Origin of the sequence: Streptomyces sp. NPDC005799, from assembly GCF_040630525.1 — a bacterium.
GTDB classification, from domain to species: Bacteria; Actinomycetota; Actinomycetes; order Streptomycetales; family Streptomycetaceae; genus Streptomyces; species Streptomyces griseorubiginosus_B.
Genome location: NZ_JBEXXQ010000003.1, coordinates 1 through 42,439, shown reverse-complemented (window position 1 = coordinate 42,439; position 42,439 = coordinate 1). Strand labels below are relative to the sequence as shown.

The window sequence follows — 42,439 nt, the reverse complement described above, 5'->3', positions numbered from 1 at the left end:
GCCGCGCGCCGCCCGCCCCACGCCCCCGCGCGGCCGGCCGCGGCGCCGCGCCCCGCGGCGGGCGGCCGCCGCGCCCCCCCCCCCGCGCCGCCTTTCCGGTCCTGTCAGCTCGTGGCCCGAACCGCGTCGCGGATCAGCGCGGCGACCTCCTCGGGCCGGGAGACGGCGACCGCGTGCGAGGCGCCCTCCAGCTCGACGGTCGTCGCCCCGGCGCGCTTGGCGCCGAAGCGCTCCACCTCCGGGTTGATCGCCTCGTCCGCGCCCGCCACCAGGGCCCAGGAGGGCTTGGTCTTCCACGCGGCGGCCGAGGCCGGCTCGGTGAACGACGAGGCGGCGAGCGGGCGCTGCGACACCGCCAGCGTCTTGGTGACCGGGGCCGGGACGTCGGCGGCGAAGACGCCGGGGAACGCCTCGGCCTGGATGGTGACCTCGACCGCCGGCTCCCCGCCCTCGACCGGGTACGTCCACTCCTTGAGGTTGCTGCTCAGCGGCGAGAGCGGGAAGCGCCCCTGCAGCTCGCCCAGGCTCTCGCCCTCCTCGGGGACGTAGGCCGCGACGTAGACCAGGCCGACGACGTTCTCCACGGCACCGGCCACGGTGATGACCGCGCCGCCGTAGGAGTGCCCCACGAGGACGACCGGGCCGTCGATCTGCTCGGCCACGGAGGCGATGTATGCGGCGTCGGCGGCCAGCCCGCGCAGCGGGTTCGGGGGCGCGATCACGGGGATGCCCTGGTTCTGCAGCTCCGCGACGACACCGGCCCAGCTGCCGGCGTCGGCGAAGGCGCCGTGCACGAGAAGGGCGGTGGGTGTGGTGGTCATGTCGGCTGTCTCCCGGCTCAGTTGGTGTGGAGGGCCGCGCGCAGGGTGGCGACGGCCTGGTTGATGGCGGCCTCGGCGGCGTGGGTCTCGCGCAGGGCGTTGAGCATCACGAAGTCGTGGATGATGCCCTGGTAGCGCACGGCGGTCACGGCGACTCCTGCCTCGCGGAGTTTGTTGGCGTAGGCCTCGCCCTCGTCCCGCAGGACGTCCGCCTCACCGGTGATGACCAGGGCCGGCGGCAGCCCGGCCAGCTGCTCGGTGGACGCCCTGAGCGGGGACGCGGTGATCTGCGCCCGCTCGGCCTCGTCGGTCGTGTACTGGTCCCAGAACCACTGCATGCCGTCCCGGCGCAGGAAGTAGCCCTCGGCGAACCGGTGGTAGGACGGCGTGTCGAAGCTCGCGTCGGTCACCGGGTAGAACAACACCTGCTGTACCAGCGGGACATCGCCGCGCTCCTTCGCCTGCAGGGTCAGCGCCGCCGTCATGTTGCCGCCCACCGAATCACCGGCCACCGCCAGCCGGGAGCCGTCCAGGTCCTTGGTGGAACCCTGCTCGACGACCCACTTCGCGACCGTGTAGTTCTGCTCGATGGCGACCGGGTAGCGCACCTCGGGCGAGAGGTCGTACTCGGGGAAGACCACGGCCGCACCCGCGCCGACGGCGAGTTCGCGCACCAGTCGGTCATGGGTGTGGGCGTTGCCGAAGACCCAGCCCGCGCCGTGGATGTAGAGGATGACCGGCAGGGTGCCGGTGGCCCCGGCGGGCCGGACGACGCGTGCCCGGACACTGCCGGTGGGGCCGCCGGAGACGGTGATCCACTCCTCGTCCACCGCGGGCTTGGCGATCTCGCCGGACTGCACCTCGTCGACGGCCTTACGGCCCTCGGCGGGCGGCAGGTCGAAGAGGTACGGCGGGTTGGCGGTGGCCTCGACGAAGGCCTGGGCGGCCGGTTCGAGGACCGGCTTGACCGGTTCGGCGGTCTGGGACATCAAGTTCTCCCCAAGTGTGTGACTGGTGATGCGCGAGCGCGTCGACGAGCACGCTAGGAGCGCAGGGCCGGGGCGAGTTGACTGCCGGCGCACGACTGCTGGTCCCGGAGCGCACTGGAGCGACCGCCCGCCGTCTCGCGCCACTCGCTCGGGGACATGCCGTAGGCGGCCCGGAACACCCGGCTGAAGTGCGGGGCGCTGAGGAAGCCCCACCGGGCGGCGACGGCGGCGATGGTGTGCGTGCCCCGGATGCGGTGCAGCAGATCGCGCCGGCACTCCTCCAGACGTCGGCGCTGGATCCAGCGGCCGACCGTCATGTCCTCGTCCTGGAACAGCTTGTGCAGATAGCGCACCGAGATGTGATGCGCCGCGGCGATCACTTCGGGAGAGAGGTCCGGATCCGCCAGATGCCGGTCCACGTACCTGAGGATCCTGGACAGCAGCGGCGACTGTGCGCCCGGCGCTTGTGCCGATGCCTCGCCCGAGCGCTCGCTGGCCAGGGTGGCCAGCAGGTTCACGGCGTTCCAGGAGAGCATCTCGCCGATCTCGGGCGGGGAGACGGAGACCGTGTCGGCGAGCTCCGACAGGAACGGGGACAGCAGCCCACCCAGCCGGGAGGACCGGCTGACCGGCGCCGTCAGAACCCGCCGCATGGCCTGTTCCGGCAGTCCCAGCGCCTCGCGCGACACCAGGAACACCTTCAGCCGGGCGCCGTCGGGCAGATCCAGTGACGGAGGGTGGTCGGCGTCGTAGAAACAGATGTCGCCAGGGGAGAGGGCGATGTCCGCGGGAGTCTCCGCAGCGGGTGCGCCGCCCCGGACGCCGACGAGGAGGAACTCGCCGCCGACCCCGGCGGAGAGCCGGTGCGCGCCGGGGCGGGGCAACCGCTCGCCGGGCAGTCGCACCGGCACCGCGTCGGTGACGACGATGTCGAGACCCATGGGCATCCTGCACACCTCCGAACAGGACCGAACAAAAACTTTCATCACCGCGGAGCGTAGAGGGGAAGGTGTGAAAAAAGAGTGACGAAGCAATGGCGACACGGCTGTGACCTGGGGTTATGGACGACGGTTCAGCTCGTCGGCGAAGAGCCGCAGCAGGGGATGCCCGGTGTAGCGTCCCGGTGCCGACTCGGTGACGAGGTGGGCGTCGGCGAGTTCGTCGAGCAGCCGGCGGGCCGTGCGCACCGGGACGTCGGCGAGCGCGGCGGCCGTTTGCGCAGTGAGTTCCGGTCCGGAGCCGGCCGACAGCCGGAACAGTCGGGCCGTGTCGGCAGGCAGACGGCGGTAGGAGCCGGCGAACGCGGTGCGTAGGTCGGCGAAGGCGTCGAGACCTGCGGAGCGGCGCAGTTCGGCGGCGACGGACGCGAGTGGGCCGGTGGCTGCCAAGTGGGCCAGGGCGAGCGGCAGTCGCCCGCAGCGCACCACGATCTCCTCGGCCGCCTCCGCTTCGGCAGGAGTCAGTTCCCGGCCGGTGTGGCGCAGCAGGATCCCGAGCGCGTCCGCGGGGGAGGGCAGACCCAGCCGCAGCGGACGGGCTCCGGCGGCGACCAGCCCGGACAGTCCGCGCCGGCTGGTGATCAGCGTCAGACAGCCGGGCGAGGCGGGCAGCAGCGGCCGAACCTGCTCGGTGTCGAGGGCGTCGTCGAGCAGTACCAGCACCCGGCGACCGGACAGCGTGCTCCGGTACAGACCGGCCAGGGCGTCCGGACCGCTCGGTAGACGGTGCTCGGGCACGCCGAGCGCGGTGAGCAGGGAGCGCAGGGCCGCCTCGGAGGTGAGCGGGTCGTCGAGGGGATCGAAACCCCGTAGATCCAGATGGAGTTGGCCGTCCGGATAGCGCGCGGCGGCCTGGTGCGCCCAGTGCACCGCCACTGTGGTCTTGCCGATGCCCGGCATGCCTGTCACGAGGACCGGTGAGGAGTCCACTGACGCGTGCAGCATGCTCAGTTCGGTCTCTCGGCCCACGAACACGTTCGGGTCCGGCGGGAGTTGCGCGGGCGGTGCGAAGGATTCACGCGGCCTGGACCGCAGTTCCTGGCGGAGCACCCGCGTGTGGGCCGCCGCCAGCTCCGCGCCGGGCTTGACGCCCAACTCCCGTTCCAGCAGGAGCCGTACCGAGTCGTACGCGGCGAGTGCGTCGGCCTGGCGGCCGGCGGCGGCGAGTGCCATGACCTGCCTGGCGTGCAGCGACTCGTTGAGGGGATCGAGCCGGACCGCGCGAGCGAGGTGGGGCAGTACGTGGTCCGGTGCGCCGCACAGCAGGGCCGCGTCGGCGGCCATCACGGTCGTGGCGACGAGTTCGCGCTCGACCTCGGTGAACACGGCGTGGTGGCGCACCGGTGCGGGGATGCCCGCCGCGACGAGGCCTCGCCACTCGTCCAGTGCCGCGGCGAAGTGCCGCAGCGCCGGTTCGGGTCGCCCGGTGGCCGCCTCCCGCTTCGCCTGCCTGGTGAGCTCGCGGAACCTCAGCAGGTCGATCTCGTCCTGGGCCGCCTCCAGCCGGTAGCCGTCGGCCCCGCGCAAAAGGCGGCGGCCGGGGGCCCGGGCCGGCAGTCCTGGTTCCAGCAGGCGGCGCAGCGAGCCGACGTAACGGCGGACCACGTTCGGCGCGCTGGCGGGCGGGCCGTCCGGCCACAGGACGTCGACGATCTCACCTGCGGGCAGAGGCCGGCCCGCGCGTACCAACAGCAGGGCCAGCAGGGCGCGTTGCTGGGGGAAGCCGAGGTCCAGTTCGGTCTCCCCGCGCGTCACCCGCAGGGGCCCCAGCACCTCGAACCGCGTCAACTCGTCGTCCGCCACGCTCTGTCCGCTTCCTCAGGCGAGGTCGCGTGCGCCTTCCTGGGCGAACAACCGGTCCCGGACCTCTTCCGCGTCCGGGTGGCCCAGGGACACGAAGAGGGTGAGCGCCTCGCGCCAGGCGGCGTCGGCCTCGTCGGGGGCGCCCATGGCGAGATGGGTGTCCCCGATGTGGACCAACGTGGAAGCCTCCAGGTAGGGCACACCCAACTCCCGGTACAGGGTCAGGGCGTTGTGGTAGCCCAGCAGGGCGTGCGGGTGGCGGCCCAGTCCGTGCTGGGCGTAGGCGATGCTGTCCCAGGTGGACGCCTGGCCGTAGCGGTCGCCCAGGTCCTGGAGCATGGCGAGGGCTTCGAAACAGTGGCTGAGGGCTTCCCGGTACTGGCCGAGCAGCGCGTGGTACCAGCCGACCGAGTTCAGGACGCTGGCCTGCGCGGCCCGGTCGCCGCTCGCGCGGAACAGCTGCAGCGCCTGCTGGTTGTGGTGCAGGGCGCCGGGGAGGTCGCCCTGCTGGTCGGCCTCCCAGCCGAGGCTGCGATGGGTCTGGGCCCGGCCGATCGGGTCGCCCAGCTCCGTGAAGAGTTCCAGGGCGCGGCGCAGCCGGGGTCGGGAGCGGTCGTGCAGGCCCAGCCGGCCCTCGGCCCGGCCCAGGCCGCGCAGGCCGTGCGCCTCCCAGACCGGCTCGGACAGCCGCAGCGCGCTGGTGAGCGCGGTGCGCTGGGCGGCCAGTCCGTCGTGCCAGTGGCCCCGCCGGTCGAAGAACGGTTCCAGGGACCAGGCGAGGAGGGCGGCGAGACGGTCCCGGCCGGAGTGTGCGGCCGCGTCGATCACGGCCGGCAGGACCGGGTACTCGGCGGTCAGCCAGGCCGAGGCCTGCCGGTCGTCGGACAGGTCCTCCACGCTGACGCCGGCCGGGGGTGGTCCCGGCGGCAGGGGATCGGCGTGCGGGGCGAGGATCCGGTCGGCCGCGTGGGCGGAGTGAACGTAATACGCGTACAGGCGGTCGACGGCCGTGTCGCGGTCCTCCTCGGACGCGACCAGTTCGGCGGCGTGGGCACGCAGCAGGTCGTGCAGGGCGTACCGGCCGGGAACGTGCTCGCTCGCCAGATGGACGTCCGCGAGCTCGGACAGCAGGCGCCGTGCCTCCCGCACCGGAACTCCCGCCAATGCCGCGGCGGCGGGCGCCGAGATGTCCGGGCCGGGATGCAGGCCCAGCAGCCGGAAGAGGCGGGCGGCGCCGGGTGAGACAGCCGCCAGCGACCAGGAGAACACCGCCTCGACGTTCGCGGCCGGGTCGCTCCGGCCGAACCCGTCGAGGCTGCCCTGCGCCGCCCGCAGCTCCGCCGCCACGGCAGACAGCGGGAAGTGCGGGTGGGCGGCGGCGCGCGCCACCACACAGGCCAGCGCGAGCGGCAGCCCGCCGCACAGGGCGGTGATCTCGGCGACCGCCTCCGACTCGCCCGCCAGCCGTGCCGCGCCCAGCCGGCGCTCCAGGAACGCCCTGGCCTGCTCGGCGTCGAGCGGCTGCAGGGTCAGCGTGTGCGCCCCGTGCGCGGCGACCAGCCCGGACAGCCGGCTGCGGCTGGTGACGATCGCCAGACTGCCGGGGGTGCCCGGCAGTAGCGGTCGTACCTGCTCGGTGTCGCGCGCGTTGTCCAGCAGCACCAGGAACCGCCCGCCCGCCAACAGGCCGCGGTACAGGGCGGCTTGGGCCTCCATCCCGTACGGCACCTGTTCCGGCGGCACACCCAGCGCGGCGAGGAAGCCCCGGACCGCCTCGCCCGCGCTCATCACCGAACCGGACGGGTCGAAGCCCCGGAGGTTGACGTACAGCTGCCCGTCGGGGAAGCGCTCGGCGACCCGGTGGGCCCAGTGCACGGCGAGGGTGGTCTTGCCGATGCCCGCCATGCCGCCGATCGCGGAGATGACCACCGCCCCGGTCGCGTCGGACAGGGCCAGTACGTCGTCGAGTTCGGCCTCCCTGCCGGTGAACGTCGCCAGGTCGTGCGGGAGCTGGGCGGGCTTCGGCAGGGCGGCGGTCGAGGGGCCGTCCTGCCGCAACGCGCTGTGGGCGTCGTGCAGTTCGGCGCCGGGATCGATACCCAGCTCGTCGGCGAGGCGGGCGGCCGCGGTGCGGTAGGTGTCCAGTGCCTCCGGCCGGCGTCCCGTGGCCGCCAGCACCAGGATCAGCCGGGCCAGCAGGGGCTCGTCCAGCGGATGGCCGGCCGCCGCCTCCCTCAACCGGGGCAGCACCGTCTCCGGCACCCCGGCGCGCAACGCGGCGTCGGCCGCCTCCCGCACGGCGGCCACATGCTCCCCGTCGACCGCGCCGAACCCGGCCCGCTCGCGCACCTCGGGCGGGGTCCCGGCGGCCACCGGCCCCTGCCACAACTCCAGCGCCTCTGTGAGGAGTTCCACCGCATGCCCGGGCGCGGCCCACCGGGCCTCCTCCCGCAGCGCACGGAAGCGCAGCAGATCGAGCGATTCGGCGTCGGCCGCCCAGCGGTATCCGCCCGCGTTCCGCAGCAGTAGGCGTCCGGCGGCCCGGGCGGGCAGGCCGGGTTCCATCAGGCGGCGCAGCGCCCCGACATGCCGGCGCACCACGTTGAGCGCGCTGTGCGGAGGGTTCGCGCCCCACAGCACGGTCACGATCTCGCCCGCCGGGACGGCCTCCCCGGCCCGTACCAACAGAAGCGCCAGCAGGGCCCGTTCACGCGGACCGCCCAGAGCGAGCTCCGCCCCCGCCCGCCGTACCCGAACCGGCCCCAGGACCGAGAACTCCACCGGCCCCACCCCCCTGTTGATCTTCAGCCCCCATTCGACCCTACGTGATGTTCCGAGTTACCCAGGGTCACGGCAGGAAGGGGCGGCCAGGGCGGGGCCGAGCGTCGTCGGCCCGGAGGGCGCGCCTGGCATCCGGGGCGGCACACCTACGGCCGGTAGCGCGCGGTCACGGCCGTGAGGTACCCCCGCAGCATCACCTTCGCCTCCTCCAGCAGCCGCTCGTCACCCCGTGCGTCGCGCCGGAAGGCCTCCTGGGCCAGCGCGTCCGCGGCCAGGACCGAGGCGTGGCAGGCGCGGGCGAGGGCCTCGTCGTCCCCGGCGAGGTCGAGGGCGAGCAGGACGCGGCGGATCCCGTCGGCCATCCGACGCTTGTGCTCGCGGTCGGCGGCCCGGGTCCGCTCGGTCAGGCCACTGCCGAACCACAGGGCGCGGAAGCCGTGTTCACTGCGGTAGATCGCGGCGTAGGCGTCCACGAGCATGCCGACCGGGTCCGCCCATCGCTCGGTCGCCGCCGCCTCGGCGAAACCGTCCATGGCGGCCTCCAGCTTGGTGAAGTACCCGGCCGCCAGGGCGTCGATGATCGCGTCCCGGTCGGGCAGGTACTGGTACAGCGAGCCGACCGACACCCGTGCCGCCGCGGCCACCCGGGTCGTGGTCAGCGCCTCGACCCCGTCGCGGATCAGGATGTGCTCGGCCGTCTCCAGCACCCGTGCCAAGCGGGCCTTGCTGCGCGCCTGTTGCGGGGTCCGGCGCAGGGGGAGGGCCCCGCCGGGATCCGCGGTGGGCTCTCCCACGAAGGAACCTCCGAACATGAACGTGACATTGTTTCACGTTTAGACTACGGTCGCGCCCATGACCGACTCAAGCTCGGCGCTGGGGCCGCAGCGGGCCGCCGTGGCCGAGGCCTGCCGGCGTCTGGGGGCCGAGGGCCTGCTCATCGGTACGGCCGGGAACGTCAGCATGCGCGTCGAGGACCGGGTCGCGATCACCGCCACCGGCGCGGTGCTCGCCGAACTGACCCCGGACCAGGTGAGCGTGGTCGACCTGGACGGCAAGCTCGTGGCCGGGACGCTGGCGCCGACCTCGGAACTGGACCTGCATCTCGGTGTCTACCGCCGCTACGGCACCGGAGCGGTCGTCCACACCCACGCCCCGATGGCCACCGCGCTCTCCCTCGTCCTCGACGAACTCCCCTGCGTTCACTACCAGTTGCTCGCCCTGGGCGGTACCGTCCGGGTCGCGCCGTACGCCACCTTCGGCACCCCCGAACTCGCCGAGTCGGTGATCGCCGCACTGGAGGGCCGCAGCGCCGCCCTGATGGCCAACCACGGCGCGGTCACCCACGCGACGACGCTCGACAAGGCCGTCGAGCACGCGCTGCTGCTGGAGTGGGCCTGCGGCGTCTACCAGCACGCCGCCGCGCTCGGCACCCCCCGCGTCCTCGATGAACAGCGGCAACTCGCGGTGATCGAGGCCGCGATCGCCCGTGACTACGGCACCACCCACCCCGTACCACCCGCGCAGGAGGAGAAGCGATGAAGGTCGTCACGATGGGCGTGCACGTACTGGACGTGCTGGTACGGCCGGTTGAGGCGATACCCGAGGGCCAGGGTGCCACCCTCGTCGAGGACATCAGGATGACCGCCGCCGGGACGGCGGCCGGCACCGCCCTGACCCTCGCCAAGCTGGGCGCCGACGTCCGCACCGCCGGTGCGATCGGCACCGACCCGACCGGCGACCTGCTCCTGCAACTGCTGGAGCGGGCGGGAATCGACACCGGGCTGGTCGTCCGCCGGATCGACACCTCCACCTCGGCCACCGTCCTGCCCATCCGCCCGAACGGCGACCGCCCCACCCTCCACCTGCTCGGCGCCAACATCACCTACGGCCTCGACGACGTCCCTTGGGACGCGCTGGCCGAGGCGACGCATCTGCACCTGGGGGGACCGGAGTTGATCGGCGCCGAGGTCGCCGCGCGGATCCTCGCGCACGCCAAGGAGCACGACGTCGTCACCTCCGTCGACCTTCTCGCGCCGGGCGAACTGGGCACCTTCGACCAGATCGAGCCGGTCCTCCCGTACATCGACTACCTGCTCCCCAACGAGGACCAGGTCCTCGGCTTCAGCGAGGAGCAGGATCTGGTCACGGGCGCCGGGAGGTTCGTCGCGGGCGGTACCGGTCTTGTCGCCGTCACCCGCGGCGGCGACGGTGCGCTGCTGGTCACGGCCGAGGGCACCGAGACGGTCCCCGCCTTCGACGTCGAGGTCGTCGACACCACCGGCTGCGGCGACGCCTTCTCGGCCGGCTTCCTGCGCGGCGTCAGCCTCGACCGCACCCCGAAGGAGGCCGCCGTACTCGGCAACGCGGCGGCGGCCCTGGTGGCGCAGGGCCTCGGCAGCGACCACGGCGCCTTCGACCTCCCGGAGGCCGACGAGTTCGCGATGACCCACAAGACCCGGTGACCGCCGTGTCACCAATCGAGTGGTGACGGTCGCGGCACGGGCGTACGGTCGGACAGTGGACGGCATCGTTCACTGAGAGCACTTCACCATGAGCAGCAGCCCGCAGCCGACCTCCGCAGCACAGACCACCTCCCGGGCACCGGGCGGTGGCGGGAACGGCATGGCGCTGCTGGTCATCGCGTCCTGCCAGCTGATGGTGGTCCTCGACATCACCATCGTGAACATTGCGCTGCCGCACATCCAGAGCGCGTTGGACTTCTCCACGACCAGCCTGTCCTGGGTGGTCAACGCCTACACGCTGACCTTCGGCGGCCTGCTGCTGCTCGGCGGCCGCACCGGCGACATCCTCGGCAGACGGCGCATGTTCATCGTCGGGGTGCTGCTGTTCGCCGTCGCCTCCCTGCTGGGCGGGCTCGCCCAGAACTCCGGCGAACTGCTCGCCGCCCGCGCTCTGCAGGGCGTCGGCGGCGCGATCGCCTCACCGACCGCGCTCTCCCTGGTCAGCACCACCTTCCCGGAGGGCCCCGAACGCAACCGGGCCTTCGGTGTCTTCGCCGCCGTCTCCGCCGGCGGCGGCGCCATCGGACTGCTGGCCGGCGGCATGATCGTCGAGTGGCTGAACTGGCGCTGGGTGCTCTTCGTCAACGTCCCCATCGGCGTCCTCATCGCCCTCGCCGCGCCCCGCTGGATCAAGGAGTCCGAACGCCACCCCGGTCACTTCGACATCCTCGGCGCGCTGACCTCGACCCTGGGCATGGTGCTGCTGGTGTACGGCTTCATCCGGGCCGCGCAGGAGGGCTGGCGGGACGCGCTGACGCTGGCCTCGTTCGCCGGGGCCGTCGTCGTCCTGGCCGCGTTCATCCTGATCGAAAGGGGTTCCGTCCAGCCGATCACACCCCTGCACATGTTCGCCGACCGTAACAGAGCGGGCACGTACGGCATGATGCTCAGCCTCGCCGCCGCGATCTTCGGCATGTTCTTCTTCCTGACCCTCTTCGTGCAGGACGTGCTGAACTTCAGTCCACTGCGGGCCGGACTCGCCTTCCTGCCGGTCAGCGCCGTCATCGCGGTCGGCGCGGGGCTCGCCTCGCGGTTCCTGCCCCGGTTCGGCCCCAAACCGTTCCTCGTGGTGGGCGCCCTCCTCGCGGCGGGCGGTCTGGCCTGGCTGACCCTGACCGACGTGCACTCCACCTACGCCGGCAGCATCCTCGGCCCGATCCTCGTCTTCAGCCTGGGCATGGGCATGGAGTTCGTGTCGCTGACGCTGATGGCGCTGTCCAACGTCTCCGTCCAGGAGACCGGCGCCGCCTCCGGACTCCTCAACGCCACCCAGCAGGTGGGCGGTTCGCTCGGACTGTCCATCCTGGTCACCATGTTCGGCACGGCCAGCACCAACGAGGCCCACCAGCAGATCCCGCTCTTCCTCGCCCAGGCGACCCCGGCCGAGCGGCTGCGCTTCCGGCGCACCGGACAGCTCCCGAGCCCCTGGTCCGACCAGGTTCTCACGCACGGGATCTCCGCCGCGTTCGTCGTCGCGGCGATCTTCGCCGTGGTCGCGGCCCTGATCGCGGTCGTCGTCATCCAGGTCCGCCCCTCCGACCTGGAGCGCCTCCAGGGCGGCATGGGACCCGGCTCCGTCTGAGACCCCACCCGCGACAGGATTTTCCCGCCCCCATGTCACAGACACGGGGGGCTGTCTCGTCCACAGGGCAGAGACGATTCCGGGAACGGGAAGGTGATCGTTGTGCGGGTGTTCGTGGCAGGCGGGACGGGGGTCCTGGGACGGCGGCTGATTCCGCAGCTCGTCGCCAGGGGCCACCAGGTGACGGCTACGACGACCAGCGCGGCCAAACTGCGGCTGCTGGCGGACCTCGGCGCGGACGGGGTCGTGATGGACGGCCTGGACGCGGCCTCCGTCGGCGAGGCGGTGGCCACGGCACGGCCGGACGCGATCGTGCACCAGATGACCGGGCTCGGCACCGGCCAAGCCGACATGAAGCACTTCGACCGGTTCTTCGCCACCACCAACCGGCTGCGCACCGAGGGCACGGACCATCTGCTGGCCGCCGCCGAGGCGACCGGCGTGTCCACCTTCGTCGCCCAGAGCTTCGGCAGTTTCAACGGCATCCGCGAGGGCGGCTGGATCAAGACCGAGGACGATCCGCTCGACCCGATGACGGGCACGGTGCTGCGCCCGATGATCGAGGCGGTCAACCACCTCGAGGACGTGGTCGTGCGGGCCGGCGGCGCGGTCCTGCGCTACGGCGCGTTCTACGGGCCGGACGCCATCGACGACCAGGTCGAGCTGGTCCGCAGGCGGAAGTTCCCGCTCGTGGGACGCGGCACCGGACACAGCTCGTGGATCCACCTCGACGACGCGGCGTACGCCACCGTCCTGGCCGTCGAACAGCACGCGAAGGGCGTGTACTGCATCGTCGACGACGAACCGGCCCCGGCCGCGGAATGGCTGCCCCACCTCGCGGCCGTCGCGGGCGCCAGGCCGCCGATGCGGGTGCCGAAGTGGCTGGCGCGCCTGTTGGCGGGGGACCTGCCGGTGATCATGATGCTGGAGGGCCGCGGCTTCTCCAACGCCAAGGCCAAACGTGAACTGGGCTGGGAGCCGCGCCACCCGTCGTGGCGCCAGGGATTCAAGGAGGAGCTGGCGTGAGCCGCACGGAGGACTTCGAGGAGCTGCGGCCGCTGCTGTTCGCGATCGCCTACCGCATCCTCGGCAGCGTCAGCGAGGCGGAGGACGCCGTGCAGGAGACCTGGCTGCGCTGGGAGCGCACCTCGACCCTGCCGAGATCGACCAAGGCGTATCTCTCGGCCGTGGTCACCCGGATCTCCGTCGACGTCCTGCGCTCGGCCCGGGTCCGGCGCGAGGAGTACGTCGGCCCCTGGTTCCCCGAGCCGCTGCTCACCGACCCCTACGAGGACCCCGAGCGCTCGGCGGAGCTGTCCGACTCACTGTCGATGGCGGCGCTGCTGCTGCTCGAACGGCTCTCCCCGCTGGAGCGCGCCGTGTTCGTGCTGCGCGAGGTGTTCGGCTTCGGTTTCCCGGAGATCGCCTCGGCCGTCGACCGGTCCGAGGCGGCGTGCCGGCAGCTCGCGGTGCGGGCGCGACGGCACATGGACGCGGGCCGGCCGCGCTTCGAGGCCGACCGCAAGGAGCGCGAGGAACTCGCCGAGCGGTTCTTCGGCGCCTTCCGGGAGGGCGACGTCGACGGACTGCGGGACCTGCTCGCCGCCGACGTCCAGCTGGTCGGTGACGGCGGCGGCAAGGCGCCCGCGCTGGCCAACGCCGTCCGCGGCCCGGAGAACGTGGCCCGCTTGATCGCCTCGTTCGTCTCGATGTGCGTCGCCACAGGGGTCGTGGCCGAGCCACACCTGGTGAACGGCCAGCCGGGCGCGCTCTTCCGCGACCGGGACGGCAGGGTCGTGAGCACCTTGGCGCTGGACATCCTCGGCGGACGGATCCAGACGATCCGTGGGGTCGTCAACCCGGACAAGCTCGGACACCTGGGCCCCGTGGCGGACACGTGGGCGCTCAAGGACGAGGCGATGCGGACACGCCGCCGCCAGCCCGACCCCACGGGCTGAGCGCCCCGCTCAGGACACCGACGTGCCGCCCCACTCCTCCGGGGCCACGTCCGCCAGCGTCTGGGAGAACGTCCAGTGGTGGCCGGCCGGGTCCTCGGCCGAGTACTGGCGCTCGCCGTACTCGAAGTCGGTCGGCTCCATGAGGATCCGGGCGCCGTGCGCACGGGCCCGCTCGCAGTGCGCCCGGGCGTCCTCCACCCGGACCGTCACCGAGTGCGTGACCTCGCCGGGACGCGGTGGACGGCGGTCGTGCCGGACGTCCCCGATGATCACCGCCCCGTCGCCGAAGGCGAGTTGGGAGCGGTGGTCCTCGCCGATGCGTACCCGCTCGGTGAACCCGAAGGCCTCGCCGAGCCAGGCGACGGCGGCCCGCACGTCGGGGTAGATCAGGACGGGGATGACCGTCGCGGAGGGGATGGAGCGGTTCGGCCTCATGACTGGCTCCAGGCGTTCGTGTCCCGTGGCGCGGAGGGCGTGGGCACCAAGCCCAGGCGCTGGGCCCGCAGCACCGTACTGATGCGGTCGCGTGTGCCCAGTTTGCGGTAGATCTTCTCGACGTGCTTGTGCACCGTGCGATCCGATATGCCGAGCCGCCGGCCGATCGCGGCCGCGGTCAGCGCGTCCGCCAGCAGCACCAGGACCGCCGTCTCACGGGGCGTCAGCCCGCAGTCCGGGGCCGCTGAGGGGTCGGTCGAACGCCGGTGGCGTTCCAGGAGTTGCCGCTGCTGTTCCACGGCGGCCAGCAGGGGCTGGAGCTGGGCCGCCAGCCGGAGATGGTCGTCGGTGAAGTCCGTACCGGAGCGGTAGACCATGCACCCGGTGACCGGGGTCGTCGTTCCGGGCAGCGGGATCGCCAGGACGTGGTCGGCGGCCATGAGGTCGCCGATCAGCTCCGCGGTGGGGCTCGACGACCAGGCCCGCCCCGCCGCCCGGCGCGCGGTCAGCGGGGTGCGGTCCGGGCCGGAGGAGTACAGGGACGCGAAGGGGTAGCCCTCCCGCAGCAGGCCCACGGCCTCGTCCCCGAGCACCGCGAACTCGGCGGCGACGGCGGACGGCATGCCGACCGTGCCCCCGGACTCGTTCCAGTCGTCCAGCTTGTAGATCAGACTCTCACCGCCGCACAGGCCGGGCAGGGCGTCCGCGAGCATCGGCCACAGCCGCTCGGGCTCCCGTTCGTGCAGTGCCGCGACCGCCACCGACAGCATGCGTTCCTGCGCCCCGACCAACACCTGTGCCACGTTCCCACTCCGCTCGTGCGCCGCGTACGCAGTTGTACCCATACCGGCGACGTCCAGCCTGCCTCAGACTGCAACGGAGCAACAAGGACGTTCACGGATGTACTCCAGCACAACGGCGCACCAGCGGCCGCGGCGGGGAGACCCGGCGGTTCGGTGGGGGACAGCCGGTGCTCTCCGAGGCCCGGAGCCCGTGCGGGCCGCCGGAGCGGGGGACCGGCGGCCCGCACGGGCCCGAGGAGTTCAGGCTCCTCCCGCGCCTCCCGGCGGATTCGCCGCCCGCATCGCGTCCGAGATGGACTTGACGCCGCCGTGCGCGGTCAGCCCCCCGTCCACCGGGATCTCGGCCCCGGTGATGAAGGACGATTCGTCGGAGAGCAGGAACACCACCAGCGGCGCGATGTCGTCCACCGTGCCACTGCGGCCCAGCGGTGTCTCCCCGATGGTCGCCGCACGGAACGCCGGGGTGGCGGCGGCGGTCATCGGCGTCTCGATGTACCCGGGATGCACGGTGTTGACGCGGATGCCCTTCGGCCCCAGCTCGGTCGCCGCGATCTTCGACAGCCCCCGCAACGCCCACTTGCTGGCGGTGTACGCCACCGGGTAGTAGCCGGTGAGCGCGGCGGACGAACCGACGTTGACGATCGAGGAGCCCGGTGGCATCAGCGGCGCGAGGTGCTGGATCCCGAGCAGCGGTCCGGTGGTGTTGACGGCCTGGACCTGCGCGAAGTCCTCCGGCCGCACCTCACCGAGCCGTTCGCGCCGGATGACACCCGCGTTGTTCACCAGGCCGTGGATCTCGCCGTACGACTCCTTCAACTCCGCGGCCAGCGCGGCCCAGTCGCTCTCCCTGCTGACGTCCAGCCGCCGCACGTCACCCTGCGGCCGCACGTCCGTGGCCACCACCCGGGCACCGGCCCGGGTCAGCGCCTCCACCTCGGCTTCGCCCTGGCCGCCCGCGGCCCCGGTGACGACGACGGTCTTCCCGGCCAGCCGCCCCTCGTACTGATCACTCATGCCGCCATCCTTCACCAGCGAGGCAGCTTCAGCTCGTACTCCGGCTGCACACGCCCGCATGTAACCGGTGTCGTCGCGGTTGCGCGTCGGGGATGGCGGCCGCGACATGGGTCATCCCGGGAATGGTCGGGGTCGAGTCCTCCAAGTACTTCAGCACACCGACCAGTTGAGGGCGACATGGACCGAGGTCTCCACGGTCCGGGCCGTGTTGGGGTCCAGCCGCAGCGGCTGCCCGGGGAAGGCCGAATTCACCGACCCTGTCCATCTCGTGCGCGACACGGTGACCGCCGAACGCCGAAGAGGCCGCCCACGGTTCGTGGACGGCCTCTTCGGTGGAGCGTGTGCTGCTACGCGGGGCGCACCGCTATGCGGATCGCGGCCTCGCCGGCGTAGTGGACCGACTCCTCGCGGATCACCGCGCCCGGTCCGGGGGCGTGGATCATCAGACCGTTGCCGGTGTAGAGGCCGACATGGCTGAAGTTGTCGTTGAAGAAGATCAGGTCACCGGGACGGCTCTCGGCGAGCGGGACCACCGTGCCGGTGCTCGCCTGCTCGTGCGTGGACCGCGGCAGCGCGACCCCGGCGGCACGCCAGGCGGCCTGGGCTAGCCCGGCGTTGTCGTACGACTCCGGTCCGACCGCGCCCCACAGACACGGCCTGCCGATCTGCGCCCGGGCGAAGGACACGGCCCGGTCCGCCTTGGTGCCGACCGGCGGCTCGGCGGGCGCCTCGGGCACCCCGGTGTCGAGGACCGACGGCTCCTGGAGCCGACGCCACTGGTCCGACACGGGCAGGCTCGAGTCGACCGCGGCGGGCAGGCTCCACGCACCGGTGTCCATGACGGACGGCTGCTGCGGGACCGCCTCGACGGTGGGCTGCTGGAAGCTCCACTGCGTGCCGGTGTCCAGGGCGGTCAGCTGCTGCTGCGCCCCCGTGTCGGTGATGGACGGACCCACGTCGGGGACGGCCGGCTGCTGCAGGCTCCACGGTTCGCTGGCCGGCACGCCCGTGTCGAGCACGGACGGCTGCTGCAGCCGCCAGGCCTCCTCCGTCGCACGGCTCGCCTGATCCGACCAGGGCGCCGGAGCCGCCTGCGGCGCAGGAGTCGCGAGCGCCGACTGCGGTGCGGCCATGGTCATCGAGGGCATGGCGGCCTGCGGTGCCATGGTCATCGAGGGCATGACGCCCGTCTGGGATGTCGTGGCCGCCGGGGACATGAGGGTCGCCTGTGGCCCCGTGGCCGTCGGCGACATGACGGTCGACTGCGGTGTCATGGCCGGCGAGGGCATCACGGCCGTCTGCTCCGGCATGGGCGTCGGCGACATGACCGCCGCCTGGGGTAGGGACGTCTGCCGGGCCGTGTACCGGTACAGCAGCTCACTCGCCGCGGCGATCTTGCGCTGGCTCTGCTCCTTGGACGTGCGCAGCGACGCCTGCCGCGGCTCGCCGCCCGTCGCGCCCGCCGCCATGGCGGACTCCTGCCGCTGCGCCGGTACGGCGGGCAGCGCGGCCGTGCCGCCACCCGCGGTCAGCTCGGCGACCGGACGGAGCGGTCCGCCCGCCGGCAGCTCGGCCACGGGCCGGCCGGGTGCCTCCAGCTCGAAGCCGGTCCGTGCCTCCGGGGAGCGCGCGGGCAGCGACGGGGCCGGGCGGGGGGAGGAGGTGCGCTGGGCGGGCATGCGGTCGGCCGGCAGGATCGCCGGGATCGTCGGCCCCAGCGAAGCGCGCGCCGCGTCGAACCACTGCCGGGTCACGTTGTCCAGATCGGGGTCCGAGCGCCTGCCGCCGCCCGCCGGTGCGCCGCGTCCTCGCGAGCCGGTCACCGTCGGCCGGGTGAAGTTCCACTGGCCGGTGTCGGACTCGGCCCGGTCGTAGAGGCTGCTCACCCGGTCCCGGACGGCCTCCCGACTGGGGGCGTCCTCCCCGGCGAGGGGCACGGCGTCGGCGCTCTGCGAGAGCATGGCCACCGAGGTGAGGGCCGCCGCGGCGAGGGTGGAGCTGCGCATCCCGGGGAGGCCGGAGCCGCCCGTGCGCGATGGTCGATCCGGCGCCATGGGAGCCGTACTCCTTCCGTACTCCGCCTACCGAGTTAGCTGTCGGGTTCGGGCGGTCGTATCCGGAAGGCATGCCCTACGACCCTTGCCCGTGCGGGCGGTTGGGCCGATTCACCCCATGATTCGGTTGGGTCCCCGGCTCCGGTTCGACACCGGACTCGGCGGAGGCCACGCGTCCCGACGGGGTTCGCCGGAGGAACTCGAGTGGCCTGGACCCACGCTAGCCAACTTGTGCGGCTGGTGTGAAGGTTGAAGGGCAGAATGTCCGATACGCTTTTGTGACCTTCGTCGTGACGAGCCGTCAGATGCCGGTTCCGTGCACACAGCGGATCGGGAGCGTGACCGACCGTCGCGACGGCGGGCGCCTCAGGACCGCGGACCGTCTTCCCGGACCGCCCGCTCGGCGTCGCGCTTCTTGATCCGCGCCGTCTCCTTGCGGACCTCCGCCTGCGTGGCCCGCTCCTTCACCAGCCACTCCGGCTGCTCCTGCTTCAGCGCCTCGATCTGCTCGGTGGTCAGCGGCTCGGTCACCCCGCCGCGCGCCAGCCCCGCGATGGAGACACCCAGCTTCGCCGCGACCACCGGACGGGGATGCGGCCCCTTGGCCCGCAGCTCGCGCAGCCACTCGGGCGGCTCGGCCTGGAGCTGGTCGAGCTGGGCGCGCGAGACGACACCCTCACGGAACTCGGCGGGGGTGGCCTCGAGGTACACACCCAGCTTCTTCGCCGCGGTCGCGGGCTTCATCGTCTGGGCGGTCTGGTGCGACTTCATGGGGTCCAGGGTATCGACCGGGTACGGGGCCCTCGACCACGGCCGGTAACCTGGCCAGGTGACAGGCTCGGAGACATCCCCCACGTTCCGGCTCGCGTACGTCCCGGGGACGACGCCCGCCAAGTGGGTGCGGATCTGGAACGAGCGGCTGCCCGGGATCCCCTTGCACCTCATCGCCGTACCGGCCGCCGAGGCGCCCGAGGTGCTGCGCGCGGGCCAGGCGGACGCGGGCCTGGTACGGCTGCCGGTCGACCGTGGGTTCTTCAGCGCGATCCCGCTCTACACCGAGACGACGGTGGTCGTGGTCCCCAAGGACCATGTGATCACGGCGGCCGACGAGGTGACGCTCGCCGATCTGGCCGACGAGGTGCTCTTCCACCCCCTCGACGACGTCTTCGACTGGGACGCTCCTCCCGGTGAACCCGCCTTCGAGCGTCCCGCCACCACCGAGGACGCCGTGGAGCTGGTCGCGGCGGGCGTCGGCCTGCTCGTCGTCCCCCAGTCCCTCGCCCGTCTGCACCACCGTAGGGACCTCACCTACCGCCCGGTCGTCGACGCCCCCCAGTCCGGTGTCGCCCTGTCCTGGCCCGAGGAAGCGACCAGCGACCTGGTCGAGGACTTCATCGGGATCGTGCGCGGCCGCACGGTCAACAGCTCCCGCGGCCGCAAACAGCAGCCGGAGGAGAAACAGTCGAGCCGGGAGGAGAAGCCCAGGCGGGAGGAGCAGCCGAGGCGGGAGGAGCAGCAGAAGTCCTCCGGCCGCCGCAAACCGGCCCCCGCCAAGCAGCCGGGCCGCGCTCCCCGCGCGGGCGGCTCCAAGCCCGGCAGGCGGGGCAGGCCCGGCCGCCGCTCGTAGGAACGGCTCACTTGGGCGGCAACCCCGCGGCGAAGGCGTACCCCTCGTCGATCCATGCGCCCAGGACCCGGTCGTCCGTCAGCGCGGACGGGTCGACGACGATCCAGCCGCGCATCGGCCGCCCCGTCATGTCGAGCAGCCGCGCTCCCGGTCGGGTCAGCGCCGCGTCCGTGGCCTCCGGCCCGACACGGACCATCAGCCCCCCGGCGCCACTCGCGCTCACCGCCATGTTCCCCCGCAGCAGAAACGCGAGCCCCCCGAACATCCGCTTCTCAGTGATGTCCGGATCGGCTCCTAGATACCGCCGAATCCGCTCGGCCAACGCTTCGTCGTACGCCATGCCACGCCTCGCTCCGTGTGCCGACTCCCAGGACTCCAGGATGGCCCCGCACGCCTGTCCGGGTCGGGCGGTGGCGGCCCGCCGGTCGGACCGGGGGCTTCTCCTCGCGTCGCGTCCGCATGGACCGCACGGCGACGCCGAAACGGTGGCGCGACGGCCGCCGTGTCGTAGCCACAAGCCGGTGGCGACGAGGGCGCGGTGGAATGACCGCCGCCGCGTCCGCGTCGGGGATACGGCCCCCTGCCGCCCGCAGGACATGCTGACACCTTGCCACCACGGCCCCGGCCCGCCCATCGGGCCGCCCCGTCCGTCGGGCCGCCGCCGTGCGTGGGCCCGTCCCCGGCCGTCGGGCCGCCGCCGTGCGTGGGCCCGTCCCCGTCCGTCGGGCCGCCGCCGTGCGTGGGCCCGTCCCCGTCCGTCGGGCCGCCCCGCCTATCGGCCCGCCCCGCCCATCGGGCCGCCCCCGTCCATGGACCCGCCCCGCCTGTCGGCCCGCCCCGCCTGTCGGCCCGCCCCCGCCCGAGAGTCGTACCGTCATCGGCGGTCGGTGGCAGAATCGACCGGGTGGACCGGGGGATCCTCGAGCGTGAGGCCGAGCTGACGCGGCTGGCCGAGGCCGCATGTCAGGCGGCGGACGGTGCCGGCTCGGTGGCGCTCGTCTTCGGCGAGGCCGGCATCGGCAAGTCCAGCCTGGTCAGAGCACTTCCGGAACGGTTGCCCGAGGAGGCGCGGGTCCTGGTCGGCCAGTGCGACGACCTCGCCACCCGCCGACCCCTTGGCCCGTTCCGTGACCTCGTCGGCAGCGTCGGTGCCGAGCTGGCCCGCGCCGTCACCGAGGGCGGCGATCGTCCCCGCGTCTACGAGGCCCTGCGCGCCGAGCTTGCCGTGACTCCGCATCCCGCCGTACTGGTCGTCGAGGACGTGCACTGGGCCGACGAGGCGTCCCTGGACGCCCTGCGCTTCCTGGTCCGGCGCATGGAACGGCTCCCCGCGCTGCTCGTCCTCACCTACCGCGACGACGAGCTGGGCCGCGGCCACCCCCTGCGCCATCTCCTCGGGCAGGTCTCCCGCGCGCCCCGGGTGCACCGGCTGCCCCTGGCCCGGCTGTCCCTCGACGCGGTCCGCACGCTCAGCGCGACCGCCGAGCTGGACGCGGCCCAGGTGTACGAGGTGACCTCCGGAAACCCCTTCTTCGTCGCCGAGGTCGTCGCGGCGGGCGGCACCGGAGGCGTGCCGCCGACGGTCGTGGACGCCGTGCTCGCCCGGATGCGGGGCCTGGACGCCGCCACCGTGGACGCGCTGGAGCAGCTCGCCGTGGTCCCCTCGGCGGTCGAACGGCCCCTGGTGGACGCCCTGTTGGCCGACGGGGTGACCGTACTCGCCGAGGCCGAGCAGCGCGGGCTGCTCGCGGTGACACCGGAACGGGTGGCGTTCCGCCACGAGCTGATCCGCCGCGCGGTCGCCGACTCCGTGCCCACCGCCCGCCGTATCGACCTCAACCGCACCGTCCTCGCGGCCCTGGTCGCCCGCCCCGGATCCGACGCCGCCCGGATCGTGCACCACGCCGCCCAGGCCGGCGACGAGGACGCCATCGCCCGCTACGGCCCCGACGCGGCACGCGACGCGGCCTCCGCCGGCGCCCACCGCGAGGCCGCCGCCCAGCTGCGGCTGGTCCTGCGCCGGCGCCGGCGCCACGGCCCGGCCGACCTCGCCGACCTGCTGGAACGCTACGCGATCGAGAGCTACACCATCGCCGACTCGGCCGCCGCCGTCACCGCCCAACGGGAGGCGGTGGCGCTGCGCCGCTCGCTCGGCGACATCCTCGCCCTCGGCGCCGACCTGCGCTGGCTGTCCCGTATCCACTGGTGGGCCGGGGACGCCGACGAGGCGCAGGACGCCGCCCGCGAGGCCGTCACCGTCCTGGAGCACGCGGGCGACGACCGGCTGCTGGCCCTCGCCGTCAGCAACATCGCCCAGCTGCGCATGCTGTCCGACCGCTACCCGGAGGCCGTCGACCACGCCGAGCGGGCCATCGTCCTGGCCCGCAAGACGGAGGACCAGGCGATTCTCGCGCACGCCCTGAACAACCTGGGGACGGCCCGCTGGCGGGGCGGCGACCCCGACGGACGCAAGCAGCTGGAGGAGAGCCTGGAGGTCGCCCTGGCCGCCGGCGAGGTCGAGCACGCCTGCCGCTCCTACGCCAACATCATCTGGACCCTGCTCGACAGCCTCCAGTACAGCGAGGCGGACCGCTATCTGCCCCCGGCCATGGACCTCGCCGACCGGGCCGAACACCTCGGCTTCCTCACCTACCTCCACGTCGAGCTGGCGATCCGGCGACTGGCCGCCGCCGACTGGGAGGACGCCGAACGGCACGCCGAGTTCGGCATCCACGACTTCCTGCCCGCCCGTTGCCCCGCGCTGACCGTCCTGGCCCGCGTCCGCACCCGTCGCGGCCACCCGGGCGCCGCCGAACTCCTCGCCGAGGCCCAGGAGATCGCCGTACGGACCCGGGAACTGCAGCGCACCGGACCGGTCGCCGCCGCGCTGGCCGAGGCGGCCTGGCTGCGCGGCGACGACGCGGCCCTGATCGAGGCCGTGGCCCCGGTGTACGCGCAGGCCCGCGACCTGGCCGGCATCCCCTACCGGGCCGAACTCGGCTACTGGCTCAGCAGGGTTGGGCAGCCGGTCGACCTGGCGGACTGCGACCACCCGTACGCCCTCCAGGCCCGCGGCCACTGGCGCGAGGCCGCCGCACGCTGGCAGGAGGCGGGCTGCCCCTACGAGCACGCCGCCGCGGTCGCCGAGAGCCCGCACCCCGCGGACAAGCTCGTCGCCCTTGCCGAACTCGACGCCCTGGGCGCCGAACCGCTGGCCCGCCGCGTCCGCTCCGAACTCCGCCGACTCGGCGTACGGCGCATCCCGCGCGGCCCCCTCGCCGCGACCCGCGGCAACCCCGCCGGCCTGACCGAACGGCAGCTCCAGGTCATGCGCCTGCTTGCCGAGGGCCTGACGAACGCCGAGATCGCCGACCGGCTCGTCGTGTCCGTCCGTACCGTCGACAACCACGTACGCGCCGTCCTGGAGAAGCTGGACGCGCCCACCCGGCGCCACGCCGCCGTACGCGCCGCGGAGCTCGGGCTCCTCCCCGAGCGGGACACGTAGGTACGCGAAACGCAGGTGCGCGAAACCTAGGTATCCGAACGCCCGAGCTAGGTGATGGCCACGGATGCCCCCGCCCGCGCTACCCGAGTAGAACGTGCACAACGGCCCGACTCACGACAAACGGGGGAAACCGTATGTCCAGCACAACCGCGCAGGCGGCACGACGGGAACTGACCGACTTCACCGGCGAGCTGATCGGCCCCGACGACGCCGGCTACGAAGAGGCCCGTACCGTCTACAACGCGATGATCGACCGCCGCCCCGCGCTCGTCGCCCGCTGCGCCGACGCCGACGCCGTGGCCCGCGTGATCGGCTTCGCCCGCGCCCACGACCTGCCGCTCGCCGTCCGCGGCGGCGGCCACCACGGTGCCGGGATGGGCACCGTCGACGGGGGAGTGGTCGCCGACCTCTCGCCCCTGAAGGAGATCCACGTCGACCCCGAGGCCCGCACCGTCCGCGTCGGCGGCGGCTGCGTCTGGGGCGAGGTGGACCGCGCGACCAACGCCTACGGCCTGGCCACCCCGAGCGGCATCGTCTCCACCACCGGCGTCGGCGGCATCGCCACCGGCGGGGGGCTCGGCCACCTCACCCGCAAGTGCGGGCTGACCATCGACAACCTCCTCTCGGCCGACGTCGTCCTGGCCGACGGGCGCCAGGTGCGCGCGAGCGCCGAGGAGAACACCGACCTGTTCTGGGCGATCCGCGGAGGCGGCGGCAACTTCGGTGTCGTCACGTCCTTCCTCTTCCGGCTGCACGAGATCAGCACGGTCGTGGCGGGGCCGACCTTCTGGCCGGTCGAGATCAGCGCCGACGTCCTCACCGCCTACCGGGACTTCCTCCCGAACGCGCCCCGCGAGGTGAACGCCTTCTTCCTGTACGGCACCGTCCCGCCGGCCCCGCCGTTCCCCGAGGAGATCCAGCTGCGCAAGACCGCCGGTGTCGTGTGGTGCCACACCAGCGGGGACCCCGAGGCCGCCGCCCGTGCGATGGCCCCGCTGCTCGACGCGCTGCCGGAGCCGCTGCTGCACGCCGTCGGACCGATGCCGCACCCCGATCTGCAGTCCATGTTCGACGGGCTCTACCCGCCCGGCCACCAGTGGTACTGGCGTGCCGACTTCGTCGAGGAGATCCCGGACGAGGCCGTCGAACTCCACGCCAAGTTCGGTGCCGAGGTGCCGACGGTCCAGTCGACGATGCATCTCTACCCGATCGACGGCGCCGCCCACGACGTCGGCCCCGACGAGACGCCCTGGGGCTACCGGAACGCCCGCTGGTCCACCGTCTACGCGGGCGTCGACCCCGACCCCGCCAACGCCGAGCTGATCAAGCGCTGGGCGGTCGACTACTCCGACGCCCTGCACCCGTACTCGGCGGGCGGCGCCTACGTGAACATGATGATGGACGAGGGCCAGGAGCGTGTCCGCGCCAGTTACCGCGGCAACTACGACCGGCTGGCCCGGGTCAAGGCCGCCGTCGACCCGGACAACGTCTTCCGCCTCAATCAGAACATCCGGCTCAGCTGACGATGTCCGCACCATCCTGGTGACCGTGTTCACCAGGTGTCGATGAACGGACGGTGCCCCGGGCGGGGGACGGGGCACCGCTCCAGCGCCGCCAGGATCCATCCACGCGACCCGGCCGGGTCGATGACCGCGTCGATCTCCAGCGCGGCCGCCGCGTTGACCGCCTTCCCGCGTTCGTACAGCTCGGCGACCCGCTCCTCGAAGGCGCGGACACGCTCGGCCGGGTCCTCGATCGCCGCCAGCTCCTTGCGGTAACCGAGCCGGACGGCTCCCTCCAGACCCATCCCGCCGAACTCCCCGCTCGGCCAGGCGGCGGTGGCCAGCGGCGCCCGCGTGGAGCCGCCCATCATGGCCATCGCCCCCAGCCCGTACGCCTTGCGCAGCACCAGGCTCACCAACGGCACCCGCAGATTGGCCCCCGTCACGAACAGCCGCGCGAAGTGCCGTACGGTCGCGGTCCGTTCGGCGTCCGGGCCGACCATGAAACCGGGGGTGTCGCAGAGTGAGACCACCGGCAGCCCGAACGCGTCGCACAACTGCAGGAACCGCGCCGCCTTGTCCGCCGCGTCCCGGTCGATCGCCCCGCCCAGATGCGCCGGGTTGCTGGCCAGCAACCCCAACGGCCGCCCCTCGATCCGCACCAGGCAGGTCAGCACCCCGACTCCGAACCCCGGCCGCAGCTCCAGCACCGAGCCGGTGTCCGCGAGCCCCGTGACCGCCGCCCGTATGTCGTAGGCCCGGCGCCGGTTCTCCGGTACGACATGCCGCAGCAGTCGCTGGTCCGGCTCCTCCCAACTGCCTTGCCGGTCCTGGAAGTACGACAGATACCGGCGCGCCACTCGCACGGCCTCCGGCTCGTCCGCCGCCACCACGTCCACGACCCCGTTCGGCACCTGCACCGACAGCGGCCCCACCTCCTCCGGCCGGAACACCCCGAGCCCACCGCCCTCGATCATCGCGGGCCCGCCCATCCCGATCGTCGCGTCCGGCGTGGCGATCACCACGTCACAGCAGCCCAGCAGCGCCGCGTTGCCCGCGAAGCACCGCCCCGAGACGATGCCGACCAGGGGCACTGTGCCGCTCAGGCGCCCCATCCGCTGGAAGGTGGTCACGTCGAGCCCCGCCACCGACGTGGTGTCCGTGTCCCCGGGTCGGCCCCCACCGCCCTCCGCGAACAGCACGACGGGCAGCCCTCGTTCCTCGGCGAGCTCGAGCATCCGGTCGGTCTTGCGGTGGTTCTGCAGCCCCTGGGTGCCGGCCAGCACGGTGTAGTCGTACGACATCACCACGCACGGCCGGCCGTCCACGCGCCCGGTGCCGGTGACCATGCCGTCGGCCGGCGTCGAGCGGATCAGGTCCTCCAGGGAACGGCGGCGGCGCTGGGCGGCGATCGCGAGGGCGCCGAACTCGGTGAAGGTGCCCGGGTCGCAGAGGTCCTCGATGTTCTCCCGGGCGGTCCGTCGGCCGAGCGCATGCCGCCCGGCGACCGCCTCCGGCCGGTTCTCGTCCAGCCCGACGGCGTGCCGCTCGATCATCTCGGCGAGATCGGGACGCACGGCGTCGGGATCGGCCCGTTCCTCGGCGGCTGCGCCCGCGTCCGCGCCGCTCACCTCGTCCAGCCTGACCAGCGGGGAGCCCTCGCCGACGGTTTCCCCCACGCGCGCGTGCAGCGCCCGCACCACGCCGGAGCCGGGCGCGCGCACCACCTGCTCCATCTTCATCGCCTCAAGCACCAGCAACTGCTGTCCAGGACGCACCGGTTCACCGGGGGAGACGTCCACGGAGACGACGGTCCCGCTCAGCGGTGCGACGATCGCACCCTCCCCGGAGGGGACTTCGGGGCGGACGACCGTCCCCGCCACCTCGCCGACCACGCCCGTGTGCGCCCAGAAGCGTGGCCGTACCAGCAGCTCCCGCAGCAACGGAATCCCCGTCCGCACCCCCTCCACGCCGAACTCGCCCAACGCCCGCCGCGCCCGCGCACCCGCCGCCTCGACACCGCCGTGCGGGACGTGGGCGATCACCTTCGCGAGCAACGGGTCGTAACGCAGGCCCACTTCGGCACCGGCACGGATCGCGGTGTCGACGCGGACGCCCGGCCCGGTCGGCACGTCGAAGCGGGTGATCCGCCCCGCCCCTTCGCCGTAGACCCGTGCCTGCACGGCGAACCCGCGCGGACGAGCGGGCGGCTGGGCGAGCCCCAGCTCCCCGAGCGTGGCTCCGGCCGCCACCCGCAACTGCACCTCCACCAGGTCGACTCCGGTGACCTCCTCGGTGACCGTGTGCTCCACCTGCAGCCGAGGATTGGCCTCGATGAACCAGAACTCCACGCCCCGCAGCAGGAACTCGAAGGTGACCAGGCTGGAACAGCGGGCGGCACGGGCCAGCCGCAGCGCGCGGTCGAGGATGTTCTCCCTCACGGCGTCCGGGAGTCCGGGGGCGGGCGCGATCTCGATCAGCTTCTGGTGGCGGCGCTGAGCGCTGCAGTCCCGGTCCCAGAGGTGTGTGACCGCGCCCGTGGCGTCCCCGACGACCTGCACCTCGATGTGCCGCGCCCCCTCCAGCAGCCGCTCGGCGTACAACGCATCCCGCCCGAAGCCCTGTTGCGCCTCCGAACGGCACCGCTCCCATGCCTCGTCCAGCTCCTCTGCCCGCCGCACGACCCGCATTCCGCGACCGCCGCCCCCGCCCGCGGCCTTCACCATCACGGGCCCGTCCGCCAGCAACTCCCGTGCCCCGTCCGGCCCGTCGGCCCCGGCCAGTACCGGAATCCCCACCTCGACGGCCAGCTCCCGGGCCCGCGTCTTCTCCCCGAACAGCGCCAGCACCTCCGGCGAGGGGCCCACGAACACGATCCCCGCCTCCGCGCAGCGGCGCGCGAACTCCGCGTCCTCGCTCAGGAAGCCGTAACCGGGGTGGAGATAGTCGCAGCCGGTGCTCCGGGCGGCGGCGAGCAGGGCGTCGCCGTCCAGGTAACCGCTCACCGGTACGGATTCGCCGGCGAGCCGGGCGTGGGCGTCGTCGCCCTCCTCGTACACGGCGACCGTACGCAGCCCGGCCTCCGCCGCTGCCCTCAGCACGCGGACGGCGACCTCCCCGCGGTTGGCGACGAGCACGGCGGCAGAACCCATGGAACCCTCCAGGCAGCGGACGTCATCGACCGGCCCGATCATGCTCATCGACGCCGTTGCCGCCGTCAACGCGCCGATCGCACCAGCCAGTCGTACGCGGCCCGCGCCGTGAAGTCCGGCTGGCCGCCGCGCAGGAGCAGGTCCGCGGTGGCGAACTGTGGGGCGGCTGCCTGCGCGGTGAGGTAGGGGACGGCGATGCAACGCATGCCGGCCGCGTGCGCGGCGGCCGCGCCGGGTGCCGCGTCCTCCACCACCACGCAGTCCGCCGGGGAGGCCCCGAGGCGCCGGGCTGCCTCCAGGAAGACGTCCGGCGCGGGCTTTCCGTGGGGCACCTCGTCGGCCGAGACGACCGTACGCAGATACGCGTCCAAACCTGTGCCCGCGAGGATCGCCTCGATGGCCTCCGGTGACGAACCCGAGGCCACGGCCATCGGCACGGCCTCGGCCGCGAGCAGCTCCACGAACTCGCGCATCTCCGGGTACACGCGCGTGGCGGTGCGGGCCAGCTGCAGATAGCGGCGGTTCGTCGCGGCGAGCAGTTCGTCGGCGCGGGCCGTCAGGCCGTACTCCCGCGTCCACAGCTGTGCCGTCTCCTGCGTGCTCACACCGACGTACCGCTCGTGCTCGGCCCAGGTGAAGCCGGGGACGCCGTGCTCGGCGAGGGTCCGGCGGCTCGCTTCGTAGTAGTTCGGCTCGCTGTCCACGAGCGTTCCGTCGAGATCGAAGATGACCGAGAGAGTGCCGAGCTTGCTCATGTGCCCAGCATGGCAAAGGTCATGTGCGGGAGGGCAAAGGTCATGTCCGGGCCGACCGGCCGATCGACTCGACCAGCGGCAGCAGCCGCTGCGGAACGCGCTCGCGCAGGGCGACCTCGGTGCGGGTGCGCACGACACCGGGCAGGCTGATCAGCTTCTGGATCACGTCCTCGAGATGGGCGTTGTCCCGCGCCACCACCCGGGTCAGCAGATCGCCGCCACCGGTGATGGAGAAGGCCTCGACGATCTCCGGGACGGCGGCCAGCGCGTCCCCCACGTCGTCCAGGTGCCCCTGGGTGACCTCGATGTGGACGAACGCGAGGACGGGGTGGCCGAGGGCCGCGGGGGAGAGCACCGGGCCGGTCCCGGTGATCACGCCGTCCCGTTCCAGCCGGTCGAGGCGGGCCTGCAGTGTGCCGCGGGCGACGCCCAGGATGCGGGCGTACTCGCGCACGCTCGTGCGGGGCTGCTCCAGCAGCAGTCGCAGGATGCGGGTGTCCAGTTCGTCGACGGCCATGGGGCGGACTCTCCTCGTGCCTGGTCCGTTGGCTCGCCCGTGGCCGCCCCCGAACCGCTCTGGCTGTACCAATGGCTCAGCATAGTCGGCTCCGCTTGAGCCAGGAGCGGCATGGATGCTGCAATGAGCGCGTCGATGGCGCTGCGGACCCCGCGGCGCCTTTTCCATGCCGTGGTTCGCCGTGGTTCAAAAGGGGCGGGTAAGCAGTGCTGAAGCGGGTGTTCGTGGCTCCGGATCCGGGGCGCGTCCGGCTGCGGTTCGCCGGCCGGGCCGTCGTCGGTATCACTCTCGCCGTCGTCGTGTGCGCGCTGGCCGGGCTGCCCCTCGTCGGCGCCGTCACCGGCGGGCTGGCCGCGCTGCTCGCCCTGTTCACCGTCGCCGACGCCACGGTCCGCGGACAGGCCGTCACCACCGCGCTGCTGCCCGCCGTCGGCCTGCCGGTGCTCGCCGCCGCGGCGGAGCTGCACGACCACCCGGTGGCCCGCGACCTCACCTTCCTCGCGGTCGTCGGCGCCGGCGTGTACGCGCGCCGCTGGGGCCCGCGCGGACACAGCCTCGGCGTCTTCGCGTTCATGACCTTCTTCGTGGCCCAGTTCCTGCACGCCACCGCCGCGCGGCTGCCCGAGCTGTCCGCCGCCGTCGTCCTGTCCCTGCTGAGCGCGGCGGCGGTGCGGTTCGGCCTGTGGTGCTACGAGGACCGGATGCCCCAGGCGCACGCGCCCGCCCCACCGGCCGGCACCGGCCTCGCCCGCGTCACCACGCGCCAGGCCGTCCAGGCGACCGCCGGCGCGGGCTTCGCCCTGGTCGTGGGCCAGCTGGTGTCCGGGCAGCGCTGGTACTGGGCCGTCGGCGCCACCTGGTGGATCTTCGTCAACACCGCCTCGCGCGGGGAGACACTGGTCCGAGGCTTCCGCCGGGTCCTCGGCACGGTGTTCGGCATCGGCCTCGGCGTCCTGATCGCCGTACCGGTGCACGGGGCCGGCCTGCCCACGGCCGTCCTTCTCGCCGGCTGCGTCTTCGGGATCTTCTACTCGGCGGCCGTCTCGTACACCTGGATGATGCTCTGCGTGACCCTCCTCGCCGAGCTCCTCTACGGCCTCCTGGGCGTGCTCACCCCGAGCCTGCTGGCCCTGCGCCTGACGGAGACCGGCGTCGGCGCGCTGGGCGCCGCCCTCGCCGTTCTGTTCGTCCTCCCGGTCACCACGCACCTCACCACCGACGCCTGGATCCAGCGAGCCCTGCGTTGTGTGCACGCCTGTACGGCGGAGGCCGCGTCCCGCCTCGCGGGCGCCCCGGACGCCGACCCTGCTTCCAGGGTCGCCGAGCTGGAGCAACTGCTGAGTCGTGTACGACTGTCCGTCGCCCCCCTCGTGCACCCGCTCAACCCGATGCTCGGCCGCAAGCGACGCGCCCGCCGGGTACTGGCCCTCCTCGACGACTGCGCCCGCGAGATCCGCGGCCTGGTCTCGGTCGCCGCCGACCCGGAGGCCTCGCACGACGCCCGCCTCGCCGCGGCTTGCTGGCGCGTCGAGGCCGCGGTCGAGGCCCTCACCGGTGACGGAACCCGCCAGGTCGCCCTCGCGCCCGAGCCGCCCGCCGCGGGCGCCCTGGCCCACCTGCACGGTGTGGAACGCGCCCTCGCCGAGCTCGCAGCGCCCCTGCGCACCCCGTCCCGTTCCCCTCTGGCCGGTGCCTGACCATTCACCCGCACGACAGCAACAGTCCCCCCTCTGGTCTAGACCGCAGGTGATCGACTGCTACCGTCACCCCCAGCGGCACAGAACCGAGAGGGGACAGCGGTGACGGATGGCGGCGTGCGGCGGCGGAGGGCCTTCATCGGGTCGTTCACGGCGGCGGGAGGGCCGGGGATCGTGACGGCGGCCGTGGCCGCGAGCGGCGGCGCGCTGACCGCCCTGAGCAGCGTGGACGGCGTACCCGACCCGTCGTATCTGACTCTGGCGCCCGGCGGGGAGCTCCTGTACGCGGTGAGCGAGACCAGCGAGGGCGCGGTGGCCGCCTACCGGGTGGCCGAGGACCGGCTCGAGCGGGCCGGGGCGCCGGTGCCGGTCGACGGGCAGGGCCCCACTCACCTCAGCCTCCACGCCGGGCACGTCCTGACCGCCAATTACGGCTCCGGCAGCGTCACCGCCGTACCGCTGCGTCCCGACGGCACCCTCGCCTACGCACCGTCCGCGGTGCTCCAGCACACCGGATCCGGTCCCCACACCCGCCGCCAGCAGGGCCCGCACGCCCACCAGGTGCAGCCCGACCCCAGCGGCCGCTGGGCCGTCAGCGTCGACCTCGGCACCGACTCGGTGCGCGTGTGCGCCCTGACGGACGGCGAGCTCACCGTGCACCGCGAGATCGCCCTGCGCCCCGGCTCCGGGCCCCGCCACCTGGCCTTCCACCCGGACGGCACACGCGCGTACGTCGTCAACGAGCTCACCCCCACCGTCACCGCCTGCCACTGGGACGCCGAGGACGGCACCCTCAAACCGCTGACCGAGACCCAGGTACTGCCCGCCGCCCCGGCCGGCGACGCCTACCCCTCGGGGATCGTCGCATCGCCCGACGGCCGCTTCGTGTGGATCGCCACCCGCGGCGAGGACGTCCTGTCCACCTTCGCCGTCGAGGGCGAGGAGCTGCGGCTGATCGGCACGGTCCCCTGCGGCGGTCAATGGCCCCGCGCCCTCACCGAGTCGGAGGGCTTCCTCTACGCGGCGAACGAGCGCTCCGGCGACGTGACCTGGTTCGCCGTCGACCCGGACACCGGTCTGCCCCGCTACGAGGGCTCGATCGAGGTGCCGGCCGCGTCCTGCGTCGTCCTCGACTGAGCCACGCGGACACCAACGCCGAAGGGCCCGGCTCCGGACTGCGGAGCGGGCCCTTCGGAAGTGTCGCCTCGTGCCGTACGGGTCAGCGGACCGGCGCCCCCTGCGGCTGCTGGGGGGCGATGCCCAGGGCGGTCGTGTACTTGGCCAGCGCCAGCTTGCCGATGGCCGGGTAGGGGCCCAGCGCCTCGGCGGCGGCGCAGCCCGCCTCCTTGGCCGCCTCCTCGATCAGACCGGGGTCGATCTCCGGCCCTATCAGGTACGGCGCCAGCGCCAGCTGCTGCGAGCCCGAGGAACGCAGCTGCTCGGCCACGGAGGCGATCGAACCGTCCTGGTCAAGGGCCGCCGCCATCACCGGCACGGCGAGGCGCGCGGCGAGCAGCATGCCGGTGATCCCGGCCGCCTGCACGGCCTCGTCACCGCCCACGGAAGCCAGGATGATGCCGTCCGCCGCGGTCGCCACGGTGAACAGCCGGGCGCGGTCGGCGCGGGCCAGGCCCGCCTCCGACAGTCGCACGTGCAGCGCCTCGGCCAGCAGCGGGTGCGGACCCAGCACATCCGTCAGGTCGGCCGCGACACGGCTCTCCATCACGGCCTGGCGGATCCGGCGCAGCAGCGCGCCGTCGGGACCGGCCAGCAGCGGCACCACGACCGCCACCGGGCCGTCGGGCTCCTTGATGTCCAGGCCGGCGGCCTTGGCCTGCTCATAGCGGGCCGTGCGCTCCTCGGCGGCGTGCGCCAGCGCACCCTGAAGCGTCGGGAACCCCGTGTCGTCCCCGTCCAGGTACGCGATGCGCGCGTCCAGACCGGGGAGCTCGGAGCGGGCGATGCTCACGACCTCCTCGGCGAGGCCGCGCGTCGCGGTGCCGGGAGTACCCGGCACCGCGAGGACGAGCGCGGGCGCGCCCTCGGGAGCCGCCAGCGGCTCGGGTCGGCGGTGCCGCCCGGGCTGGCGAGGTCGCGGCATTCGTACTGGCAGGCCGGACGCGGGTCCAGTGGGGGAGCTCATGGCGACGCATGTTACTGGCTTCTTGGGCTCTCCCGTTCGGGGAGGGTGCAGGTGAGCGGTATCCGTCCTGTTTTGTCTGATGAGTTACGCCGGAATCGCCGGTGATCGCCGTGCGAACCGGGCGCATTGCGGAGCCTTGGGATCAGTCCCCCTTTGCGGTCACCACGGACAACATCGCCGCGTCACCCGGCAGGGTGAGCGTGTCCGCGGCCAGGTCGGCGGCGATGCGCAGGGCGCCGCTCAACGGGTCGCCGGCCGCCGCCACCCGCCGGGCGTTCGGCAGCGCCCGCGTCAACTCCTCCTCCAGCGGTACGAGGAGGGGGGTGCCCAGGTTGAACAGGCCCCCGGTGACGGCGACGTGCGGCTCGCCCTCGGCCGGGCACACGGCCGCCGCGGACTCGGCCATGTGCCGGGCCGCCGCGCGCAGGATGTCCGCGGCCACGGCGTCGCTCCCGGCGCAGGCGCCGACCTGGGGTGCGAAGGAGGCGAGGGCGGCGGGCCGGTCCGTACGGGGGTAAAGGTGCCCGGGGATTCCGGACGCCGGGCCGAACAACTCCTCGGCACGGGCCAGCAGTTCCGCCGATCCGCCGGGCCGTCCGTCGTGGGCGCGCAGGGCGGCCTCCAGCCCGGCCCGGCCGATCCAGGCGCCGCTGCCGCAGTCGCCCAGCAGATGCCCCCAGCCGTCCGCGCGCCGCCAGCGCCGGAGATCCGTGCCGACGGCGATGAGTCCCGTGCCGCCGGCGATCACGGCACCGGGCCGCGTCCCGAGCGCACCGGTGTACGCGGTGACCGCGTCGGCGGCGAGAGCGACGGCCGGAACACCGAACTCCGCGCGCAGCGCCGCCGGAAGCCCGGCACGCAGATCGTCACCGAGGGTGGCGAGCCCGGCGGCCCCGACAGCGGCCGCCCGCACCTCGGAGACCCCACTGTCGGCGAGCAACGCCCGCACGAGAGGCACCAGTCGCTCCATGAAGTGCCCGGCGTCGATCCCCCGCGCCCCGGTCCGCACCGGCCCCGCCGACTCACGCTGCCCGAGAACGGACCCCTGCGTCGTCCCCACGACTGCTCGCAGTCCGGAGCCCCCCGAGTCGACCGCGAGCACACCGGCCGAACCCTCTTCGTCGGCGCGCCTGCCGGTCACGGCAGACGCCAGTCCACCGGTTGGCCGCCCATGCCGACCAGCAGGTCGTTGGCGCGGCTGAAGGGACGGGAGCCGAAGAAGCCGCGGTCGGCGGACATGGGGGAAGGGTGGGCGGACTCCACCGACGGCAGGTTGCCGAGCAGCGGGCGCAGGTTGCGCGCGTCGCGCCCCCACAGGATCGACACCAGCGGCTTGCCGCGCCCGGCGAGGGCGCGTATCGCCTGCTCGGTGACCTCCTCCCAGCCCTTGCCGCGATGCGCACCCGGCTTGCGCGGCGCCGTCGTCAACGCCCTGTTGAGCAGCAGCACCCCCTGCTGCGTCCACGGCGTCAGATCACCGGTGGAGGGCTGGGACAGGCCCAGGTCGGTGTTCAGCTCCCGGAAGATGTTGATGAGGCTGCCCGGCAGTGGACGCACATCGGGAGCCACCGAGAACGACAGCCCCACCGCGTGCCCGGGTGTCGGATACGGGTCCTGACCGACGATCAGGACCCGTACGTCGTCGAAGGGCTGTTGAAAGGCCCTGAGGACATTCGGGCCGGCCGGGAGATAGGTGCGTCCCGCGGCGATCTCCGCCCTGAGGAAGTCCCCCATGTCGGCGATCCGCCCGGCGACGGGTTCCAGGGCCTGCGCCCAGCCCGCTTCGACGATTTCATGCAACGGTCGTGGTGCCACGCGCGTCACCCTACTGCCGTACGGGCAGCGGAGATCAACCGGTGGCCAAGGCCCACCGGTCCCCCCTGACGGCTCATCCGACCACCGCGGCCCGCACACACAGGACGTCCGGCAGGTGCGAGGCCAACTGCCGCCAGCTGTCGCCGTCGTCGGCCGAGGCGAACACCTCGCCGTTGCGGTTGCCGAAGTACACGCCCGCCGGGTCGGCGTCGTCCGTGCACATCGCGTCCCGCAGCACCGTGCCGTAGTGGTCCTCCTGAGGCAGCCCCGCCGACAGCGGCTCCCAGGACTTGCCCGCGTCCTGCGTGCGGAAGACCCGGCACCGGCGACCGGCCGGCACCCGGTCCGCGTCGGCGTTGATCGGGAACAGGTACGCCGTGTCACCGCGCCGCGGATGGGTGGCCGCCGCGAAGCCGAAGGTGGACGGCAGTCCCTCGCCGATGTCGGTCCACTGGCCGCCCGCGTCGTCGCTTCGGTACACGCCCCAGTGGTTCTGCAGATACAGCCGGTCCGGGTTGGCCGCGTCGCGGGCGACCTTGTGCACGCACTGTCCGAACTCCGGGTTCGGATCCGGCAGGAACACCGCGGAGACCCCGGAGTTGGCGGGCGTCCAGCTCGCGCCGCCGTCCGTGGTCCTGAACACCCCGGCGGTGGAGACCGCGACCGTCACCGACCGCGGGTCGCGCCGGTCGGTGAGGACGGTGTGCAGGCCCTCACCGCCGCCGCCGGGCACCCACTTCGACCGGGTGGGGTGCTCCCACAGCGGACGGATCAGCTCGAAGGTCTCCCCGCGGTCCTCCGAGCGGTACAGCGCGGCCGGCTCGGTACCCGCGTACACCACGTCGTCCTCCGCGGCGGCCGGATGCAGCTGCCACACCCGCTCCAGCGAGGCGCCCGTGTCCTTGGGGAACTTCACGGCCGGCTGCGACGGTTCGGTCCAGGTGCGGCCCAGGTCGTCGGAGTGGAAGACCGAGGGCCCCCAGTGCGAGCTGTCGCCCCCGGCCAGCAGGCGCGGGCGGTCTCCCCGGGTGTCGATGGCCACCGAGTAGACAGCTTGCGCGTTGAAGTACGGACTCTCGTCGAACTCCCACTCGTCCCCGCGCCTGCGCCCGATGAACAGGCCTTTTCGTGTGCCCACGGCGAGCAGTACCTCGGTCATGCCGATCACCTCCGCGACGTCTCTGTCCCAGACACCGGCCAGTCTGCACCCCACCACTGACAGTCACCTCCCAAACCGTGTCGTCGCAGGTCAGACGGCGACGGCGGGACGGGCTGCGGGATCTTGTGGCCGCTTTCACGAACAGGCCTGCGTGAGCGGGGTACTCGTGCGACCGTCGAGACAGGGGGAGTCGCCCTGAGCATCAGGGGACCTTCGCCCGTATGGGAGGGAGGTCGGGGATCGTTGTGCTCATGAGGAGGATGCCTTCGATGGCGTTCCGTGGTCCGAAGGTGTGGCTGTGGCGCTGGCGGCGCAACCCGCTCAAGCGTCGCGCCGACACGGTGGAGGCCTGGGTCGTGCTGGGTGCCTGGCTGGTGACCGTGGTCGCCGGGGTACTGGCCGGTCTGGCGGCGACCCAGTCCGTCGAGCACGGGCTGGCCCGTGAGCGGGTGGAGTGGCGCCAGATCGAGGCGCGGCTCACCCAGAAGGCACCCGGGAAGGCGGCCACCGGCACCGGGACGGCCAGCGGCGACCAGGTCTGGGGCACGGTCCGCTGGACCGCGCCGGACGGCTCCGGCCACACCGGGCAGGTCCGGGTCCATCCCGGCAGCCCGGCCGGCTCCACGGTCCCGATCTGGTCGGACCGCCAAGGCCACCTGGTCACCAAGCCGGCCACCGCCTCCCAGGCCCATCTGCGGGCATCCCTGATCGGCGTCCTGGTCGGCATCAGCGCGGCAGCGGCCCCCTTCGTGGGGGGCCGAGTCCTGTGCGGCCGCCTGGAACGCCGCCGCATGGCCCAGTGGGACACCGAGTGGTCCCGCTTCGGCCCGCTGTGGGGGCGCAAGACACGGTGACGGGGCGACGAGAGGCACGCTGAAGCCGGAGCTCCGCGGCGAGTGCCCGTAGTGGGCGAGTGCCATGAATGATGGAGCGGCGCAGGGCAGGGCGGCCGGCGGATCGCTCTCGCCGCGGTGGACGCTCGCCGCCCTGCCCTGCGCCCCCTACACCCCACCCACCGCCTCGCGACAAACCCGCAGCAGCTGTTCGTCGGCGTGGATGTCATGGCTGCCGTACCCGCCCAATGCGGCCTGGTGCCGTCGCCTCGCGGTCAGTTCCGTGCACAGCAGGTCGTGGAGGAGGGCGCCCTCGGGGCCCAGCTCGGCGACGCACGTGGCTATCGGGACGCGCGTGTGCGGGTTCTGGGCCCAGGCGGCCCGCAGGACGGGGACCGCAGGCTCCGGGTCCCGGCTGATGCGCCACACCGCGCACGCGGCCGCCATCCGCTCCCACAGTTCGTGGGATCCGGTCATACGGATCAGCTCGGGCAGCGCGGTACGGGCCGCCGCTCCCAGGCGCCCCAGTGGTTCCGCCGCCCGTCTGCCCTGCCCCCCACCGCTCGTCAGCTCCCGCACCAGGACCGGCAGTACAGCAGCCGCGTCCCCCTCCACCGACCACAGCGCGCCGGCCGCGGCGACCGCGGCGACCGCGGACCCGGTGTCCAGCAAGCCCCGCAGCGCCGGTGCCGCCGCGCACGAGCCCGCGCCGAAGGACTCCAGGGCCCGTACCGCCGACTCCACCACCGACTCCCGCAGCCGCAGCCCGTCAGGGACCCCCAGCAACAGCCGCAGCACCTCGGGCACGGACTCCGCGTCGGCGAGGGCCGCGAGCGCGGAAAGCAGGGGTGCCGCCCGGTCGTACGTCTCCGGGGAGTCCAGCGGGATCTCGCCGAGCCTGCGTCGCAGGGCCGGGGCGAGCGGGGTCGCGGCCGGTCCGAGATGGGTGATGACATGGCCCAGGTCGTTCGGTACCACCCGCCCCTCCAACACCTCTCCCAGCACCGGAACGGCGCGCGCGTCGCCGCTTCTGGCCAGGGCCTTGACCGGGTCGCCCAGTGTCGGCGCCCCGCGCTCCCACTGGCGTACCCACAGGTCCGGACGGGAGTCCACCAGCGCGGCCAGGTGATCGGCGGCGGGAGCGGCGAGTTCGAAGAGGCCTTCCAGGAGGGCCAGTGCGGGCTCCCGCAACCGGTCCTGCGGTGCCGCCAGTTGGGCGCCGATCAGCGCCACCGGTTCCCGGTAGTCCGCACGCCACTCCCGCATCAGCCCCGGCGACATCCACACGGCGTTGACCCGGTCCGTCGACGCCGGACTGTCCAACTGCCCCACCAGCAGGGCGATCCGGTCGCTCACCCGGTCGTCGAGCGCGGAGTGCAGGGTCCGCAGCAGTTGGGAGCCCTCCTCGTCCGAGGGCCGCAGTCGCCGCAGATGGCCGACGAGCGTGTCGGTCTCGGGCCGGTCGGGCTCCTGTGGCCGGCCCGGCGGCCGCTCCGACCGGTCCCGCAACAGCCGTACGACCGTGGTCACCAGGTCGGCCGGCAGCCGCTCGGGCGCGCAGCCCGCGAGCTGGCCGAGCGCGGCGAGCCGCAGTGCCGGGCCGAACGGCGGCGCGCTCCGGGCCGTCAGCAGATCCACCGCCTCGGCGGCGTACCCCGGGTGGCGGCGGGCGAGGACGCCGAGGCTCTCGGTGAGGGCGAGCAGGACCCGGTCGTCCCGCTCGACCGTGATCCGCTGCCGCAACAGGCCGAGCACGCGCGCCGGTTCGTCGAGAAACCGCACCAGCGCGCCGGCCGCCGCCCGCCGCACCTCGGGGTCCGGATCCCCCGTCAGCCGGGAGAAGACCTCGGCTCCGGCACGGACCGCGGTGCACGCCATCGCGTAGGTGTCGGAGGCGCCCTCCCGGTCCTCGCCGTCCTGCCCGATGCTGACCAGGAGTTCCACGACGCCGCCCCGCTCCTCCACCGCCCTGCTCCCGACCAGGGTGAACAGGAAGGGGATGCAGGCCAGGGTCGAGTCGTAGACGTCCCCCTGGTGGTGCACCGCGCCGTACATCCCGTCGAGCGCGATCTCCCGCTCGGCCGGGTCCGCCGAGGCCAGCCCCCTCAGCAGTTGGGGCACGTCCTCCGCGCTGCCGTACGCATGCCGCAGCGAGGCCCAGTCGACCTCGTCGATCCCCGTGAACACGTCGTCCTCCCCAGGCGCGGTGCCAACTGATCGCGAGTGTGCACCACGCCACTGACAACGCACTGGAATCGGGGGGTGACGCTGCCCGGGGCTCGGTGTCAGCCGTCGGCGGGCAGTGCGCGCTCCAGGATCGTGTCCACGCCGGCGCCGTCGGGCAGGGTGCCGAAGGAGTGGCCCCAGTCGCCGCCCAGCCGGGTCGCGCAGAAGGCGTCGGCGACGGCGGGCGGGGCGTGCCGGACCAGCAGGGAGGCCTGCAGGGCCAGGGCCATCAGCTCCACCAGCCGGCGCGCACCGGCCTCGGACCCGGCGGCCAGCAGGCCCTCCAGCCGGACCACGGCCGCGTCCAGCCGGGCGTCCGCGCCGCGCGCCAGGGCGAGTTCGTCGAACAGGGCGTGTGCGGTGGCGGGTTCGCGCCTGAGCGCCCGCAGCACGTCCAGGGCGTTGACGTTCCCCGAGCCCTCCCAGATCGACAGCAGGGGTGCCTCGCGGTAGTGGCGGGGCATGCCGGACTCCTCGACGTAGCCGTTGCCGCCCAGACATTCCAGGGCCTCCGCGGTGAAGGCCGGGCCCCGCTTGGTGACCCAGTACTTGCCGACGGCCGTCGCGATCCGCCGGAAGGCCGCCTCGCCCGCGTCGCCGCGGACCGCCCGGTCGGCGGCCCCCGCCAGCCGCAGGGTGAGCGTCGTGGCGGCCTCGGACTCCAGCGCCAGGTCGGCCAGCACGTTGCGCATCAGCGGCTGGTCGATCAGCCGCGCCCCGAACGCGCTGCGGTGGCGCACATGGTGGCCCGCCTCGACCAGCGTCCTGCGCATCAGCGTGGCCGACATCATCACGCAGTCCAGGCGGGTGCAGTTGACCATCTCGATGATCGTCTTCACGCCCCGGCCCTCGGGTCCGACCAGCCAGGCCACGGTTCCGTCGAACTCCGGCTCGGAGGAGGCGTTGGAGCGGTTGCCCAGCTTGTCCTTCAGGCGCTGGATGCGGAAGGTGTTGCGGCTGCCGTCCGGCAGGATCCGCGGCACCAGGAAGCAGGAGAGCCCCTCCGGAGCCTGCGCCAGCACCAGGAACACGTCGCACATCGGGGCCGAGGTGAACCACTTGTGCCCGCGCAGGGTGTACACGCCGGGCTCGGCGGTCGGGGTCGCCACGGTGGTGTTCGTCCGCACGTCCGAGCCGCCCTGCTTCTCGGTCATTCCCATGCCGGCGAGCAGACCGGGCTTCTCCGTCGGGACCCGCAGCTCCGGGTCGTACTCCCTGCCGGTCAGAAGGGGTTCGTAGATCTTGGCCAGTTCCGGTTGGGCACGCAGGGCGGGGACGGCCGCGTACGTCATCGACGTCGGACAGCCGTGCCCGGCCTCGGTGTGCCCCCACACCAGTCCGCCCGCCGTGCGCACGACGTGGGCGCCGGGGCGGTCGTCCGCCCAGGGCGCGCCCGCCAGCCCCTCCGCTACGGCGGCCCGCATCAGGTGGTGCCAGCTCGGGTGGAACTCGACCTCGTCGATCCGGTTGCCGTACCGGTCGTGCGTGCGCAGCACCGGTTCGTGCACGTTGGCCAGTTCGGCCCACTCCTGCGCCTCGGCGCTGCCGGCCCGCAGACCGAGCCGGCGGATCTTCTCCTCGGCCCACCCGGCGCCCTCCCGGCGCAGTCCCTCGAGCAGGGCGGTGTCCTGGGCGGCGTCGTAGGGCGTCAGCGGGGGCGGCTGGTTGGTGACGTCATGGGTCGCGTGCGCGGGCGTGGGTGTCGAGGCCATGCCGCCATGTTGCGCCTTTTCTTCGACCGTAGCAATGTTGCAACAAGGAGGCGCACGTACAGTACGTGCCCATGCGGATGAACGTGTCAGAGCCGTCCGGCGAGGTCGACCTGCGGCCGCTGTCCGCGCGGTCGGTCGTGCTGAGCCTGCTGCTGGGCACGCATCCGCCGGAGCTTCCGGTGAGGGACCTGGTCCGCGTGGTGGAGCCGTTCGGCGTCGGCGGCTCCACGCTGCGTGCCGCGCTCAGCCGCATGGTGAACGCCGGTGACCTGCGGCGCACGAATTCCGTCTACCGGCTCAGCGACCGGCTCCTGGCCCGCCAGCGCCGCCAGGACGAGGCGGTGGACGCCCGCACGCGCGCGTGGGACGGCGACTGGGAGATGGTGGTGATCACGGCGACGGGCCGCGGCCCCGCCGAACGCGCCGACCTGCGTGCCCGCCTCACCGCCCTGCGGCTGGCCGAACTCCGCGAGGGCGTCTGGCTGCGCCCCGCCAACCTGATCCGCCGCGTGCCGGAGGAGGAGCTGGCACCGGTGGCCCAGTCCTACACCGCTCGGCCCGACCGCCCCGCGCGCGAACTGGCCGCCGCCCTGTGGCCCTTGGACGCCTGGGCCGCCACGGCCCGCGCCCTGCTCGCCCACCTCGCCGAGGCGGACCTCCCGGCCGACCGCTTCACGGCCTTCGCGGCGGTCGTACGCCATCTGCTCGCCGATCCCGTACTGCCTCCCGAACTGCTCCCCGCCGACTGGCCGGGCGCGCCCCTGCGCACCGCCTACGCGCGGTACCAGCGGGAGGTCACCGGAGCCGTCACCCGATGACACGGCGACCGTACGAAGCGCCGCGCGGACGTCGCTGGTGCCGCCGCGCCGTACCAGGCGCTTCATCCCGTAGTCCTTGGTGCCGGAGACCGAGATGGGGGCGGTGACGGCCTGGCTGCGTTGGCGGTGGGCCGGGTGGCAGCGCTCGCCGGACCCGCTCTGTCTGTCGTGATCATGACTGACGTGAGTCCGTGGGCGGCCAGGACGCCCGGAGGCGCGTGGCGACGCGCACGCACGCGCGCGTGCTGCTGAAGTCCCGCTTCACGCTCAACGGGACGGCCCGTACGACGGGTTGACGCCCGCCCGCGACGCAGCGGGCGAAGTGCCCGACTTCGGGCGCCATGCCCGAATTGCGCTTACTTCGACCGGGTGACCAGGCTGTGAGTGGGAACCCGACGTGTTTCGGCAAGCGACGTCATACGGATCGAGGACAGTCATGGCTCGGCAGGAGCGACAGTCGTCGTCGGCCACCCTCCCGGAGCCGCTGCGTAACGCGGCGTCCGTGTTGCGGAAGGTGCCCGGCGCGGGAATGGTGAGCAGGGCGACCGAGGGGGCACTGGACAAGGTCGGAGCGGTGTCGCCGCGCGGACGGCGGATGGCGGTGTACGCGGGCGCGGGCGTACTGGGCGTCGCGGGCGTCGTGGAGTGGCCCGTCGCCGTCACCGGTGCGGCAGTAGCCTGGCTGACGCAGCCACGGCCGAAACAGCCAAGCAGCGGGGACGCGGTGAGCGCCGAGGACGGCGCACCCGCGGTGGAGGAGGCGATGAGCACGCCCGTCGGCACGGAACCGACGGCCGGCGGGGCCGTACCGCCGCCCGTCACCGAGGTGACGGCACCGCTGGGAGGGACACCCACCCCTCCGGGCGCTGAGTCGGCACCCACGGGAACCGCCCCGGTCCCCGATGCCGCCGGGCCCATCTCCCCGCACCCGGGCGCCGAGGCGGCCCCCGCCGCGCCGGCCCCGGGCGCCGATGTTCCCGGACCGACGGCACCGGACCCCGGTGCTCCCGGTCCGGCCGAGTCCCTCACGGGGCGGAGCGACGCGCAGGAACAGCCCGACCGCACGACCGACTGAGGGCGCGCGATGGTTCTGGGAGTGCTGTCACGTCCGGCCGTCGCTCTGGTGGGATGGGCGGCGGCCGGGCCCCGGTTGCTGGTACGCGGGGCCGCGCCCGCGATGGGTGCGGCCGCCGGGGCGGCGGCCGGCACGGCCCGCGC

General features: G+C 73.4%; 34 protein-coding genes and 1 riboswitch. Of the genes, 13 read left to right on the top strand and 21 right to left on the bottom strand.

The features are described from left to right. Positions 1–104 precede the first annotated feature (104 nt). The 6 genes from ABZ453_RS03855 to ABZ453_RS03830 form a co-directional block, all read right to left on the bottom strand. Entirely contained in the window at positions 105–821 is a 717-nt protein-coding gene (locus ABZ453_RS03855; RefSeq protein WP_359011250.1) for an alpha/beta hydrolase, read from the bottom strand. A 17-nt stretch (positions 822–838) separates the two neighbouring features. Next, on the bottom strand, positions 839–1,810 hold the full coding sequence (locus ABZ453_RS03850) for an alpha/beta hydrolase (RefSeq protein ID WP_359011248.1): 972 nt from the start codon (positions 1,808–1,810) through the stop codon (positions 839–841). Positions 1,811–1,863: 53 nt separating this feature from the next. Continuing rightward, positions 1,864–2,757, bottom strand: coding sequence for a helix-turn-helix domain-containing protein (locus ABZ453_RS03845; RefSeq protein WP_359011246.1), 894 nt, complete (start codon positions 2,755–2,757; stop codon positions 1,864–1,866). Between the two features lie 111 nt (positions 2,758–2,868). After that, positions 2,869–4,611, bottom strand: coding sequence for a BTAD domain-containing putative transcriptional regulator (locus ABZ453_RS03840; RefSeq protein ID WP_359011244.1), 1,743 nt, complete (start codon positions 4,609–4,611; stop codon positions 2,869–2,871). Between the two features lie 15 nt (positions 4,612–4,626). After that, positions 4,627–7,392: a BTAD domain-containing putative transcriptional regulator gene (locus ABZ453_RS03835; protein ID WP_359011242.1), complete on the bottom strand. Its 2,766-nt coding sequence runs from the start codon at positions 7,390–7,392 to the stop codon at positions 4,627–4,629. Between the two features lie 146 nt (positions 7,393–7,538). After that, positions 7,539–8,204 carry a TetR family transcriptional regulator gene (locus tag ABZ453_RS03830; RefSeq protein ID WP_359011240.1) on the bottom strand — a complete coding sequence of 222 codons (666 nt, stop codon included), beginning with the start codon at positions 8,202–8,204 and terminating at the stop codon, positions 7,539–7,541. A gap of 40 nt (positions 8,205–8,244) precedes the next feature. On the opposite strand from ABZ453_RS03830, the gene ABZ453_RS03825 reads away from it, so the two are divergent. The 5 genes from ABZ453_RS03825 (at position 8,245) to ABZ453_RS03805 (ending at position 13,454) form a co-directional block, all read left to right on the top strand. Continuing rightward, entirely contained in the window at positions 8,245–8,931 is a 687-nt protein-coding gene (locus ABZ453_RS03825; protein WP_359011238.1) for a class II aldolase/adducin family protein, read from the top strand. After that, entirely contained in the window at positions 8,928–9,854 is a 927-nt protein-coding gene (locus tag ABZ453_RS03820; protein WP_359011236.1) for a carbohydrate kinase family protein, read from the top strand. The genes ABZ453_RS03825 and ABZ453_RS03820 overlap by 4 nt, the downstream gene beginning before the upstream one ends. A gap of 88 nt (positions 9,855–9,942) precedes the next feature. Beyond that, positions 9,943–11,496, top strand: a complete 1,554-nt coding sequence (locus ABZ453_RS03815; protein ID WP_359011234.1) for an MFS transporter — start codon at positions 9,943–9,945, stop codon at positions 11,494–11,496. A 93-nt stretch (positions 11,497–11,589) separates the two neighbouring features. Next, positions 11,590–12,522: an NAD(P)-dependent oxidoreductase gene (locus tag ABZ453_RS03810; RefSeq protein ID WP_359011232.1), complete on the top strand. Its 933-nt coding sequence runs from the start codon at positions 11,590–11,592 to the stop codon at positions 12,520–12,522. Then, complete coding sequence (locus ABZ453_RS03805; RefSeq protein ID WP_359011230.1) at positions 12,519–13,454, top strand: RNA polymerase sigma-70 factor; 936 nt, start codon at positions 12,519–12,521, stop codon at positions 13,452–13,454. Before ABZ453_RS03810 ends, ABZ453_RS03805 begins: the two co-directional genes overlap by 4 nt. Positions 13,455–13,463: 9 nt before the next feature. Here the strand turns inward: ABZ453_RS03805 and ABZ453_RS03800 are convergent, their stop codons facing one another. The 5 genes from ABZ453_RS03800 to ABZ453_RS03780 form a co-directional block, all read right to left on the bottom strand. Beyond that, on the bottom strand, positions 13,464–13,889 hold the full coding sequence (locus ABZ453_RS03800) for a VOC family protein (protein ID WP_359011228.1): 426 nt from the start codon (positions 13,887–13,889) through the stop codon (positions 13,464–13,466). Next, on the bottom strand, positions 13,886–14,659 hold the full coding sequence (locus ABZ453_RS03795; protein ID WP_359011751.1) for a LuxR C-terminal-related transcriptional regulator: 774 nt from the start codon (positions 14,657–14,659) through the stop codon (positions 13,886–13,888). The genes ABZ453_RS03800 and ABZ453_RS03795 overlap by 4 nt, the downstream gene beginning before the upstream one ends. Positions 14,660–14,932: 273 nt before the next feature. Continuing rightward, positions 14,933–15,706 carry an SDR family oxidoreductase gene (locus ABZ453_RS03790; protein ID WP_359011226.1) on the bottom strand — a complete coding sequence of 258 codons (774 nt, stop codon included), beginning with the start codon at positions 15,704–15,706 and terminating at the stop codon, positions 14,933–14,935. 347 nt (positions 15,707–16,053) lie between these two features. Continuing rightward, the gene (locus ABZ453_RS03785) at positions 16,054–17,760 is read right to left on the bottom strand and encodes an NlpC/P60 family protein (protein ID WP_359011223.1); all 1,707 of its coding nucleotides are present in this window, start codon (positions 17,758–17,760) and stop codon (positions 16,054–16,056) included. Positions 17,761–17,768: 8 nt separating this feature from the next. Beyond that, positions 17,769–17,934: riboswitch (cyclic di-AMP (ydaO/yuaA leader) on the bottom strand. Positions 17,935–18,126: 192 nt separating this feature from the next. After that, positions 18,127–18,531: a DUF5997 family protein gene (locus ABZ453_RS03780; RefSeq protein WP_359011221.1), complete on the bottom strand. Its 405-nt coding sequence runs from the start codon at positions 18,529–18,531 to the stop codon at positions 18,127–18,129. Between the two features lie 58 nt (positions 18,532–18,589). Between ABZ453_RS03780 and ABZ453_RS03775 the strand changes: the two genes are divergently transcribed. Further along, complete coding sequence (locus tag ABZ453_RS03775) at positions 18,590–19,387, top strand: LysR family substrate-binding domain-containing protein (protein WP_359011219.1); 798 nt, start codon at positions 18,590–18,592, stop codon at positions 19,385–19,387. A 7-nt stretch (positions 19,388–19,394) separates the two neighbouring features. On the opposite strand, the gene ABZ453_RS03770 is transcribed toward ABZ453_RS03775, so the two are convergent. After that, positions 19,395–19,727 (bottom strand): TfoX/Sxy family protein, encoded by a 333-nt coding sequence (locus ABZ453_RS03770; protein WP_356773139.1) that lies wholly within the window; start codon positions 19,725–19,727, stop codon positions 19,395–19,397. A 564-nt stretch (positions 19,728–20,291) separates the two neighbouring features. Between ABZ453_RS03770 and ABZ453_RS03765 the strand changes: the two genes are divergently transcribed. Then, positions 20,292–22,892: an AAA family ATPase gene (locus ABZ453_RS03765; RefSeq protein WP_359011216.1), complete on the top strand. Its 2,601-nt coding sequence runs from the start codon at positions 20,292–20,294 to the stop codon at positions 22,890–22,892. Between the two features lie 134 nt (positions 22,893–23,026). Further along, on the top strand, positions 23,027–24,415 hold the full coding sequence (locus ABZ453_RS03760; RefSeq protein ID WP_359011214.1) for an FAD-binding oxidoreductase: 1,389 nt from the start codon (positions 23,027–23,029) through the stop codon (positions 24,413–24,415). Positions 24,416–24,444: 29 nt separating this feature from the next. Here the strand turns inward: ABZ453_RS03760 and ABZ453_RS03755 are convergent, their stop codons facing one another. The 3 genes from ABZ453_RS03755 to ABZ453_RS03745 all read right to left on the bottom strand — a co-directional run bounded on the left by ABZ453_RS03755 (position 24,445) and on the right by ABZ453_RS03745 (position 28,818). After that, positions 24,445–27,546: a carboxyl transferase domain-containing protein gene (locus tag ABZ453_RS03755; protein WP_359011213.1), complete on the bottom strand. Its 3,102-nt coding sequence runs from the start codon at positions 27,544–27,546 to the stop codon at positions 24,445–24,447. Positions 27,547–27,611: 65 nt separating this feature from the next. After that, entirely contained in the window at positions 27,612–28,301 is a 690-nt protein-coding gene (locus ABZ453_RS03750) for an HAD family phosphatase (protein WP_359011211.1), read from the bottom strand. Positions 28,302–28,341: 40 nt separating this feature from the next. Further along, positions 28,342–28,818: an Lrp/AsnC family transcriptional regulator gene (locus ABZ453_RS03745; RefSeq protein ID WP_133046841.1), complete on the bottom strand. Its 477-nt coding sequence runs from the start codon at positions 28,816–28,818 to the stop codon at positions 28,342–28,344. Positions 28,819–29,024: 206 nt separating this feature from the next. On the opposite strand from ABZ453_RS03745, the gene ABZ453_RS03740 reads away from it, so the two are divergent. Then, positions 29,025–30,515, top strand: coding sequence for an FUSC family protein (locus ABZ453_RS03740; RefSeq protein WP_359011209.1), 1,491 nt, complete (start codon positions 29,025–29,027; stop codon positions 30,513–30,515). A gap of 102 nt (positions 30,516–30,617) precedes the next feature. Beyond that, complete coding sequence (locus ABZ453_RS03735; RefSeq protein ID WP_359011207.1) at positions 30,618–31,652, top strand: lactonase family protein; 1,035 nt, start codon at positions 30,618–30,620, stop codon at positions 31,650–31,652. Positions 31,653–31,734: 82 nt separating this feature from the next. Here the strand turns inward: ABZ453_RS03735 and ABZ453_RS03730 are convergent, their stop codons facing one another. From ABZ453_RS03730 to ABZ453_RS03715, 4 genes are all read right to left on the bottom strand, one after another. Beyond that, positions 31,735–32,658 carry a hypothetical protein gene (locus tag ABZ453_RS03730; RefSeq protein ID WP_359011205.1) on the bottom strand — a complete coding sequence of 308 codons (924 nt, stop codon included), beginning with the start codon at positions 32,656–32,658 and terminating at the stop codon, positions 31,735–31,737. Between the two features lie 142 nt (positions 32,659–32,800). Next, a complete protein-coding gene (locus tag ABZ453_RS03725; RefSeq protein ID WP_359011203.1) occupies positions 32,801–33,799 on the bottom strand; it encodes a BadF/BadG/BcrA/BcrD ATPase family protein in 999 nt (332 codons plus the stop codon). Beyond that, complete coding sequence (locus tag ABZ453_RS03720; RefSeq protein ID WP_133046836.1) at positions 33,796–34,473, bottom strand: uracil-DNA glycosylase; 678 nt, start codon at positions 34,471–34,473, stop codon at positions 33,796–33,798. The genes ABZ453_RS03725 and ABZ453_RS03720 overlap by 4 nt, the downstream gene beginning before the upstream one ends. 73 nt (positions 34,474–34,546) lie before the next feature. Next, on the bottom strand, positions 34,547–35,632 hold the full coding sequence (locus ABZ453_RS03715; RefSeq protein ID WP_359011200.1) for an exo-alpha-sialidase: 1,086 nt from the start codon (positions 35,630–35,632) through the stop codon (positions 34,547–34,549). A gap of 269 nt (positions 35,633–35,901) precedes the next feature. Here ABZ453_RS03715 and ABZ453_RS03710 point away from each other — a divergent pair, with 269 nt between their 5' ends. Next, positions 35,902–36,486: a hypothetical protein gene (locus tag ABZ453_RS03710; RefSeq protein WP_359011198.1), complete on the top strand. Its 585-nt coding sequence runs from the start codon at positions 35,902–35,904 to the stop codon at positions 36,484–36,486. Positions 36,487–36,633: 147 nt separating this feature from the next. On the opposite strand, the gene ABZ453_RS03705 is transcribed toward ABZ453_RS03710, so the two are convergent. Both ABZ453_RS03705 and ABZ453_RS03700 read right to left on the bottom strand, forming a co-directional pair. Next, positions 36,634–38,652: a HEAT repeat domain-containing protein gene (locus ABZ453_RS03705; protein WP_359011196.1), complete on the bottom strand. Its 2,019-nt coding sequence runs from the start codon at positions 38,650–38,652 to the stop codon at positions 36,634–36,636. 98 nt (positions 38,653–38,750) lie between these two features. Further along, a complete protein-coding gene (locus tag ABZ453_RS03700; protein WP_359011194.1) occupies positions 38,751–40,403 on the bottom strand; it encodes a DNA alkylation response protein in 1,653 nt (550 codons plus the stop codon). A gap of 71 nt (positions 40,404–40,474) precedes the next feature. Here ABZ453_RS03700 and ABZ453_RS03695 point away from each other — a divergent pair, with 71 nt between their 5' ends. Together ABZ453_RS03695 and ABZ453_RS03690 are read left to right on the top strand one after the other, a co-directional pair. Next, positions 40,475–41,221 carry a PaaX family transcriptional regulator C-terminal domain-containing protein gene (locus tag ABZ453_RS03695; protein ID WP_359011192.1) on the top strand — a complete coding sequence of 249 codons (747 nt, stop codon included), beginning with the start codon at positions 40,475–40,477 and terminating at the stop codon, positions 41,219–41,221. 436 nt (positions 41,222–41,657) lie between these two features. Beyond that, positions 41,658–42,296 carry a hypothetical protein gene (locus tag ABZ453_RS03690; RefSeq protein WP_359011190.1) on the top strand — a complete coding sequence of 213 codons (639 nt, stop codon included), beginning with the start codon at positions 41,658–41,660 and terminating at the stop codon, positions 42,294–42,296. The last annotated feature ends 143 nt before the right edge of the window (positions 42,297–42,439 follow it).

Coding starts and splice junctions, on each gene's coding strand:
- ABZ453_RS03855 (WP_359011250.1), bottom strand. CDS start 821: ATGACCACCACACCCACCGCCCTTCTCGTGCACGGCGCCTTCGCCGAC.
- ABZ453_RS03850 (WP_359011248.1), bottom strand. CDS start 1,810: ATGTCCCAGACCGCCGAACCGGTCAAGCCGGTCCTCGAACCGGCCGCC.
- ABZ453_RS03845 (WP_359011246.1), bottom strand. CDS start 2,757: ATGCCCATGGGTCTCGACATCGTCGTCACCGACGCGGTGCCGGTGCGA.
- ABZ453_RS03830 (WP_359011240.1), bottom strand. CDS start 8,204: ATGTTCGGAGGTTCCTTCGTGGGAGAGCCCACCGCGGATCCCGGCGGG.
- ABZ453_RS03825 (WP_359011238.1), top strand. CDS start 8,245: ATGACCGACTCAAGCTCGGCGCTGGGGCCGCAGCGGGCCGCCGTGGCC.
- ABZ453_RS03820 (WP_359011236.1), top strand. CDS start 8,928: ATGAAGGTCGTCACGATGGGCGTGCACGTACTGGACGTGCTGGTACGG.
- ABZ453_RS03815 (WP_359011234.1), top strand. CDS start 9,943: ATGAGCAGCAGCCCGCAGCCGACCTCCGCAGCACAGACCACCTCCCGG.
- ABZ453_RS03800 (WP_359011228.1), bottom strand. CDS start 13,889: ATGAGGCCGAACCGCTCCATCCCCTCCGCGACGGTCATCCCCGTCCTG.
- ABZ453_RS03795 (WP_359011751.1), bottom strand. CDS start 14,659: ATGCTGTCGGTGGCGGTCGCGGCACTGCACGAACGGGAGCCCGAGCGG.
- ABZ453_RS03790 (WP_359011226.1), bottom strand. CDS start 15,706: ATGAGTGATCAGTACGAGGGGCGGCTGGCCGGGAAGACCGTCGTCGTC.
- ABZ453_RS03785 (WP_359011223.1), bottom strand. CDS start 17,760: ATGGCGCCGGATCGACCATCGCGCACGGGCGGCTCCGGCCTCCCCGGG.
- ABZ453_RS03780 (WP_359011221.1), bottom strand. CDS start 18,531: ATGAAGTCGCACCAGACCGCCCAGACGATGAAGCCCGCGACCGCGGCG.
- ABZ453_RS03770 (WP_356773139.1), bottom strand. CDS start 19,727: ATGGCGTACGACGAAGCGTTGGCCGAGCGGATTCGGCGGTATCTAGGA.
- ABZ453_RS03760 (WP_359011214.1), top strand. CDS start 23,027: ATGTCCAGCACAACCGCGCAGGCGGCACGACGGGAACTGACCGACTTC.
- ABZ453_RS03755 (WP_359011213.1), bottom strand. CDS start 27,546: ATGGGTTCTGCCGCCGTGCTCGTCGCCAACCGCGGGGAGGTCGCCGTC.
- ABZ453_RS03750 (WP_359011211.1), bottom strand. CDS start 28,301: ATGAGCAAGCTCGGCACTCTCTCGGTCATCTTCGATCTCGACGGAACG.
- ABZ453_RS03745 (WP_133046841.1), bottom strand. CDS start 28,818: ATGGCCGTCGACGAACTGGACACCCGCATCCTGCGACTGCTGCTGGAG.
- ABZ453_RS03730 (WP_359011205.1), bottom strand. CDS start 32,658: ATGAGCTCCCCCACTGGACCCGCGTCCGGCCTGCCAGTACGAATGCCG.
- ABZ453_RS03715 (WP_359011200.1), bottom strand. CDS start 35,632: ATGACCGAGGTACTGCTCGCCGTGGGCACACGAAAAGGCCTGTTCATC.
- ABZ453_RS03710 (WP_359011198.1), top strand. CDS start 35,902: ATGGCGTTCCGTGGTCCGAAGGTGTGGCTGTGGCGCTGGCGGCGCAAC.
- ABZ453_RS03700 (WP_359011194.1), bottom strand. CDS start 40,403: ATGGCCTCGACACCCACGCCCGCGCACGCGACCCATGACGTCACCAAC.
- ABZ453_RS03695 (WP_359011192.1), top strand. CDS start 40,475: ATGCGGATGAACGTGTCAGAGCCGTCCGGCGAGGTCGACCTGCGGCCG.
- ABZ453_RS03690 (WP_359011190.1), top strand. CDS start 41,658: ATGGCTCGGCAGGAGCGACAGTCGTCGTCGGCCACCCTCCCGGAGCCG.